The 55,104-nt window shown below is 64.9% G+C and carries 59 protein-coding genes (2 of these 59 running past the window's edge); 30 read left to right on the plus strand and 29 right to left on the minus strand.

Going from position 1 to position 55,104, the window contains the following annotated elements:
* Nucleotides 1–662, minus strand: partial view of a radical SAM protein gene (locus G4223_RS15880; RefSeq protein WP_163681781.1) — the 5' portion only. It extends 505 nt beyond the left edge of the window; only the first 662 of its 1,167 coding nucleotides appear in the window; its start codon is at nt 660–662; the stop codon falls past the left edge of the window.
* 235 nt (nt 663–897) lie between these two features.
* Here G4223_RS15880 and G4223_RS15885 point away from each other — a divergent pair, with 235 nt between their 5' ends.
* From G4223_RS15885 to G4223_RS15895, 3 genes are read left to right on the plus strand one after another with little or no spacing between them, the layout of a single operon-like run.
* The gene (locus G4223_RS15885; RefSeq protein WP_163681783.1) at nt 898–1,683 is read left to right on the plus strand and encodes a hypothetical protein; all 786 of its coding nucleotides are present in this window, start codon (nt 898–900) and stop codon (nt 1,681–1,683) included.
* On the plus strand, nt 1,680–2,447 hold the full coding sequence (locus G4223_RS15890; RefSeq protein WP_241004164.1) for a glycosyltransferase family 2 protein: 768 nt from the start codon (nt 1,680–1,682) through the stop codon (nt 2,445–2,447). Before G4223_RS15885 ends, G4223_RS15890 begins: the two co-directional genes overlap by 4 nt.
* Nucleotides 2,448–2,452: 5 nt before the next feature.
* Nucleotides 2,453–3,490: a glycosyltransferase gene (locus tag G4223_RS15895; RefSeq protein WP_163681785.1), complete on the plus strand. Its 1,038-nt coding sequence runs from the start codon at nt 2,453–2,455 to the stop codon at nt 3,488–3,490.
* A gap of 12 nt (nt 3,491–3,502) precedes the next feature.
* Here the strand turns inward: G4223_RS15895 and galE are convergent, their stop codons facing one another.
* Nucleotides 3,503–4,486, minus strand: a complete 984-nt coding sequence (gene galE, locus G4223_RS15900; protein ID WP_163681787.1) for a UDP-glucose 4-epimerase GalE — start codon at nt 4,484–4,486, stop codon at nt 3,503–3,505.
* A 147-nt stretch (nt 4,487–4,633) separates the two neighbouring features.
* Between galE and G4223_RS15905 the strand changes: the two genes are divergently transcribed.
* Nucleotides 4,634–5,917: an RsmB/NOP family class I SAM-dependent RNA methyltransferase gene (locus tag G4223_RS15905; protein WP_163681789.1), complete on the plus strand. Its 1,284-nt coding sequence runs from the start codon at nt 4,634–4,636 to the stop codon at nt 5,915–5,917.
* A 17-nt stretch (nt 5,918–5,934) separates the two neighbouring features.
* Nucleotides 5,935–6,477, plus strand: coding sequence for a D-glycero-beta-D-manno-heptose 1,7-bisphosphate 7-phosphatase (gmhB, locus tag G4223_RS15910; protein WP_163681792.1), 543 nt, complete (start codon nt 5,935–5,937; stop codon nt 6,475–6,477).
* Nucleotides 6,478–6,501: 24 nt separating this feature from the next.
* On the opposite strand, the gene G4223_RS15915 is transcribed toward gmhB, so the two are convergent.
* From G4223_RS15915 to G4223_RS15945, 7 genes are all read right to left on the minus strand, one after another.
* Nucleotides 6,502–7,770: a nucleotide sugar dehydrogenase gene (locus tag G4223_RS15915; protein ID WP_163681794.1), complete on the minus strand. Its 1,269-nt coding sequence runs from the start codon at nt 7,768–7,770 to the stop codon at nt 6,502–6,504.
* Nucleotides 7,771–7,789: 19 nt separating this feature from the next.
* Nucleotides 7,790–9,370 carry a bifunctional phosphoribosylaminoimidazolecarboxamide formyltransferase/IMP cyclohydrolase gene (gene purH, locus G4223_RS15920; protein ID WP_163681795.1) on the minus strand — a complete coding sequence of 527 codons (1,581 nt, stop codon included), beginning with the start codon at nt 9,368–9,370 and terminating at the stop codon, nt 7,790–7,792.
* A 95-nt stretch (nt 9,371–9,465) separates the two neighbouring features.
* Nucleotides 9,466–10,464 (minus strand): hypothetical protein, encoded by a 999-nt coding sequence (locus G4223_RS15925; RefSeq protein WP_163681797.1) that lies wholly within the window; start codon nt 10,462–10,464, stop codon nt 9,466–9,468.
* Nucleotides 10,465–10,642: 178 nt separating this feature from the next.
* On the minus strand, nt 10,643–10,780 hold the full coding sequence (locus tag G4223_RS15930; protein WP_163681799.1) for a hypothetical protein: 138 nt from the start codon (nt 10,778–10,780) through the stop codon (nt 10,643–10,645).
* A 67-nt stretch (nt 10,781–10,847) separates the two neighbouring features.
* Complete coding sequence (locus G4223_RS15935; protein WP_163681801.1) at nt 10,848–11,537, minus strand: glycosyltransferase family 2 protein; 690 nt, start codon at nt 11,535–11,537, stop codon at nt 10,848–10,850.
* Between the two features lie 103 nt (nt 11,538–11,640).
* Nucleotides 11,641–13,497, minus strand: a complete 1,857-nt coding sequence (gene asnB, locus G4223_RS15940) for an asparagine synthase (glutamine-hydrolyzing) (protein ID WP_163681803.1) — start codon at nt 13,495–13,497, stop codon at nt 11,641–11,643.
* A gap of 8 nt (nt 13,498–13,505) precedes the next feature.
* On the minus strand, nt 13,506–15,419 hold the full coding sequence (locus G4223_RS15945) for a polysaccharide biosynthesis protein (RefSeq protein WP_163681805.1): 1,914 nt from the start codon (nt 15,417–15,419) through the stop codon (nt 13,506–13,508).
* Between the two features lie 145 nt (nt 15,420–15,564).
* Here G4223_RS15945 and asnB (G4223_RS15950) point away from each other — a divergent pair, with 145 nt between their 5' ends.
* The 3 genes from asnB (G4223_RS15950) to G4223_RS15960 are packed head-to-tail and all read left to right on the plus strand — an operon-like array spanning nt 15,565 to nt 19,196.
* Nucleotides 15,565–17,310 carry an asparagine synthase (glutamine-hydrolyzing) gene (gene asnB, locus G4223_RS15950; protein WP_163681807.1) on the plus strand — a complete coding sequence of 582 codons (1,746 nt, stop codon included), beginning with the start codon at nt 15,565–15,567 and terminating at the stop codon, nt 17,308–17,310.
* Nucleotides 17,311–17,325: 15 nt separating this feature from the next.
* A complete protein-coding gene (locus G4223_RS15955; RefSeq protein ID WP_163681809.1) occupies nt 17,326–18,327 on the plus strand; it encodes a methyltransferase domain-containing protein in 1,002 nt (333 codons plus the stop codon).
* Nucleotides 18,328–18,332: 5 nt separating this feature from the next.
* Nucleotides 18,333–19,196 (plus strand): polysaccharide deacetylase family protein, encoded by an 864-nt coding sequence (locus G4223_RS15960; RefSeq protein WP_163681810.1) that lies wholly within the window; start codon nt 18,333–18,335, stop codon nt 19,194–19,196.
* A 10-nt stretch (nt 19,197–19,206) separates the two neighbouring features.
* Here the strand turns inward: G4223_RS15960 and G4223_RS15965 are convergent, their stop codons facing one another.
* The 7 genes from G4223_RS15965 to hisB form a co-directional block, all read right to left on the minus strand.
* Nucleotides 19,207–20,913 (minus strand): diguanylate cyclase, encoded by a 1,707-nt coding sequence (locus G4223_RS15965; protein WP_163681812.1) that lies wholly within the window; start codon nt 20,911–20,913, stop codon nt 19,207–19,209.
* A gap of 52 nt (nt 20,914–20,965) precedes the next feature.
* Nucleotides 20,966–21,328 (minus strand): histidine triad nucleotide-binding protein, encoded by a 363-nt coding sequence (locus G4223_RS15970; protein ID WP_163681814.1) that lies wholly within the window; start codon nt 21,326–21,328, stop codon nt 20,966–20,968.
* A gap of 12 nt (nt 21,329–21,340) precedes the next feature.
* Complete coding sequence (locus G4223_RS15975) at nt 21,341–21,661, minus strand: phosphoribosyl-ATP diphosphatase (RefSeq protein ID WP_163681817.1); 321 nt, start codon at nt 21,659–21,661, stop codon at nt 21,341–21,343.
* Nucleotides 21,661–22,434 carry an imidazole glycerol phosphate synthase subunit HisF gene (gene hisF, locus G4223_RS15980; protein ID WP_163681819.1) on the minus strand — a complete coding sequence of 258 codons (774 nt, stop codon included), beginning with the start codon at nt 22,432–22,434 and terminating at the stop codon, nt 21,661–21,663. Before hisF ends, G4223_RS15975 begins: the two co-directional genes overlap by 1 nt.
* 6 nt (nt 22,435–22,440) lie before the next feature.
* Nucleotides 22,441–23,166 (minus strand): 1-(5-phosphoribosyl)-5-[(5-phosphoribosylamino)methylideneamino]imidazole-4-carboxamide isomerase, encoded by a 726-nt coding sequence (gene hisA, locus G4223_RS15985; RefSeq protein WP_163681821.1) that lies wholly within the window; start codon nt 23,164–23,166, stop codon nt 22,441–22,443.
* 96 nt (nt 23,167–23,262) lie between these two features.
* On the minus strand, nt 23,263–23,913 hold the full coding sequence (hisH, locus tag G4223_RS15990) for an imidazole glycerol phosphate synthase subunit HisH (protein ID WP_338086897.1): 651 nt from the start codon (nt 23,911–23,913) through the stop codon (nt 23,263–23,265).
* Nucleotides 23,910–24,509, minus strand: coding sequence for an imidazoleglycerol-phosphate dehydratase HisB (hisB, locus tag G4223_RS20090; RefSeq protein WP_163681825.1), 600 nt, complete (start codon nt 24,507–24,509; stop codon nt 23,910–23,912). Before hisB ends, hisH begins: the two co-directional genes overlap by 4 nt.
* 202 nt (nt 24,510–24,711) lie before the next feature.
* Between hisB and hslV the strand changes: the two genes are divergently transcribed.
* The 6 genes from hslV to G4223_RS16025 all read left to right on the plus strand — a co-directional run bounded on the left by hslV (nt 24,712) and on the right by G4223_RS16025 (nt 31,123).
* Nucleotides 24,712–25,251, plus strand: coding sequence for an ATP-dependent protease subunit HslV (hslV, locus tag G4223_RS16000; protein ID WP_163681827.1), 540 nt, complete (start codon nt 24,712–24,714; stop codon nt 25,249–25,251).
* A 2-nt stretch (nt 25,252–25,253) separates the two neighbouring features.
* Nucleotides 25,254–26,579, plus strand: coding sequence for an ATP-dependent protease ATPase subunit HslU (hslU, locus tag G4223_RS16005; protein WP_163681829.1), 1,326 nt, complete (start codon nt 25,254–25,256; stop codon nt 26,577–26,579).
* The gene (locus G4223_RS16010) at nt 26,579–27,262 is read left to right on the plus strand and encodes a class I SAM-dependent methyltransferase (RefSeq protein ID WP_163681831.1); all 684 of its coding nucleotides are present in this window, start codon (nt 26,579–26,581) and stop codon (nt 27,260–27,262) included. Before hslU ends, G4223_RS16010 begins: the two co-directional genes overlap by 1 nt.
* Nucleotides 27,263–27,305: 43 nt before the next feature.
* Complete coding sequence (locus G4223_RS16015; protein ID WP_163681833.1) at nt 27,306–27,881, plus strand: Crp/Fnr family transcriptional regulator; 576 nt, start codon at nt 27,306–27,308, stop codon at nt 27,879–27,881.
* An 81-nt stretch (nt 27,882–27,962) separates the two neighbouring features.
* Nucleotides 27,963–29,660 carry a molecular chaperone HscC gene (locus G4223_RS16020; RefSeq protein WP_163681834.1) on the plus strand — a complete coding sequence of 566 codons (1,698 nt, stop codon included), beginning with the start codon at nt 27,963–27,965 and terminating at the stop codon, nt 29,658–29,660.
* Nucleotides 29,657–31,123, plus strand: a complete 1,467-nt coding sequence (locus G4223_RS16025) for a hypothetical protein (RefSeq protein ID WP_163681685.1) — start codon at nt 29,657–29,659, stop codon at nt 31,121–31,123. Before G4223_RS16020 ends, G4223_RS16025 begins: the two co-directional genes overlap by 4 nt.
* Here the strand turns inward: G4223_RS16025 and G4223_RS16030 are convergent.
* From G4223_RS16030 to G4223_RS16050, 5 genes are read right to left on the minus strand one after another with little or no spacing between them, the layout of a single operon-like run.
* On the minus strand, nt 31,111–31,473 hold the full coding sequence (locus G4223_RS16030) for a helix-turn-helix domain-containing protein (RefSeq protein ID WP_163681837.1): 363 nt from the start codon (nt 31,471–31,473) through the stop codon (nt 31,111–31,113). The genes G4223_RS16025 and G4223_RS16030 overlap by 13 nt on opposite strands.
* A gap of 19 nt (nt 31,474–31,492) precedes the next feature.
* On the minus strand, nt 31,493–32,053 hold the full coding sequence (locus G4223_RS16035; RefSeq protein ID WP_163681839.1) for a Smr/MutS family protein: 561 nt from the start codon (nt 32,051–32,053) through the stop codon (nt 31,493–31,495).
* Entirely contained in the window at nt 32,050–32,574 is a 525-nt protein-coding gene (locus tag G4223_RS16040; protein WP_163681841.1) for a hypothetical protein, read from the minus strand. Before G4223_RS16040 ends, G4223_RS16035 begins: the two co-directional genes overlap by 4 nt.
* Before the next feature lie 54 nt (nt 32,575–32,628).
* Nucleotides 32,629–33,816, minus strand: coding sequence for a murein transglycosylase A (gene mltA, locus G4223_RS16045; protein ID WP_163681842.1), 1,188 nt, complete (start codon nt 33,814–33,816; stop codon nt 32,629–32,631).
* 11 nt (nt 33,817–33,827) lie between these two features.
* On the minus strand, nt 33,828–34,535 hold the full coding sequence (locus G4223_RS16050) for a Tim44/TimA family putative adaptor protein (RefSeq protein WP_163681844.1): 708 nt from the start codon (nt 34,533–34,535) through the stop codon (nt 33,828–33,830).
* Nucleotides 34,536–34,623: 88 nt separating this feature from the next.
* On the opposite strand from G4223_RS16050, the gene G4223_RS16055 reads away from it, so the two are divergent.
* Complete coding sequence (locus G4223_RS16055; protein WP_163681846.1) at nt 34,624–35,088, plus strand: FxsA family protein; 465 nt, start codon at nt 34,624–34,626, stop codon at nt 35,086–35,088.
* A gap of 88 nt (nt 35,089–35,176) precedes the next feature.
* A complete protein-coding gene (gene secB / locus G4223_RS16060; RefSeq protein WP_163681848.1) occupies nt 35,177–35,644 on the plus strand; it encodes a protein-export chaperone SecB in 468 nt (155 codons plus the stop codon).
* A 53-nt stretch (nt 35,645–35,697) separates the two neighbouring features.
* Here the strand turns inward: secB and dnaQ are convergent, their stop codons facing one another.
* From dnaQ to G4223_RS16085, 5 genes are read right to left on the minus strand one after another with little or no spacing between them, the layout of a single operon-like run.
* Complete coding sequence (dnaQ, locus tag G4223_RS16065; protein WP_163681850.1) at nt 35,698–36,402, minus strand: DNA polymerase III subunit epsilon; 705 nt, start codon at nt 36,400–36,402, stop codon at nt 35,698–35,700.
* A gap of 17 nt (nt 36,403–36,419) precedes the next feature.
* Nucleotides 36,420–37,007, minus strand: coding sequence for a dephospho-CoA kinase (gene coaE, locus G4223_RS16070; protein WP_163681852.1), 588 nt, complete (start codon nt 37,005–37,007; stop codon nt 36,420–36,422).
* 1 nt (nt 37,008) lies between these two features.
* On the minus strand, nt 37,009–37,845 hold the full coding sequence (locus tag G4223_RS16075; RefSeq protein ID WP_163681854.1) for a shikimate dehydrogenase: 837 nt from the start codon (nt 37,843–37,845) through the stop codon (nt 37,009–37,011).
* Complete coding sequence (locus G4223_RS16080) at nt 37,842–38,432, minus strand: Maf family protein (protein WP_163681856.1); 591 nt, start codon at nt 38,430–38,432, stop codon at nt 37,842–37,844. The genes G4223_RS16075 and G4223_RS16080 overlap by 4 nt, the downstream gene beginning before the upstream one ends.
* A gap of 20 nt (nt 38,433–38,452) precedes the next feature.
* Nucleotides 38,453–39,310, minus strand: coding sequence for a pyruvate, water dikinase regulatory protein (locus G4223_RS16085; protein ID WP_163681859.1), 858 nt, complete (start codon nt 39,308–39,310; stop codon nt 38,453–38,455).
* Nucleotides 39,311–39,697: 387 nt separating this feature from the next.
* Between G4223_RS16085 and hemE the strand changes: the two genes are divergently transcribed.
* The 4 genes from hemE to rho all read left to right on the plus strand — a co-directional run bounded on the left by hemE (nt 39,698) and on the right by rho (nt 43,665).
* On the plus strand, nt 39,698–40,762 hold the full coding sequence (hemE, locus tag G4223_RS16090; protein ID WP_420844455.1) for a uroporphyrinogen decarboxylase: 1,065 nt from the start codon (nt 39,698–39,700) through the stop codon (nt 40,760–40,762).
* A 5-nt stretch (nt 40,763–40,767) separates the two neighbouring features.
* Complete coding sequence (gene hemH, locus G4223_RS16095) at nt 40,768–41,781, plus strand: ferrochelatase (RefSeq protein WP_163681862.1); 1,014 nt, start codon at nt 40,768–40,770, stop codon at nt 41,779–41,781.
* Entirely contained in the window at nt 41,778–42,212 is a 435-nt protein-coding gene (gene hemJ / locus G4223_RS16100) for a protoporphyrinogen oxidase HemJ (RefSeq protein WP_163681864.1), read from the plus strand. Before hemH ends, hemJ begins: the two co-directional genes overlap by 4 nt.
* A 196-nt stretch (nt 42,213–42,408) precedes the next feature.
* Nucleotides 42,409–43,665: a transcription termination factor Rho gene (gene rho, locus G4223_RS16105; RefSeq protein ID WP_163681865.1), complete on the plus strand. Its 1,257-nt coding sequence runs from the start codon at nt 42,409–42,411 to the stop codon at nt 43,663–43,665.
* A gap of 62 nt (nt 43,666–43,727) precedes the next feature.
* On the opposite strand, the gene G4223_RS16110 is transcribed toward rho, so the two are convergent.
* The 3 genes from G4223_RS16110 to G4223_RS16120 all read right to left on the minus strand — a co-directional run bounded on the left by G4223_RS16110 (nt 43,728) and on the right by G4223_RS16120 (nt 46,809).
* The gene (locus G4223_RS16110; protein WP_163681867.1) at nt 43,728–44,255 is read right to left on the minus strand and encodes a hypothetical protein; all 528 of its coding nucleotides are present in this window, start codon (nt 44,253–44,255) and stop codon (nt 43,728–43,730) included.
* 94 nt (nt 44,256–44,349) lie between these two features.
* A complete protein-coding gene (locus tag G4223_RS16115; protein ID WP_163681869.1) occupies nt 44,350–44,811 on the minus strand; it encodes a methylated-DNA--[protein]-cysteine S-methyltransferase in 462 nt (153 codons plus the stop codon).
* Between the two features lie 9 nt (nt 44,812–44,820).
* Nucleotides 44,821–46,809, minus strand: a complete 1,989-nt coding sequence (locus G4223_RS16120; protein ID WP_163681870.1) for a thioredoxin domain-containing protein — start codon at nt 46,807–46,809, stop codon at nt 44,821–44,823.
* Between the two features lie 107 nt (nt 46,810–46,916).
* Between G4223_RS16120 and G4223_RS16125 the strand changes: the two genes are divergently transcribed.
* From G4223_RS16125 to G4223_RS16170, 10 genes are all read left to right on the plus strand, one after another.
* Nucleotides 46,917–47,168, plus strand: a complete 252-nt coding sequence (locus G4223_RS16125) for a DUF6489 family protein (RefSeq protein WP_163681872.1) — start codon at nt 46,917–46,919, stop codon at nt 47,166–47,168.
* A gap of 2 nt (nt 47,169–47,170) precedes the next feature.
* Nucleotides 47,171–47,515 carry a (2Fe-2S) ferredoxin domain-containing protein gene (locus tag G4223_RS16130; RefSeq protein ID WP_163682040.1) on the plus strand — a complete coding sequence of 115 codons (345 nt, stop codon included), beginning with the start codon at nt 47,171–47,173 and terminating at the stop codon, nt 47,513–47,515.
* A gap of 83 nt (nt 47,516–47,598) precedes the next feature.
* The gene (gene mnmE, locus G4223_RS16135) at nt 47,599–48,924 is read left to right on the plus strand and encodes a tRNA uridine-5-carboxymethylaminomethyl(34) synthesis GTPase MnmE (RefSeq protein ID WP_163681874.1); all 1,326 of its coding nucleotides are present in this window, start codon (nt 47,599–47,601) and stop codon (nt 48,922–48,924) included.
* 1 nt (nt 48,925) lies between these two features.
* Entirely contained in the window at nt 48,926–50,803 is a 1,878-nt protein-coding gene (mnmG, locus tag G4223_RS16140) for a tRNA uridine-5-carboxymethylaminomethyl(34) synthesis enzyme MnmG (protein WP_163681876.1), read from the plus strand.
* 67 nt (nt 50,804–50,870) lie between these two features.
* The gene (gene rsmG / locus G4223_RS16145; RefSeq protein ID WP_163681878.1) at nt 50,871–51,488 is read left to right on the plus strand and encodes a 16S rRNA (guanine(527)-N(7))-methyltransferase RsmG; all 618 of its coding nucleotides are present in this window, start codon (nt 50,871–50,873) and stop codon (nt 51,486–51,488) included.
* Nucleotides 51,469–52,284: an AAA family ATPase gene (locus G4223_RS16150; RefSeq protein ID WP_163681880.1), complete on the plus strand. Its 816-nt coding sequence runs from the start codon at nt 51,469–51,471 to the stop codon at nt 52,282–52,284. Before rsmG ends, G4223_RS16150 begins: the two co-directional genes overlap by 20 nt.
* A 5-nt stretch (nt 52,285–52,289) precedes the next feature.
* Nucleotides 52,290–53,192: a ParB/RepB/Spo0J family partition protein gene (locus G4223_RS16155; RefSeq protein WP_163682042.1), complete on the plus strand. Its 903-nt coding sequence runs from the start codon at nt 52,290–52,292 to the stop codon at nt 53,190–53,192.
* 86 nt (nt 53,193–53,278) lie between these two features.
* Nucleotides 53,279–53,626, plus strand: coding sequence for a hypothetical protein (locus tag G4223_RS16160; protein ID WP_163681882.1), 348 nt, complete (start codon nt 53,279–53,281; stop codon nt 53,624–53,626).
* A 12-nt stretch (nt 53,627–53,638) separates the two neighbouring features.
* Nucleotides 53,639–54,100 carry a YchJ family protein gene (locus tag G4223_RS16165; RefSeq protein WP_163681884.1) on the plus strand — a complete coding sequence of 154 codons (462 nt, stop codon included), beginning with the start codon at nt 53,639–53,641 and terminating at the stop codon, nt 54,098–54,100.
* A gap of 102 nt (nt 54,101–54,202) precedes the next feature.
* A protein-coding gene (locus G4223_RS16170; RefSeq protein ID WP_163681886.1) for an SGNH/GDSL hydrolase family protein crosses the window boundary here: on the plus strand, nt 54,203–55,104 show its 5' portion. The gene runs 457 nt beyond the window's last position; only the first 902 of its 1,359 coding nucleotides appear in the window; it begins with the start codon at nt 54,203–54,205; its stop codon lies off the right edge, out of view.

Consider the following 55,104-nt stretch of genomic DNA (forward strand, 5'->3'; position numbering starts at 1 on the left):
GTGACCGGCTGGGCGGCGACCTTGTCCACCTTTTCCGACAGCATCTCGAGAATGGGAACCACCCGTTCCAAATTCCACGAGGTGATTACCGTGGTGGTCTTCAATTGCGGGCGGCTGCCCCGACGCCGGGCCTTGACCGCGTCGATCCCGCGCATGGCCGCCTCGAACAAACCGTCCAGATGACGGTTGCGGTCGTGTTCCGCCGGATCGTCGCTGTCGATGCTGACCACCACGTAATCCACGCCGCTGTCGACCACGTCTTGCGCATGACGCTCCAGCAACATGCCGTTGGTGACGATGTAACAGGTCAGGCCATGGCTTTTCAGCCGGCGGATCAGTGGGAACAACAGCGGACTCAGCAGCACTTCGCCACCGGTGAAGCCCACGACCCAGGTTCCGCTGGCGGCGATCTCGTCCGCCAGGGCCAGCGCCCGATCCAACGCCATTTCGGGCGGATGCCGCTTGTGAACCTTGTGCGTCGAGCAGAACGAACAAAAGGCATTGCAATCGAACGTCAGGTGCCACGTCAGGAACAACGGGCCCTGCGGAATCGGCCGATTGAGAACACGCCCCCACAAAATTCCGATGGCAAAAGTCGCGACACCACGAAGCAAACGCCGCAGCGACGTCGCCGGCATCACGCCCTTGTAGGAAAAAAGCATAAGCGCCCCGCCCCTTTTTTTAGGAGTCCGCGACTGTATCCTCTGAGCCAAACGTAATTCAATCGTTGGCTTGCCAGCCAAAAGCTCTTGCTTTTAATGTGCGGTTCACATGTCCGGTCGAGAGGCTCCTTTGCGCATAATCCGATACCTTCTCGTCGCCACCGCAATCGCAGCGGCGATCGTGGCGACGGTCCCTGCCGCACGGCGCCATGCCGCCGCCTGGTGGGATTTCTGGGTGTCTGACGGACCCTATCTCAGCCGAACCTTCATCTTGAAGAACTTCGTCGTCGCACCCGACGATCCCGAAGTCGGCGAGCTGATCGCCAACCCCGAATTCGTCGACCATCGCGGCCGCCGCGCCGATTTCCGCAAGCCCCTGGCGGAACAACTGTTGTTGCCGCTTTCCGATGAAGAGACGCAACGCTATCGGCAGTTCCTCGACGGCTATCTGGCCATCCTCGACCGGCATGACGGTCTGGACGACCGGCTTGCCCGGGAAATCACCGATTACATCTACCGCCAATGGCGACAAAACGCCGACTTGCCCTACAAGGACCTGTCGAACTGGAACAACCTGCCGGAGCATGCCCAACGTTTCGAGGATTTGACCGCCTATTTCGTCAATTCCAACAGCAGTTGCGGCACCATCGGCCAGACGACTTCCACGCTTTTGCGTTTCGCCGGCTTCAGGACCCGCACCATGTTGCTGTCCGGTCAGATTCCCGACGTCAACGCCGGCCACGTCTTCGCCGAATATTATTCGCCCGGCCTTAAGAAATGGGTGATGGTCGATGCCCAGCAAGACTTCATTCCCGACAATGGCCACACCTTGCTGAGCGCGTTCGAATTCTTCCCCCTCCGGGATCGAAGCGAAATTTTCCGCCGTGCCGGCATCAGCCGCTATGACAACGACACCGACGTCGTGCTGCACTTCACCCAGCGCGGCCCCATCGCCGAAAGGTACATGCTGGCCTGGGAACCGGAAGTGTGGGAAATACTGGCCCGGAAATGGAAAGAATGATGGCCGGAAATCCCACATTGAGTGTCCTGGTGGTGATCCACAACGAGGAACGGCGCCTTGCCGCCTGTCTGGACAGGCTGGGCTTCGCCGACGAACTGGTGGTCGTGCTCGACAAATGCGACGACGGCAGCAAGGCCATCGCCCAATCCCATGGTGCCCGCCTGGTCGAAGGCGCCTGGGAAATCGAGGGCGACCGGCGCAACACCGGCATCGCCGCCTGTCGCTGCGACTGGGTGCTCGAGGTGGATGCCGACGAGCACGTTCCCGAGGAACTGGCGGCGGAAATCCGCCAGGTGATCGCCGGCACCGCCTGCGACTGGCACGAAATCCCCGTCGACAACTACATCGGTACCCGGCTGGTCCGGCACGGCTGGGGCGGGTCGTACGGCAAGGCGGCCTATCCCGGTCTGTTTCGCAAGAACGCCAAAACCTGGGGCCGCGACCGCGTGCATCCGTCGCTGACCTGGCGCGGGCGCAAGGGCGCCATGTTGCGCAACCGGCTGCGCCACTACGTGGACGACGACATTTCCGACATGATCCGCCGTCTCGACAAATATTCCACCGCCAAGGCCCGTGACCTGCGCGAGAAGGGCGAGACCTGGGGCTCCACGGCCAGCAACCTGCGCCGTCTGGTCAGCCGCTTCTTTAAGTGCTATGTCCGCCGGGGAGGCTGGCGCGAAGGCGGCTACGGCTTCCTGATCGCCCTGTTCGCCGGGCTCTACCCGCTGCTCAGCCATTACAAGGCCAAATACGAAAAGGACTGATCCCCATGGCCCGGATCGTCATGACCGACGACGGCATCGTCTTCGACGGCCGCACGCTGGAGCAACGCCCCCTGGGGGGCGCCGAAACGTCGTTCATCGAAATGGCCAACGCCTTGGCGGCACGCGGCCACGACGTCCTTGTCTGCAACAAATGCGACGCCGAGGTGGTGCATCGCGGCGTCACCTGGCGGCCCATCGGCCAGGGCGTCCCCGCCGAGGCCGACCTTTACATTCCCAACCGGGGCGACAAGCTGTTGCAGCATTGCCGCAAGGCCGGACGGGTGATCTTCTGGATCCACAATCCCGCCGGCTACCTGCTCAAATGGCGCTATCAATGGAAACTGGCCTGGCGGCGTCCGGTGATCGTCTTTTCCGGCGCCAGCCATGCCGGAACCTATCCCGCCTGGGCCATGGCCGGGGGGCGTGAAATCGTTCCCTATGGCTTGACCGACCTGTTCCGCCACGCCACGCCACGCGATTGCGCCCCGCCGCCAAAAGCCGTGTTCACCTCGAACCCGTTACGCTCCCTGGACTGGCTGCTCGATCTGTGGGAAAGCCATATCCGCCCGGCGGTTCCCGGCGCCGAACTGCATGTGTTCGCCGGCACCGCCACCTACGGCGCCGCCGGCCAAGCCAAGGCCGGCCGCATGGGACCGGTGCTGGAACACGCCGCCGCCTTGGCCGACCAGGGCGTGGTGTTGCGCGGTCCGGTTCCCAAGGCACAATTGGTTGACGAGCTGGCGACCGCCCGTGCCCTGCTGTATCGCGGCGACATCGGCGAAACCTTTTGTTCGGCGGTAGCCGAAGCCCAGGCCATGGGATTGCCGGCCGTGCTGGAAGACATCGCCTGCATGCGCGAACGGGTGGTCGAGGGCCGAACCGGCTGGGCGGTCAAAGGGGCCGAAGCTTTCGCCGAGCGGGCCATCCGAATCCTGTCCGACGACGCCTTGTGGCAGGCCATGCACCGCGATTGCCTGAAGCTGCAAAACACCTGGGGCTGGGATCAGGCGGCGGCGGAATTCGAGCGCATCGCCGGCCTGTGATCCGTCTTGTCCTCAGTCGGCCCAGCCGGCGGCACGGTGCCAGACACAGGCCGAACCGACCATGGCCGCCAGAGTGGAATGGCCCGCCTTCCACCCCAGGACCTGCCTTGCCAAGGTGGAATCGGCGACCAGAACCGGGGTGTCGCCGGGGCGGCGCGGTTTTTCCCGCACCTTGACCCGGCACCCGGTCTGCCGCTCCACTTCGGCCACGATCTCACGCACGCTGAAACCGGTTCCGGTTCCCAAATTCAAGGGTTGGCCCAAGCCGCCGGCGCGCAGATGGTCGAACGCCAGCACATGGGCGGCGGCGATGTCCGAGACGTGGACATAGTCGCGGATGCCGGTGCCGTCGGGCGTATCGTAGTCGGTTCCCAGCACGTCCAGAACGAAGCCTGGGTCCAGCGCCGCCCGGATGGCCAGGGGAACAAGGTGGGTTTCGGGGCGATGCATCTCGCCGATGCCACCGTCCTTATCCGCACCGCAGGCGTTGAAATAACGCAGCGCTATGGATTGCAGGCCGGTACGGGCGGCACAATCGGCGATGATACGCTCGCACATCGCTTTCGACGCGCCGTAGGGGTTGATCGGCGCCAGCGGCGCGTCCTCGGCAACCGGACAGGTTTGGGGAACGCCGTAGATCGAAGCGGTGGAGGAAAACACCAGGATTCGGATGTCGGCGGCGGTCATGGCCTGCAACACGCTGATCATGCCGCCAACGTTGTCGGCATAGTAATCCAGCGGGCGTTCCACCGATTCACCAGCCATGATCAGTCCCGCCAGATGCAACACCGCCAACGGCCGGTGACGCTCAAGCACCGCCGTAAACGCCGCCATGTCGAGCACGGAAACCTGCTCCAACGGTCCCCACCGCACGGCGTCCCGGCGGCCGGTCCTGAGATCGTCGACCGCGACAGGTTGCAGGCCGCGTTCGGCCAGGGCCTTGCAGACGTGGCTGCCGATATAGCCGGCACCGCCGGTTACCACCACTCGATCCATGACCCCCCTCGCACGCCGCCACCCCGACGGGTGGCGACCATATACGTATGCCGGACCGCCGCTGTCAATTTCGCGGGAAAACGCTTGGCCGCCGCCACGGGTGGCGCCGGACTTTACCCGCCCCGGCCAATGGGCTAAGGGTGTGCCATGACACAAGCCGTATCAAACGCCCGCCATGTCGCGTTCGACCTGTTGGCCGACGTCCTCGACCGTCGCCGTCTGCTGGACGAGGCAACCACCGCCAACACGGCCTTTTCCGCTCTGGACAGCCGCGACCGTGCCTTCGTGCGCCGGTTGGTCGCCACCACCTTGCGCCGTCTCGGCCAAGTGGACGCCATCCTGGCGACCTTCGTCACCAAGTCGCCGCCCAAGGCCATCCGGCACCTGCTGCGTCTTGGCGCCACCCAGTTGCTGTTCCTGGAAACGCCCCCTCACGCCGCCATCGCCACCAGCGTCGAGTTGAGCCGGGTGCTGAAACTGGACGGCCTGTCCGGTCTGATCAATGCCGTGCTGCGCCGCATCGACCGCGACGGCCGCGCCATGGTCGCCGCCCAGGATGCCGCCCGTCTCGACATTCCTGGCTGGATGTACGAATCCTGGGAGGGGTATTACGGTGCCGGCACCGCCCATGCCGTGGCCTCGGCCTGCCTGGAAGAGGCGCCGCTTGACCTGACGGTGGCCGCCGACCCCGCCAGCTGGGCCGGCCGGTTGGACGCACGGCTGTTGCCCACCGGCTCGTTGCGCCGACACGGCGGCGACGTCACCGCGCTCGACGGCTTCGCCGAAGGCGGATGGTGGGTCCAAGACGCCGCCGCCGCCTTGCCGGCGCGCTTGCTGGGCGACGTCGCCGGACGCGAGATCGCCGATTTGTGCGCGGCTCCCGGCGGCAAGACCTTGCAATTGGCCGCCGCCGGCGCGCGCGTCACCGCCGTCGATCTGTCACGCAAGCGGTTGGAACGGGTGCGCGAGAACCTGGGGCGTCAACGCCTGTCGGCCGAAGTGGTTGCCGCCGACGTCGCCAGCTGGCAACCGGAACGGCTGTTCGACGCCGTCTTGCTGGATGCTCCGTGCAGCGCCACCGGCACCTTGCGGCGCCATCCCGACGGATTGCACCTGAAAAGCGCCCCCGAGGTGACAAAACTGGCCGGCGTCCAGGCTCGTCTGCTACGTGCCGCCGCGGCCCTGGTGCGGCCGGGGGGAACCTTGGTTTATTGCGTCTGCTCGCTGCAACCCGAGGAAAGCGAGCCGCAGATCGCCACCCTTCTGTCCGAAGGTGCGCCCTTCGTCCGCGAACCGGTGCGGCCCGAGGAAGTCGGCGGCCTGGATGAGTTGATCACCCCACAGGGCGATTTGCGGACCCTGCCTTGCCATCTTGCCGAACTTGGCGGGCTTGACGCTTTCTATGCCTGCCGCCTGCGTCGATCCGCCTGAGAATGTTGGACCCAAGAATGCCGCAATCCCGCCCCTTCGTGCTGATCGACCGTGACGGCACCCTCAACGTCGAAAAGCATTACCTTTCCGATCCCGACCAAATGGAGTTGCTGCCCGGCGCCGCGGCCGCTCTCAGGCGGCTGCGCGATGCCGGTTTCGGTATCGCCGTGCTGACCAATCAATCAGGAATCGCCCGCGGCTATTTCAGCCTGGACCGGCTGGAGGAGGTCCACGGCCGCCTGCGCGCCTTGCTGGCGGCGGAAGGAGTCGAACTGGACGGCATCTACCTGTGCCCGCACGGACCCGACGACGATTGCGACTGCCGCAAGCCGTTGCCGGGCATGGTCTTGCAGGCGGTGGCCGAACATGGTTTCGATCCCCGCCGCGCCTTCATGGTCGGCGACAAGGAAGTGGACGTGGAAATGGGGTTGGCGGTGGGCGCCACCACCTTTCTGGTGCGCACCGGACACGGCCACAAATTCGTGGCCGGAACCAAGGCCCACCATGTGGTGGACGACCTGGCCCAGGCGGCGGAAATCATCCTGGCCGCCCGGACCTGACGCGCACCACAACCCGGACTTGGGTCACAGCCCCCACAGCCGGCGGCCAGGCGGCAGGTCGCGACCGCGCCACACCCCCTTGATGTCGGCGATCAGACCGCCGTCACGCACCATCTGGGCAATGGTCTCGTTGCTGAGCGCGCCATAAGGAGCGTGCGGCACCGCCACCACCAGGGCGTCGTAACCGGCACAGCCGTCCAGGCTGGACAGCAGCGTCTCGTTGTATTCGTGCCGGGCCTCCTCGGCGTCGGCGAAGGGGTCGTGCACATCCACCGTGTGCCCGCGCGCGCGCAAGCCGGCGATGACGTCCACCACCTTGCTGTTCCGCAGGTCGGGCACGTCCTCCTTGAAGGTCAGGCCCAGCACCAGGATGCGGGCGGAACGTTCCAGGCGTTCGCTGATGCGTCCGGCGATCCACGGTCCCATGCCGTCGTTGATGCGCCGTCCCGACAAGATGATTTCCGGGTGGTGACCGTTCTGTTGCGCGCACAGCGCCAGATAGAACGGATCGACGCCGATGCAGTGGCCGCCCACCAAGCCGGGCTTGAAGTTCAGGAAGTTCCACTTGGTGCCCGACGCTTCCAGCACGTCGTGAACCGAAATCCCCAGTTTCTGGAAGATCATGGTGATTTCGTTGATGAAGGCGATGTTGATGTCGCGCTGGGCGTTCTCGATCACCTTGGCGGCTTCGGCGACCCGAATGGACGCGGCCAGGAACACGCCACCGGTGGTCACCGAGCCGTAGATGCGGCCCAGCAATTGGGCGACCTCGGGGGTCTGGCCGGACACCACCTTGGTGATGCGGTCAACCGTATGCAGCTTGTCGCCGGGATTGATGCGTTCCGGGCTGTAACCCAGGAAGAAGTCCACCCCCGCCTTGAGGCCGGAATGCTTTTCCAGTTCGGGACCGCAGATATCCTCGGTGACGCCGGGATAGACGGTGCTCTCGAACACCACCACGGCACCCTTGGCCATGGCCTGGCCGACCGTACGGCACGCCGACAGAACCGGCCCCAGGTCGGGGCGGTTCTCAAGGTCCACCGGCGTCGGCACGGTGACGATGTAGACGTCGACCCCCTTGAGGTCGGCGGCGTCGGCACTCAGGCGCAGCGAACTGGCCCGCAAGACCGGCGATTCGATCTCGCCGGTCCGATCCTTGCCGGCCTTGAGTTCGTTGACGCGCGGCACCGAGATGTCGAAGCCGACGGTGGGAAAATGGCGGGCGACGGCGACTGCCAGCGGCAGACCCACATAGCCCAGTCCGATGACGCCGACGCGAGGGTTCTCGATCATGAACGAAGGCTCCGGCGGCTTAGTGGCGGAAATGGCGCATGCCGGTGAACACCATGGCCAGGCCTTTTTCATCGGCCGCCGCGATCACTTCGGCGTCGCGCATGGAACCGCCCGGCTGGATGATGGCGGTGGCACCCGCCGCCGCCGCCGCCAGCAAGCCGTCGGCGAACGGGAAGAAGGCGTCGGACGCCACCACCGAGCCCACGGTTCCCGGCTGGGCCTGGCCGGCGGCGGTGGCCGCTTCCTGGCTTTTCCAGGCGGCGATGCGCGAACTGTCGACGCGGCTCATCTGGCCGGCGCCGATACCGACGGTGACGCCGTCCTTGACGTAGATGATGGCGTTGGATTTCACGTGCTTGCACACCCGGAAGGCGAACAGCAAATCCTTGAGTTCCTGTTCGGTCGGCGCCCGCTTGGTCACCACCTTCAGTTCCTCGAGCCGAACGCGGCCGTTGTCCTTGGTCTGGAACAGATAGCCGCCCGACACGGCGCGCAGCGTCATGCCGCCGGCCGAGACGTCGGGCATGCCGCCGGTGACCAGAAGACGCAGGTTCTTCTTGGCGGCGAAGGCGGCGACGGCATCCTCGTCCGCCTCGGGGGCGATCACCACTTCGGTGAACAGCTTGCTGATTTCGGCGGCGGTGGCGCCGTCCAGCTTGCGGTTCAGCGCGATGATGCCGCCGAACGCCGACACCGGGTCGCAGGCCAGGGCCGCCTTGTAGGCGCTGACCATGTCGGCGCCGCTGGCGACGCCGCAGGGATTGGCGTGCTTGATGATGGCCACGGTCGGTTCGTCGAACTCGGCCGCCAGCTCGAAGGCGGCGTCGGTGTCGTTCAGATTGTTGTAGGACAGCTCCTTGCCCTGAAGCTGGCGGGCGGTGGCGATGCCTGGACGCTTGTCGCCGGTGACATAGAAGGCGGCGGCCTGATGCGGGTTCTCGCCATAGCGCAACGACTGCTTCAACTCGCCGGCGACCACCACGCGGCGCGGGAAGGTGTCGCCCAGTTCCTTGGCAAACCACTGGCTGATGGCGGCGTCGTAGGCGCCGGTACGGGCATAGGCGGTGGCGGCCAGCTTCTTGCGAAGGGCCAGGGTGGTGGCGCCGGCATGGGCGCTCATCTCTTCCATGACCACCGCGTAATCCTCGACGTCCACCACCACGCTGACGGAATCGTGGTTCTTGGACGCGGCACGGATCATCGCCGGACCGCCGATATCGATGTTCTCGACACAGGTTTCGTAATCGGCGCCCTTGGCCACGGTGGCCTCGAACGGATACAGGTTGACCACCAGCAGGTCGATGGGCTGGATGCCGTGCTCGGCCATGGCGCCTTCATGTTCGGCGTTGCCACGGATACCCAACAGGCCGCCATGCACCTTGGGATGCAAGGTCTTGACGCGGCCATCCAGCATTTCCGGGAAACCGGTGTAATCCGCCACCTCGACCACCGCGATGCCGGCATCGCGAATCGCCTTGCAGGTGCCGCCGGTGGACAGGATCTCGACGTTCCGTTCGGCCAGGAAACGGGCGAATTCAATCAGACCGGTCTTGTCGGACACGGAAATCAGGGCACGGCGAATGGGACGGAGATCGGACATCGGAAGCCTGCGTCAGGTGAGGTGAGAGGTGCGCATAAACGCGCAATGTCAGGGATATAGCACACGAGGAAGGGGGAGCCAGGACAAAAAACGGGCTAGGCCGGGCGCGAACGCCACCGGCCGGCCAGGACCACGAACACGAACGGCGTCATCACCGCCAACGGCAGCATCTGCCGGCCAAGATCGGAACCGTAGCCGCTTTTGAACATGCCGATGAACACGGTGACCGCGAACCCCACGCAAGGAGCCAGGACAGCCCACACCCGCCGCCGCGTTTCCACCGCTTCCAGCGGCGTTTCAGTCATGAAGGCGCTGGCGGCCGCCGAAAAGAGAACGGCCGGCATCATCACCGACAGCATGTTGGCGATGGTCACGTTGAGCCACAGGAAATTGTACTTGGCCTGAATGTCCCAATAATAACCGAGCCAAGCCCACATCTTGTTGAAGACACCCTCGACCTCCGCCGCCCTGGCAAGGCCGGATTCCTCCATCTGCAACGTGCCGAACGTCGAGAACAGGGAGAAGACCAGCACGGTGCCGACACCGGCGGCCACGAGCAGCACGCCGCCATGCCGCCATCCCCGCTCGCGCCAGCCGGCCAATCCCAGGGCGATGCCGGTGACCAGACCGAGGTTGTCCATCAGAACCTGACCGAACGCCGCCATCAGCATGGCCTGCCACCAGTTCACCGGCCCCCGCAGGATCAGCAGCGCCAGCAACGGCAGGAACCCGATCATGGACCAGTCGAACGACAAGATGGTGTCGACGAACAGGTAATAGGAAGGCGGCCAGTTCACCACGTGTTGCGCCAGGGTGAACATGGCGTTGACCACCAGCGCCGGCCAGCCGCCAAGGATACACAGCAGCAAGACCACCAGGACCAAGCGGCGCCAGGTCGAGCGGACCAGCCGGCAAAGCAGGACATAGACGGGAAGGGCCAGGATCACCCGGTAGCCGTACAGGGCCAGAAGCTGCACCGCCATCTCGGCATGATGACGCGACGGCTTGATTTCCCACGGCGAGGGAACAGCCAACGGCGCCGCATCGGGGGTCAGGAACATGAGATGGCTGATGGCGGCCAGCAGGCCGTGCACCGGCCAATAAATCCACGCGGTGTTCCGCTGGCACCCAAAACAACCGTCAAAAGTTTGAAGAGAGCCATCGGAAACGGCAACCAGGATATTTGCCAGATCTCCGCGCACCATGGACGCCAGGAACACACCAACCACGAACAGCACAAGCGGTGCCCACCCCAAGGGGGGAGAACGTCCGTCAGCCATTGTCGCCTCCGCGTTCCAGCGTGGAAATCCGAACAATGTCGCCCAACACGCCCAATCCCAACAACAGACTCGAAACGGCACCGGTGGCGAACCACAGGGTCGCCAGTTCCGAGGCGCCGAACAAAGACAAAACAACAGATGGAATTAAGAACATTATGACAAGACCAAGAACCATCAAAAGATAAAACTTAACAGGATTAAAAAAACGTGATTCCCTGAAACACCAATTGCATCATTCTCAAAGAATCACGGAAATGCCGAACCTTGCTTTCTCCAACCCTTTTTGAATAAGGTATCTTTATATATTTTACGAAATATTTCTCACCCAGAGCAAATACAGTAATACTTGTTGTGAAAGAAAACGTGTTGCACAGGAACGGGAAGAACCTGAGGGCAAGCGCCTTGGTGAAAATCCGAAAGCCGCTGTTCGGGTCTTCGATGCGGGCGGCCACCATCACGTTCAGGAAACCGATCAGCAATTTGCGGAAGAACCGCTTGACCGGCTTGTCCAGGGTCAGGACGTTTTCACGGGCGGCGACCACCATGTCGAAACCGTCCCGCATGCCTTTCACCAGTTCGGGAAGGCGCTCGATCTCGTAGGTGCTGTCGGCGTCCACGATGCCGATCCAGTCGTAACGGGCCCCCAGGATGCCCGTCTTGATGGCGCTGCCGTAGCCGATGTTGACGGGATGCGACAGCACCCGGATGTCGGCGCCGCATTGTTCCGCCCGCTCGCGGGTGGCGTCACGCGAACCGTCATTGACCACGATGATCTCGTACGGAATGCCCAGGCTCGCCAGGACAGGACGCAACCGTTCCACCGTCGAGGCGATGGCGTCCTCTTCGTTATAGGCCGGAATAAGATAGCTGAGACCAGTCGAAGCCATGTGCGAAGCCCGAGTATTGACGGAAAAAGACGCCGGAAGTCGCGGGATAGTGCACCAAGCGCCAGAGCACGTCCAGATTCCGCGACAGGGTATTGTCAGCGCCCTAAGCCGCGCCCTCGGCCCAGGCAGCCAGCATGCGCAACACGAATGATTTGTAGGTGACGTCCTCGCGGGCGGGCGACAGGCGGAAATTCTGGCGGAACAGGCCGGCCAAACGGCCGCTTTCGGGGGGATCGACCCTGCCGATGCCGGCCGTAGGGGCGCCAAACCCCTCTTTGCGCCGATTGAGGATCGAAGCCGGCAGACGGTCTGTCATGCAATCCTTCAAGATGCATTTCTGGCGGCCCCGGCGCATCTTGGCCGACGTCTCAAGGCCCAGCACCCATTCCACCAGCCGGTGATCCAGAAACGGCGACCGTACCTCCAAGCCCCAGGCCATGCTGGTGCGGTCGACCTTGACCAGGATGTCGTTCGCCAGCCAGGTCTTGATGTCCACGTAAAGACAACGGTCCAGGAACTGCCCGCCACGGACTTCCTTGAAATGGTCGGCGAAAACCGTGAAAGGGTCGTAGTCGCCCAATGCCGCCAGAACGTCGTCGGACAAGAGACGATGCTTTTCGGCATTGGAAAACACCACCCGCCACCAGTAATGGGCCCGTTCCGCCGACAGCCCCCGCCCGGCAAGGAACTGCCGAAGCTTGTAATCCAGGCTGACCTTGCGATAGGACGGCCGCAACACCCGCCGCGCGGTGTGGTCCAGCGCCGCCTGAAGCGGGGCCGGCATGTGGCGATAGACCGAATAAAGACGGTTGGCCTTGTAGGTCGGATAGCCCGCCAGAACCTCGTCGGCGCCGTCACCGGCCAAAGCCACCTTGACGTGCCGGGCCGCCGCCTGGTTGAGATGAAAGCACGGTAGCGCCGAAGTGTCGGCGAACGGCTCGTCCAGATGCCAGGCCAGGGCCGCCAGATCGGTGTCGCGGTCGGGCGCCACCTCCAGTTCCTCGAGCCGAACGCCGACATGACGGGCCACAATCCGCGCATGGATGCGCTCGTCGAAGCTGCGTTCCGCGAACCCCACGGTGAAAGCCGTCGGCGGGTGAGCCGAAATGCGGGCGGTGACGGCGGTCACCGCCGACGAATCGACGCCGCCGGACAGGAAGTTGCCCACCGGCACATCCGCGTCCAGACGCAGACGCACCGCATCATCCAGCAATTCCATGAAATGCTCGCGGGCGGACTGGTCGTAAGGGCGGCGGGGAGCCAGAACGAAATCGGCGAGATTCCAATATCGCCAGCTGCGCAACGACCCGGTGGCCGCGTCGAACGTCGCGCCATGCGCCGGCGGCAGGGATTTCAGGTTGGACCAGATGCTTTTGTCGCCAAGGACATAGCCCACCGACAAGAAATCCGACAGCGACCGCAGGTCGATGTCCCGGCCGGCGCGAATACGGTCGTGGCAGAACAGCGCCTTGGGTTCCGACGCGAAAGCCAGGAAGCGTCCGTCATGGTGAAAGAACAGCGGCTTCTTGCCCAAGCGGTCGCGCGCCAGAAACAAGACCCGGCGCCTGGGGTCCCACAGCGCGAAGGCGAACATGCCGTTCAGCCGTTCCAGGCAGGATTCGCCCCAATGTTCCCATGCCGCGAGCAACACCTCGGTGTCGGAGCGGGAACGGAACTTTCGTCCCTTGCCCGCCAGGTATTCGCGCAATTCGGCGTGGTTGTAGATTTCGCCATTGAAGACGACGACTGCGCCGTCTTCACCGGTCATCGGCTGCGTTCCCCCCTGGCCGAGATCAAGGATGGCCAAACGGCGATGACCCAGATGGACACCGCCGTCGCCCGCCCATAACCCCTCGCCGTCGGGTCCGCGATGGGCCAGACTGCGGGTCATCCGGGCCAATGGTCCGTGCTGCGGATCCGAACCGGCAGCGGGATCGACGTATCCGCAGACGCCGCACATGCAAAAGCCTAGCCGGCCAGAGACGAAGGGGTGTCGCCGCGGACATATTCCGGCACCAGGGCTTGCAACCGCCGCAGCACCTGATCCCGATCATGTTGGCGGCAAAGGGTGGCCAGTTCGTCCAGGGCAAGCCCCAAGGCCTGGGCGTCGGCTGCGCGTGGCGACGCCGACAGGATGCCCGGGCGTTCCGTCGGCACCGGCGGTTCGGCGCCGTGGAAAATTTCTTCGAACAGCTTCTCGCCCGGCCTCAGGCCGGTGAAGACGATCTTGACGTCCTTGTCGGGAATCCGTCCGGCCAGACGGATCATCTGCCGGGCCAGATCGACGATCCGCACCGGCTCGCCCATGTCGAGAACGAAGATGCGCCCGCGCTCCTGGCCGTCGGTGGTGCCGAACGCCGCCGCCTGCAACACCAGTTCCACCGCTTCGCGGACCGTCATGAAATAACGGGTCATCTCGGGATGGGTGACCGTCAACGGTCCGCCCCCGGCCAATTGTCGTTGGAACAGCGGCACCACCGAGCCGGTGGAGCCCAGAACGTTGCCGAACCGCACGGTGACGTAGCGGGTGCCGCCGCGCGGCCCCTCGGCGAGGTCCAGCGCCTGGGCGTACATCTCGGCCACCCGTTTGGACGCGCCCATGACGTTGGTGGGGTTCACCGCCTTGTCCGTGGAAATCTGGACCATCAACGCCACCTGGGCGTCGCGGCAGGCGTCGGCGACGATGCGTGTCCCGATGGCGTTGGTCAGCACCCCCTCGTCGGGATTGTATTCGACCATCGGCACATGCTTGAGGGCCGCGGCGTGGAACACCAGTTCAGGACGGTGCTGCGTCATCACCGCATTGACGCGAGCATGGTCGCGGACGTCGCCCAGCAACGGCAACCGCTCGATCTCGGGGAAGCGTTGCGACAGCTCCATGTCGATGGTGTAGAGGTTGAACTCGCAAGCCTCGTACAAGATGAGATGGGCGGGCTTCAGGGCGCAAATCTGGCGGACCAGTTCGGAACCGATGCTGCCGCCCGCTCCGGTGACCAGAACACGACGGCCACCGATCAGCCGCTCCATCATTTCCCGGTCGAGCACGTTCTGCGGCCGGCCCAACAAGTCCTCGACCGCGATCGGGCGCACCTCGATACGGTCGCTGACCCCATCCTTGAGGTCGGTCAGGCGCGGAATGCGCGACAGCGACAGCCCAAGACGGTCGGCGCAGTCCAGCAATTGGCGAACCGCGCCGCCATCCATGTTGTGGTCGGTGATGATCAGCCGTTGCGGAGCCGCCCCCTTGGCCTGAAGGGCGGCAACCACCTGTTCAAGCTGATCCACCGACCCCAACACGTCGACACCATGGATATGGCGGCCGACACGGGCGCCGCGTTCGCTGATCAACCCGACCGCCACATAATCGCTTTGCTGGCTGCGGGCCGCTCGGATGAACAGGTCCGCCTCGTCGCCGGCACCGACCAGAAGCACCGGAATGCGCCCGGACGCCCGCGCGATCTTGGTCTGCTGGCGGTGATCCTTGAACAGCCGGTAGAGGAAGCGCGGGCCGCCCAACAGGGCGATCAGCACGAACCAGTTGATGATCAGTTGCGAGCGGGGAAGGCTTTGCAGCCGCGTGACCAGGAACAGGAAGGCGGTGAAGATCAGTACCGTCAGGGTCGCGGCACGAGCCAGGGCCAACATGTCGCTGACCGACGCATAGCGCCACACGCCACGATACAGGCGTTGTGAAATGAACACGGGGGCGGCGATGCCGGCGAACAGCAGCGTCGCCAACCCCAATTCGCCGCCGCTCCACCAGCCGGCGACTTCCCCGCCAAGCCGCAGGTAAAGCGACAGGACAAAGGACAGCGCCGCCATGACGATGTCGTGGACGAAAGCCACATGGGCGCGCGTCAGGGGCGATCCGTGTAGTTTCATGCGCACAATTCTGAAAACGCCACACCCTGCCTTGAAGGCCGATATTCTTAGTCCTTTCGCCGTCTGCTGTCCAAGCCCAATCACTGGCAGGGGGAGGCAAAATGAGGTAGAGATGGCCGGTTTTCCATAGCCGGTTTCCTTTCCCATGTGTGGTTTCGCCGCCATATTCGCCCACGCGCCGGATGCCGCGCCCGCCGACCGCGACGCCCTGGACCGCGTCCGCGACACCATGCGCAAGCGCGGCCCCGACGCCGCGGGGACCTGGCTTTCCCCGGACGGGCGCGCGGGCTTGGCGCACCGCCGGCTGTCCATCCTGGACCTCAGCGACGCCGGGGCCCAACCGATGGTGGACCAGGACCTCGCCATCGCCTTCAACGGCGAGATCTACAACTTCCAGGCATTGCGCGACGAGCTGGAGCAGGCGGGCACCCGCTTCCGTTCCCACTCGGACACCGAAGTCGTCCTGGCGCTTTATCGCCGCGACGGCGAGGCCATGCTGGGACGGCTGCGCGGCATGTTCGCCCTGGCCATCTGGGACGGCCGCCGCCAGGGCATGCTGCTGGCCCGCGACGGATTGGGCATCAAGCCGCTTTACGTCTCGGAAAAAGGCGGCGTGCTGCGGGCGGCGTCGCAGGTCAAGGCGCTGCTGGCCGGCGGCGGGGTGGACACCAGCCCCGACCCGGCCGGTCATGTGGGATTCTTCCTGTGGGGCCACGTTCCCGAACCCCACACCCTTTATCGTGGCATCCGCGCCCTGCCGCCCGGCAGCTGGCTGTGGCGGGACAGGAACGGCGGGCAGCGTCAGGGACGTTTCTTCGACCTGGGCGACACGTTGCGCGGAGCGGGCGGTGAGCCGCCGGCGTCGTTGCGCGACGCCTTGCTGGAATCGGTTCGCCATCATCTGGTGGCCGACGTTCCGGTCGGCCTGTTTCTGTCGGCCGGCCTGGATTCGACCACCCTGTGCGCCCTGGCCAGCGAGGCCGGGGGGGCAGGACGCCTGAAGACCGTCACCCTGGCGTTCGAGGAATTGCGTGGCGGCCCCGGCGACGAAGCGCCGCTGGCCGAGCGGGTGGCCGGCCATTACCGCACGGACCACGCCACCCTGACCGTCGCCGGCCGGGAATTCGCCGACGTCCGCGACACCTTGCTGGCCGACATGGACCAACCGTCCATCGACGGCGTCAACGTCTGGTTCGTGGCGCGTGCCGCACGTGCCGCCGGGCTCAAGGTGGCGTTGTCGGGATTGGGCGGCGACGAATTGTTCGCGGGATACGACAATTTCCGCCGCATTCCCGCCTTGACCCGGCGGCTGGCGCCGCTGGCCGCCGTGCCGGGCCTGGGGCGCGGCTTCCGTTGGGCCACCGCCGGCTGGATCGGCCGCTTCACCTCTCCCAAGGCGGCGGGAATCCTGGAATTAGGTGGCAACACCGGCGACGCCTACCTGTTGCGGCGCGGCCTGTTCATGCCCTGGGAACTGCCCGGCCTGATCGGCGCCGACATGACCCGCGCCGGTCTGGCCGAATTGCGGCCACGCCAGGTTCTGGCCGAGGCCCAACGGGGATTCCAGTCGGACCGTCTGGCCATCTCGGCGCTGGAGATGCAGTTCTACATGCGCAATCAGTTACTGCGCGACGCCGATTGGGCCGGCATGGCGCATTCCCTGGAAATCCGCGTACCGCTGGTCGATACCGTGCTGTTGTCCCAGGTTCGGGCCCTGATCCAGACGGGGAACGCACCGTCCAAGGCGGACATGGCCGCCAGCGCCCGGCCGACCTTGCCCGATGGGGTGCTCAACCGCCCCAAGACCGGCTTTTTCATCCCGGTGGCGCAATGGCTTGGCGAGACCTCCCTGCGGGGATGGGCGCGCCGGGTCCACGCGGCCGCCCGGTAAGGAGAGTTCCCGACCATGAAGCCTTGGTTGCTCGAATTGTTGCAATGCCCGGCCTGCCGTTGTGACGATTCGTTCCACCTGGACGCCGAGGAAAGCGCCGGAGACGATGTGCTCAGCGGCCGTCTGAGCTGTCCCGGTTGCGGCAAGACGGTGCCGATCATCCGGGGTGTCCCGCGCTTCGTCGCTGGCGCCGAGAACTATGCCGAGGGATTCGGCTGGCAATGGAACCGCTGGCGCCGGCTCCAGGTGGACCGGCTGTCCGGCCACACGGTGTCGGAACGCCGTTTCCTGGCCGATTCCCGTTGGCCCGCCGACTGGATCAAGGGCAAGCTGATCCTGGATGCCGGCTGCGGTGCCGGCCGGTTCACCGACGTCGCCGCCCAGCTTGGCGCCCGCGTGGTGGCATGCGACCTGTCCAACGCCATCGACGCCTGCCGCGCCAATTGCAGCGAACCGGCCGGCCACAGCCCCGACCGCGGCGAGGTGGCCTGGATTCAGGGCAACCTCTTGGACTTGCCGCTTCGGCACAGCGTGTTCGACGCGGTGTTCTGCATGGGTGTCATCCAGCACACGCCCAAGCCGGCCGATGTGATGCGGGCCTTGCCGACGCAATTGAAGGCCGGAGGACGGCTAGCCTACAATTTCTACGAACAAAACCCGTTGCGGCGTCTGGAATTCATCAAGTACGGCCTGCGCCGCGTGACCCCCGGCTGGCGTCAGGACCGGCTGTTGTTGTTGTGCCGGCTTCTGGTCGCCTTGTTCTTCCCCCTGACCCTGGTCATGAGCCGCATTCCCAAAGTGCGCTTTTTCGTGCGTTTCCTGCCGATCGCCGCCGTGCACGACCCTGGTCTGAGCGTCGCCCAGCAATATGAATGGACGTTGCTGGACACCTTCGACTGGCTGAACCCCCATTACGAAATCTGCCAGGACCACCACGAGGTTCGAGCCCTGCTCGCCGACATGGGATTGGCCGACGTCGGCAGCCAGCCTGGGCTGGCCTGGGCAACCAAGAGTTGAGGGTCATGGTGTCGCTTCGTCATACGCTCGCCCCCGCCTGGCTGTCTGTGTGGCAGGCGGGGCGGGCCTTGGTTCCGGGACCGGCCGGCGCGTTCCGCATTTTGTTGTTTCACGACGTTCCCCCGGCTGAACGGCCGGCTTTCGCCGCCTTGGTCCGGGATCTGCACGCCGCCGGCCGTTTAATCTCTCCGAAACAGGCCGAGGACATGCTGAGCGGGACCAATCCCAGCCGGCGCGGACCGCCGCCGTGTTTGTTGTCCTTCGACGACGGCTTCGCCTCGAACGTCCAGGTGGCGCAGGACATCCTTGACCCTTTGGATGTCAAAGCCCTGTTCTTCCTTTGCCCCGGCCTGATGGATCTGGACGGCGACCGCCAGGGTCAGGCGATCGCCGCCAACATTTTCGATGGCAAACGGACCGCCGGCGACCTGCGGCTGATGAGCTGGCGACAGGCCGAAACGCTGCGCGACAAAGGGCACGTCCTTGGTGCCCATACCCGCGACCATTTGCGTCTGACCCGTCTCGACGCCGCCGGTCTGGCCGAACAGGTGGGAGAGGGGGCCAGACTGCTGGCCCAGCGGCTTGGGCAGGTGCCGCCGTGGTTCGCCTTCACCTTCGGTGACGTGAACAGCGTCGATGCCGCCGCCTTGGCCGAGATTTCCCGTCATCACCGTTATTGCCGTAGCGGCGTGCGGGGCCTGAACAGCGCCAAGACCCATCCCCTGGCTCTCAGGGCCGATCATGTGGAGTTGGCGGCACCATTGGCATGGCGGCGCATGGGCACGGAAGGGGCCTTGGACCCCCTTTATCGCCGCCAGCGTCACCAACTGGACCAACTGGCCCGCATGGCCCGCGGCGAAAAGCTCTGAACGGCTTCGCCTAACCGCACACCCGGTCGCGGCCTTCGCTCTTGGCGCGGTAAAGATTCTGGTCGGCCTCGTGCATCAGGGCTTCCAGGCTGGGATGGCCGGAAAGCGCGACGGCCAGACCGATGCTGACGGTATAGGTCAGCGAGCGGCCGTCGCCGATCTCGATCCGGCTGCGGCGGATGGTCTCCGTCAACCGTTCCGCCACGTCGCGGGCATGGTCCAGATCGGTTTCCGGCAACAGCGCCATGAATTCCTCGCCCCCCAGACGGCCGAAAGTGTCGGTGGTGCGCAAGGTGTCGCGACACAGCGCCGACAGCTGTTTCAACACCAGATCGCCCACATGGTGACCATGGGTGTCGTTGACCGACTTGAAATGGTCGGCGTCGATCATCAGCACCGCCATCGGCCGTTGGTAACGCCGTGCCAGACGAAAGGCGTTTTCCGCCGTTTCGATAAAGGCCCGGCGATTGAGCGCGCCGGTCAGGCCGTCGGTGGTCGCCAGTTCCATCAGGCGCCGTTCGAACGCCTTGCGTTCGGTGATGTCGCGCACGATGCCCACATGGATACGGCCGTCCTGGTCCTCGGCCAGACCGACGCTGACTTCGACGGAAAAGGTGCTGCCGTCCTTGCGCCGTCCCAGAACCTCACGGCCGCCGGCCATCAAATGGGGGGCCTTGTTGGGGCGGGTCATGTATTCATCATGATGCGCGGCATCGTCGGCATTCATCAGGCGGTTGACCGAACCGCCGACGACTTCGCCGCGGGTGTAGCCGAACAAGCTTTCCGCCGCTGGATTGAACTCGCGCACGATGCCTTTTTCGTCGATGACGATGACGCCGTCGCGCGTGGTTTCCAGGAAACTGCGCAGCCGGCGTTCCTTGGCCGCGATGATGGTACGGCCGCGATGATAACCATAGACGGCCACCGCCAGGATCACCGCCACCATCAGGCCGACGCCTTCGATCAGCCGTAACAGGGGACTGGACACGCTCCAGCCGTGAAGCGGCCGGATCGCCAATTGCCATTGGCCGCCCGGCACTGAAATCTTCAACAGAACCGGATCGGATCGGAACAGGGCCGGGTCGCCCAGGAACACCTCGCCCTTTTCCGCCAAGCCGTCCCGGCCGCGCAAGGCCAGGGCGAAGCCGTCCACCTCGGGAGCGATTCCGGCGGTGCGGAACAGGTCGCCCACGTCCAGCACCAGACTGATCATGCCCCAATAATTGCCGTCTTCCAGGAACACCGGGGTCCGGCTGATCAGTCCGGTCCCCCCCTGTCTCAGGTCAAGCGGCCCGGCCATGGTGGTTTCGCGCCGTTCCATGGCCGCCTTGACCGCCGGCCATTGGCTGGGCAGGTCGGGGTAATAAAGCCCCAGCACCGATTCGTTGCCGCTTAAGGGATAGACGTAGGCGATGCGGTTGCCGGGTGCCACCCCGATATTGCGGATATGGCGGCCATGATGATAGAGCGCCCGCAGACCGCCGATCACCGACTCATTCAGATGGCCCTGCATGGCGTTGACGTGGGCCAGAAGGCCGTTGACCAGGAAGACGTCGCTCTTGATCTCGGATTCCAGGCGCACCACCAGACCGGCGGCGTAGCGTTCGGCCTGAATGCGCTGATCCCGTTCCAGACGTTCGTACTCGGCCCGCACCACCAGATGCACGCCGGCCACCAACAGCACGAACAGGGTCATGCCGGCGACAAGGCCATACAACAGATTTCTATGAAACCTGCCCAATGCCGCGCCTTTCCTTCAGCCCAGACGCTTAGTCCTGAGGGATCATCCGCCCCAGCTTCCTGCCGCCGCAGATATGGATATGCAGGTGCGGCACTTCGGAACCGCTGTCGTCGCCGATATTGGCGATCATGCGGTAGCCGGGGCCATCGACACCAAGCTGGGCCGAGACCTTGCGCACCGCGCGGAACAGGCCGCCGATCTCGGAATCGCTGGCGCGCTCGGCGAAATCGGTCATGTTCTCGTAGGCGCCTTTGGGGATCACCAGCACATGCACCGGGGCCTGGGGATTGATGTCGTGGAAGGCCAGGGCGAAATCGTCCTCGTATTCCTTCTTGCACGGAATCTCGCCGCGCAGGATGCGGGCGAAGATGTTGTTGGGATCGTAAGCCATGACGCGGTCCCCTTATTTCTTGCGGCTGTTCTTTTCCTCGATGCCCGACACGCCGGAACGACGGTTCAGTTCCGCCCACACGTCGTCGGGGGATACGCCGGTTTCCGCCCACAGCACCAACAGGTGATAGAGCAGGTCGGCGCTTTCGGCGGCCACCGCCGCCGGGGTTTCGGACATTGCGGCCAGGGCGGTTTCCACCGCTTCCTCGCCCACTTTCTGGGCGATCTTCTTGCGGCCCTTGGCAAACAGCTTGGCGGTGTAGCTGGTGTCCGGGTCGGCGCCCTTGCGGCTTTCGATCACCGCGAACAAGGTGTCGATGGCGTGCTTATCCATCAGCCGCGCTCCTCGATCGGTCGCACCGGGATGCCGGCGGCGGCCATGTGGGCCTTGGCCTGGGCGATGGTGTAGGTGCCGAAATGGAAGATCGAGGCGGCCAGCACGGCGGTGGCGTGGCCGTCACGGATACCCTCGACCAGATGGTCGAGGGTGCCGACGCCACCCGAGGCGATCACCGGCACGGTCACCGCGTCGGCCACCGCGCGGGTCAGCGGCAGGTTGAAGCCCTGTTTGGTGCCGTCGCGGTCCATGGAGGTCAGCAAGATTTCGCCGGCACCGTATTCCACCATGCGCCGCGCCCAGGCGACGGCGTCGATACCGGTGGGATTGCGGCCGCCATGGGTGAAGATCTCGAATTTGTCGGGACCCGTCTGTTTGGCGTCGATGGCCACCACGATGCACTGGCTGCCGAACTTTTCCGCCGCCTCGCGCACGAATTCCGGCCGGTGCACGGCTGCCGTGTTGATGCTGACCTTGTCGGCGCCGGCCAGCAGCAGCTTGCGGATGTCGTCCACCTGACGCACGCCGCCGCCCACGGTCAGCGGCATGAAGCACGCCTCGGCGGTGCGGCGCACCACGTCGTAGATGGTGTCGCGGTTGTCGGAACTGGCGGTGATGTCGAGAAAGGTCAGTTCGTCGGCACCGGCCTTGTCATAGACCTTGGCCTGCTCGACCGGGTCGCCGGCGTCGATCAGATCGACGAAATTGACGCCCTTGACCACGCGGCCGTCCTTGACGTCCAGACAGGGGATGACACGCATCTTCAGCATGAAGAATTACTCCGCCAGCAGGGCGATGGCCTGTTTCACGTCGATGCGGCCGTCATAGATGGCACGGCCCGAGATGACCCCGGCGATCCCCGAGCCGGCCTCGGCCTTGAGCGCCCGCAGGTCGTCCAGCGACGACACCCCGCCCGAGGCGATTACCGGGGTGGTGATGGCGCGGGCCAGATCGGCGGTGGCCTTGACGTTGGGACCGGCCAGGACGCCGTCGCGGTCGATGTCGGTGTAGATGATGGCGGCGGCGCCCGCGTCCTCGAATTTCAGCGCCAGTTCCAGCACGGTCAGGTCCGAGGTCTCGGCCCAGCCTTCCACCGCCACGCGGCCGCCCTTGGCGTCGATGCCCACCGCCACCCGGCCGGGGAAACGCTTGCAGGCGTCCTTGACCAGATCGGGATCGCGCAACGCCACGGTGCCCAGGATGACCCGCGACACCCCGCGTTCCAGCCAGCTTTCGATGGTCGCCATGTCGCGGATGCCGCCACCCAACTGCACCGGCACCTTGACCGCCGCCAGGATCGCGTCCACCGCCGTGCCGTTGACCGGCTTGCCGGCGAAGGCGCCGTTCAGATCGACCACATGGATCCACTGAGCGCCGGCCTCGGCGAAGGCGCGGGCCTGGGCGCCGGGATCGGTGTTGAATACCGTGGCTTCCTCCATGAGGCCCAGCTTGAGCCGCACACAAGCGCCGTCCTTGAGGTCGATGGCAGGAAACAGAATCATTTCAGCGTCTCTTGATTGGGACACGGATGGACACGGATCAACACGGATCGGGAAATGGCTCTGTGTTCATCCGTGTCCATCCGTGTCATTGAACCCTTACGGCTTCCACTTGAGGAAGTTGGCGATCACCCGCAGGCCGGTGACCTGGCTCTTTTCCGGGTGGAACTGGGTGCCCACCAGATTGTCGCGGCCGATGGCGGCGCAAATCGGCCCGCCGTAATCGACCCGCGCCAGTTGGTGCTTGGGGTCGGTCACCGCGTAACGGTACGAGTGGACGAAATAGGCGTGCGGGTTGTCCGGCAGGTCGGCCAACAGCGGATGGCTGCCGGGCACGAAGGCCAATTCGTTCCATCCCATATGCGGCACCTTCAGCGCCGGGTCGGACGGCGTGATCGGCAGCACCTCGCCCTTGATCCAGCCCAGGCCCTGATGGGTGCCGTGCTCGCGCCCGACGGTCGCCATCAATTGCATGCCGACACAGATGCCCATGAACGGCCGGCCGCGTTCCAACACCTGTTCGGCCATGGCCTCGACCATGCCGGGCAAGGCGCCAAGGCCGGCATGGCAATCGGCGAAGGCGCCGACGCCCGGCAACACCACGCGGTCGGCACCGCGCACCGTTTCGGCATCGGAAGAGACGACGACCTGAGCGTCCAGCCCTTCCTCGGCCACCACGCGCTCGAACGCCTTGGCGGCCGAGCGCAGGTTGCCCGAACCGTAATCGACGATGACGACCCGTTCGCTCACAGCGACCCCCCCAGCACGCCCTTGGTGGAGGGCACGGCATCGGCCTTGCGCGGGTCGATCTCGACCGCCTGACGCAAGGCGCGGGCCAGGGCCTTGAAGCAGGCCTCGACCATGTGGTGGTTGTTCTCGCCGTACAGGCATTCCACGTGCAGCGTGGCGCCGGCGGCACCGGCGAAGGCCTGGAACCATTCCTTGAACAATTCGGTGTCCATCTCGCCCAGCCGGTCCTGGGTGAACTTCACCTTCCAGATCAGATAAGGACGGTTGGACAGGTCGATGGCGACGCGCACCAGGGTTTCGTCCATGGGCACATAGGCGTGGCCATAGCGGTTGATGCCCTTGCGGTCGCCCAGCGCCTTGGCCACGGCCTGACCGATGGCGATGCCGCCGTCCTCGGTGGTGTGGTGGGCGTCGATGTGCAGGTCGCCTTCGATCTCGACCTTGAGGTCGATCAGCGAGTGCCGCGACAGCTGTTCCAGCATGTGGTCGAGAAAACCGATGCCGGTGTTGACGTCATAGCGCCCGTCGCCGTCCAGGTTCAGGTCGATGGCGATGCTGGTTTCGTTGGTCTTGCGCTCGATGCTGGCCGTGCGCATGGCGGTCTCCTTGCTGCTGGAATGGGTTTAGCAGGAAGCGCGCGGCGAAGGAAGGTCGTGCTGTCCCCATTATCGCACTTGGCGCATTTCCACACTTGGCAGGGATGCGCCGAAGGTTTACCGAAAAGGCGGCGCTTTCGCCCGGCGAAATCCACCCTATCTAAAGCAGACTTCGGCCCACTTCCGTCAAAGGCGCGCTTTCATGTCCGAACTTCCTTCCTGGCACGGCACCACCATCTTGTCGGTGCGCAAGGGCGGCCGCGTGGTCATCGCCGGCGACGGCCAGGTGTCCCTGGGCCAGACGGTGATCAAGGGCAACGCCCGCAAGGTGCGGCGCGTCGGCGGCGGCACCATCCTGGTGGGCTTCGCCGGCGCCACCGCCGACGCTTTCACCTTGCTGGAACGCCTTGAGGGCAAGCTGGAAAAGCATCCCGGCCAGTTGACGCGGGCCTGTGTGGAACTGGCCAAGGACTGGCGCACCGACCGTTACCTGCGCCGGCTGGAGGCGATGATGGCGGTGGCCGATTCCGAGGTGTCGCTGGTGCTGACCGGCCAGGGCGACGTGCTGGAGCCCGAGGACGGCATCATCGCCATCGGTTCGGGCGGCAATTACGCCCTGGCCGCCGCCCGCGCCCTGATCGACACCGACCTGGAGGCCGAGGCCATCGCCCGCAAGGCCATGAAGATCGCCGCCGACATCTGCGTCTATACCAACACCAACATCCTGGTGGAGAGCCTTTGACCATGGCCGCTTCCTTCTCTCCGCGCGAGATCGTCTCGGAACTGGACCGCTATATCGTCGGCCAGAACGACGCCAAGCGCGCCGTCGCCATCGCGCTTAGGAACCGCTGGCGCCGCCAGCAACTGCCCGACGCCCTGCGCGAGGAGGTTCTGCCGAAGAACATCCTGATGATCGGCCCGACCGGCGTCGGCAAGACCGAGATCGCCCGGCGTCTTGCCCGCCTCGCCCAGGCGCCGTTCCTCAAGGTCGAGGCCACCAAGTTCACCGAGGTCGGCTATGTCGGCCGCGACGTCGAACAGATCGTCCGCGATCTGGTGGAAATCAGCATCGGCATGACCCGCGAAAAGCAGAAGAAGCAGGTCACCGCCAAGGCCGAGCTCGCCGCCGAGGAACGCCTGCTCGACGCGCTGGTGGGCGAAACCGCCAGCGCCGACACCCGCCAGAAGTTCCGCAAGATGCTGCGCGAGGGATCGCTGGACGATCGCGAGGTGGAAATCCAGGTGGCCGAATCGGCCGGCGCCGGCATGCCCACCTTCGACATTCCCGGCATGCCCGGCGGCCAGATGGGCATGATCAACCTGTCGGACATGCTGGGCAAGGCGTTCGGCGGCGGCCGCACCAAGCCGCGCAAGCTGACGGTCAAGGAGGCGGGGGCCGTGCTGTTGTCCGAGGAATCGGACAAGCTTCTGGACCAGGAAACGGTGGTCAAGGACGCCATCTGGGCGGTCGAGAACAACGGTATCGTCTTCATCGACGAGATCGACAAGATCTGCGCGCGGTCCAGCGAAACCCACGTCTCGGGCGACGTCTCGCGCGAAGGCGTGCAGCGCGACCTGCTGCCGCTGATCGAGGGCACGACGGTCGCCACCAAGCATGGCAACGTCAAGACCGACCACATCCTGTTCATCGCCTCGGGCGCCTTCCATCTGGCCAAGCCCAGCGATTTGTTGCCCGAGCTTCAGGGCCGCCTGCCCATCCGGGTCGAGCTTCAGGCGCTGTCGCGCGACGATTTCGTGCGCATCCTGACCGAGCCCGAGGCCAGTCTGATCAAGCAGTACAAGGCGTTGCTGGCGACCGAGGAAGTGACCTTGGACTTCGCCGAGGATTCCATCGTCGCCATCGCCGACCTGGCGGCCGAGATCAACCGCTCGGTCGAGAACATCGGCGCGCGGCGTCTGCACACCGTGCTGGAACGCCTGTTGGAGGACATCAGCTTCACCGCCCCCGACCAAAGCCCCGGCACGACCATCGCCATCACCGCCGACATGGTCAACGACCGGGTCGGCGGGTTGGCGAAGAAAGCCGATCTGGCGAAGTTCATCCTGTGATGCTCGGCCTGTTCTCCTCGCCCGACGGTTTGCGCCGGACCCGGTTCCATGATGAAAAGGGCAACCGGGTCGACGCCGCCGGCATGGTGTACGCTCCGGCCGCCTTTCTGACCGCCGCCGCGAAACGTCTGTTCGGCTGGCGCCCGCACCGGCCGATGATCTCGTATCGGGCACAGCGGGTTCTTGCCGCCCGACTGAAACCGGATTCACTGGCGGTGGAATTCGGTTCCGGCATGTCGACGCCATGGCTGGCCGTCCGATGCGGCCGTCTGGTCAGCTTCGAGGACCATCCCGGTTGGGCCGAACGGGTTCGCCGCATGCTGGCGGAAAAAACCATCGGCAACGTCGATTACCGTGTCCGTCCGTCGGATGCTTTCGCCGACGTGGGCGACTTGGCCGACGGCAGCGTGGATTTCGCCCTGATCGACGGCACCGACCGCGAGGGGTGTGCCCGGGCGATCCTTGCCAAGATGCGGGTGGGCGGTACCATCTACCTGGACAATTCCGACAAGGACATGACCAACCCGACCGGCGACGTGCGCCGGACCGAGGCCGTCTTGCGCGAGGCCGCCGAACAATCGGGTTGGCCCATCCGCCTGTTCACCGATTTCTCGCCAACCAATTTCTTCGCCGAACAGGGCATGCTGATCGACGTGACCTCGCCCTGGCGTGGTCCGACGTGATGTCATAAACTATGATCCCGATCATGCGCGCAGTGGAGCAACCATGGCCGGCGAGATTCTTACCCTGTTGAAAAACCTGGTTCCCGTCCCGCGCACCTTGGCGGCGGGAGAGGTTTTGTTTTCCTTTGGCGAACAGACTTCGGCGCTGTTTCATGTGGAACGGGGCACGCTGCGCCTCAGCTGGGCCGGCGTGCCGCTGCACACCGCCGAAGCCGGGTCCTTTTGCGCCGAATGGGCGCTGTTCACCGAAACCTGCCCGTGCGACGGCGTCGCCGTCACCGATTGCACCGTCCTGGCCTTCAACCGGACCCAGGTGCTGTTGCAGCTCAGGGCGCATCCCGACATCGCGCTGGCCTTCGCCGCCATCCTGGCCCGCGACCTGCACCGCGCCCGCGGCCGGCTGGAACTGGTGCGGCAGAAAAGCGCCCGCGACCGGGTCCTGGGCTATCTGGTGCGCGCCGGAGCCGCCGACCGCCCCGTCACCTTGCCGCGAACCCTGACCGAGGTGGCGCACGACATCGGCATCACCCGCGAGGCGCTGTATCGCACGCTGGCCCGACTGGTGAAGGACGGCCTGTTGCGGCGCGAGGGAACCCGCACCTTTCGACTGGCGCCCTGACCCCATACGAGCGCGATAATTGCACCCGGTCGTATCCTTTGGTGCACTGCGCCGGCTTTCTCCGGTTTGGACACAATTCCCATGATCATCGGCATCGACCTTGGCACCACCCATTCCCTGGCCGGGGTGATGACCGAACAGGGACCGGCGCTGGTTCCCAACGCCCTGGGTGAGGTGCTGACGCCTTCGGTGGTGGGGCTGGGCGACGACGGCAGCCTGTTGGTGGGGGCCGCCGCCCACGAACGGCTGCACAGCCACCCCCACCTGACCGCCGCCACCTTCAAGCGCCACATGGGCAGCGACCGTGAGCTGACGCTGGGCGAGCGCCGCTTCCGGCCCGAGGAATTGTCGGCCCTGGTCATCAAGTCGCTGATCCACGACGTCGAGGCCCATACCGGCGCCACGGTCACCGAGGCGGTGATCAGCGTTCCCGCCTATTTCAGCGACGCCCAGCGCAAGGCCACCCGCAACGCCGCCACCTTGGCCGGCATCCGGGTCGAGCGTCTGATCAACGAACCCACCGCCGCCGCCCTGGCCTATGGCCTGGACCAGCGCGACGCCGAGTCCCGCTTCCTGGTGGTCGATCTGGGCGGCGGCACCTTCGACGTCTCGGTGCTGGAACTGTTCGACGGCGTGGTCGAGGTCCATGCCACCGCCGGCGACAATTTCCTGGGCGGCGAGGATTTCGTCGATCTGATGGCCGGCATGGCCCTGGCCGATCTTGGTCTTGCCGACGGCAAGCTGTCGCCCGGCGACCGGGCGATATTGCGCCATCGCCTGGAAACCCTGAAGAAACGCCTGAGCCGCGAGAGCGAGGCCGAAGTGGATTTGCCGCTGCACGGCACCACCCACCGCTGGCGCCTGTCGCAGGACCGCCTGTTCGAGGCGGCACGGCCATTGGTCGAGCGCATGCGCGCCCCCATCGAGCGGGCCATGCGCGACGCCAGGCTGACGCCGGCCCAGGTGGACGAGGTGGTGATCGTCGGCGGCGCCTCGCGCATGCCCATGGTGGCGCGCATGGTCAGCACCTTGCTGGGCCGCCTGCCGCTGCGCCATCTCAATCCCGACGAAGCCATCGGCCTGGGCGCCACCGTCATGGCCGGCCTGAAAAGCCGCCACGCCACCTTGGAAGAGACGGTCATCACCGACGTCTGTCCCTACACCTTGGGCATCGAGGTGGCGCATGAGGGAACCGAGGGGCTGTTGCACGGCAACTTCCAGCCGCTGATCGAACGCAACACCACCATCCCGGCCAGCCGCGAACGGACCTTCACGCCGCTGCGCGCCCACCAAAGAGAACTGGAACTGCGGGTATTCCAAGGCGAATCGCCACGGGTCGCCAACAACATCTTGTTGGGCGCGCTGAAGCTGGAACTACCGCCCTTCGACCACCCGCAGCAGATGCCGGTGGTGGTGCGCTTCACCTACGACGTCAACGGCCTGTTGGAGGTCGAGGCGACCTTGCCGGCCATCCGGCGCGGCAAGCGGCTGGTCATCGAACAAAATCCCGGCCTGTTGAGCCCGGCCGAGATCGAGGCGCGACTGAAAGCGTTGTCGGCGTTGAAGCTGCACCCGCGCGAGCAACAGGCCAATCTGGCATTGATCAGCCGCGCCGAACGGCTTTACGAAGAATTCCTGGGCGACACCCGACAGGACATCATGACCGCGTTGCTGTCCTTCCGCACGATCCTGGAAAGCCAGGACGAGGAACGCATCCGTCATGCCCGCCAGCAATTCTCGCAATGGCTGGCCGGTTTCGGCGGAACGGTGGAGCCATGAGCGCGGATTTTCCCTGGGCCGAACTGGGCATGGCCGAAGCGGGCGACCGCCGCGCCATCAAGCGCGCCTATGCCCAACGGCTGAAATCCTGTCGCCCCGAGGACGATTCCGAAGGCTTCGCCCGACTGCGCCAAGCCTATGAAACCGCCCTGGCCTGGGCCGAAAACGACGTCGCCACTCCCGTCGCCCCACCGGTCCTTGACCCCGCGCCGCCGCGTCAGACGCCGGAATTCGACGTCCCGGAACCCGACACTCCAGAACCTGACACCACCACCTGGGAAGAAGAGCCGCAAGAAACCGAGGAACGCGAAACGGTCGAGGACCTTGTCGCCGACATGGCGACCCGAACCGACGTGTTGCTGGCCTTGCCCCCGGACGAGATGGCCCGGCAACTGGCCGACGACACCACCTTGTGGAACCTGGAAAGCAAGGACAGGCTATCCGCCTTCGTCGCCAGCCGGGTGATTTCCGACCCGTCCCTGGTGACATCGGCCGCCGTGTTGGTACTGAGCCGGTTTTTCCACTGGGACGACATTACCGTCTGCCGGGGGCTAGCCGCCCGCTGGGTGGCGGTGGACGTGCTGCAACAGATCCTGCATGCCGCCCAGATCCGTCAGGCCCTGGAAAGCGGCAGCCCGGATTATCCGCCCCTGGCCGGCAAGATGCTGCGGTGGGGCACCGGTCCGCGCGCCTGGCTCCATGCCCTGCGCTGGAGCGGCCCGGCCAAGGCCCACGCCTGCATGGCGGATTACCCGCCGCTGGTGGCGCGGCTGGTTTTCGGTCAGAAAACCGTATGGATGTGGACCAGATTGGCCGGCGGCTGGCCGGCCCTTGGCCTGCACCTGCTGCGGATCAACCTGATCTTGCTGGCTCTGGTGGCGTGGGTGCGTTTCCCCGGCTATCCCGAATCGTCGTTCAAGCTGTTCCTGACAAGCCTGTGGAACACGGCCAAGGTGGCCAACACCATCGTCGTGCTGTTGTTCGCCGTCGGCGTGTCGCGGCTTTGGAGCGGATTGGGGGTGGAACAGCCGGTTCCGCTTGGCTGGAGCCGGCGGTGGCGACTCGCGGCGCTGGCCTTGCTGACGATGGTCACCGTCGCCTTGGCCGTGCCGTTCTTCGGGTCTGTGCGCACCGCCTTTTCCGTCGCGCTGATCGGGTTGGTCGGCTCGGCGGCGCTGGTGGTGCTGCCGTCGATGGTTCTGGGAATCGCCGTGGTGGTCGGTGTCGGCGCGGTGTCGAGCGTCCTGTCAAGCCGTCCCGACCTGATGGAGATCGCCCGGCGCAACCTGGATTTCAGCCAGCCTTGGCTAACCTGGTTGCTGGGCGCCGTTTTGATGATGGCCTCGCACATGGCCCTGCGCGAGGGGTGCACCGCCCTGCGCCTGCCGCCCATGCGGTTGCCTTCGGGATTGGGGGCGGCCGTGCTGTTGACGATCGTCTGGCTGCACCTTCAGCTGTTCTGATCGCCGCGCAACAATTCCAACAGCCGCGACACCGTCTGGTCGGACAGGGTGCGGACGCTTTCGGCCAGCCGGTTGGCCAGTTCGGTGCGCTCGGGCGACAGGCCGGCGGTGTCGATGGTAATGCGGGGATGGGACAACTCGGCCAGACGCTTCAGTTCCTCGGCCTCGTCCCAGATGCAATCCAGATAGCCGGCGATCTGCATCACCAGACCGGGGGCCGGACGGCCACGATTGCCATGTTCCAGCGCCGACAGATAGGCCGAGGACAGGTTGAGGTCGGCGGCCATGCGCTTGAGCGCGATGCCCTTGGCGGCGCGCAGGGCGCGGACCTTGGCGCCGAACGGCGTCATGGCTGAAAGCTCGCTCCGCTCACCGCCGCCTCTTGATCAGCACGTAAAGGGCGCCTTCGCCGCCATGCTGGGGGCGGGCGGTGGAAAAGCCCAGGATGCGTTCGCGGCATGGCGACTGGTTGAGCCAACGCGGCACGTTGGCCCGCAACACCCCGGTTCCTTCGCGGTATCCCTTGCCGGTGATCACCAGAAGACAGCGCCGGCCGCCGTCATAGGCCCGCGAGACGAAGCCGACCAAGGCGGCATGGGCGACGTCCTGGGTCATGCCGTGCAGGTCCAGACGGCCGTCGATTTCCATCTCGCCACGTTTCATGCGCTCGGACGAACGCTTGTCCAGACCCGGCGTCACCCCGGAGCGCAGATCGGGCAGCGGCCGTGCCGGCATGGGCGTCTTCGACGGGCGGGCAGGGGGAATCGCGGGTGGCGGTGGTGCCGGCGCCGGTTCGGCCGGCGGCGTCTCCACTTCGTCCCCGGTGCCTTCGACGGCCCGGCCGGGCAGGGGGGTGACGGTGTCGGCCACCGCCCGCCAGATCCGCACCTCGTCGGGTGTCAGGATACGGCGGCGTCCACGGCCGCTCATGGTTCGATGATTTCCTGTGCGGCGGCCGGCACGTCCACCGGCGCCTTGGCCGTGGCGGCGGTTCCGAACCCTTCGGCCTGTAGGTTGCGCCGCACGAAACGGCGCCAGTCGCCGCGTGGCGCCACGCAAGGGGGTTCGCTGCTGTTCATCACCACCAGGGCGACGCCGCCCAGATGCCAGAGCTGGTCGAGATGGGCGGCGCCCTGCATGGCATAGGCCTTGGCCCGCAGACGGATGCGCCAGGCCAGGAAATGCTTGATGCCCACCAGATGGCCCAGCGCGCCGAAGGTCATGGCGACGATGCCCACCGCCACCCCGGCGGCCAACAGGATGGCCAGGGCCAGCAACATCATCACCAACAGCGGCAACAGATGGTCCCAGCCGTTGTGGATGGGCGAACCCTGGAAATCCAACATGCGCTGGTCGGTGTAGACCTCGATCCGGCGGCCAAGGATGGCGACGCGCAGCCGCTCGTGCAGCTCCTCGTCTTCCTTGATCCTGCTGGTCCGCCGATCGGCCATTGTAACGCCTACACCCCTTGTCGCATGGGGGTTACCATACGGAACGCCTTGGTCCTAGTCCAGGTCCACAGCGGCAAGCCGGGGCGAACGGGCGCGGGGCAGCAGCAGCCAATAGCGGCCTGGGCTTTTCATCCGCCCGGCCTTTTCGAACGCCGCCTCGCCCTGGCCCCAAAAATAGTCGCCGCGCACCACGCCCTTGATGGCGCTGCCGGTGTCCTGGGCCATGACCAGCCGGCGCAGCGGCTGGCCCGAGGGATCGACGGTGTCGAGATAGACCGGCACGCCCAGCGGCACGAAACGGGTGTCCACCGCCATGGACCGTTCCGGGGTCAGCGGCACGCCCTCGGAACCGATGGGGCCATCGCCGCCCATGGGACGGTAAAAGACGTAGCGCGGATTTTGCGCCATCACTTCGCGGGCCTTGACCGGATTGGCCTTGAGCCAGGCCCGGACCCCCGGCATGGAGGTGTCGGTCACCAGCCCCCTGTCGCGCAGGATCTTGCCGATACCGACGAATTTGTGGCCGTTGGTGCCGGCCACCGCCAAACGCAGCACCGAACCGTCGTCCAGCCGGATACGGCCGCCGCCCTGGATATGCATGATGTGGGCATCGACCGGATCGGCCACCCAGGCCACCGGCTGCGCCACCTTGGCCAAGGCCCCGGCCTCGATCTCGGCCCGCGTCGGATAGGCCTCGAAGCGGCCGCCGACCATGCGGCCCACCTGGGTTTCGCCGCCCGGTCCCTCGCGCAGCACCATGTCGCTGGGCTTGCCCAGCAACGGCACATTATAGCGTGCGGTGCGGGTGCGCGATCCCGCCAGTTCGGGTTCGAAATAGCCGGTGAAGGTGCCTTCGGCCCGCCCGTTGTTGGTGGCGAGATAGGGGGTGAACCAGGTTTCGAAGAACGCCCGCGCCGTGCCATGGTCGCCGGCCGGCAACCGCCGTACCTCGGCACACGGCCCGTACCAGTCCGACACCACGCCGCCGGCACCGTCGGCGCCGATGCTCTTGTCGGGAGGCAGCTTCAGGAGACGGTTGCATGACCGCACCATGGCCGGCAGCACCGCACCCGGTGTGTCCTCGGTCCAGCCGGGGATTTCGCTGAAAGCCATGGGCCTGAGATCAAGACGGTCGGGTCCGGCCACCGGCGGCGGCGCGGGCAGGGGAGCCGGGGCGCGCACCGGCGCCTCGGCGCAGGCGGCAAGGCCCAGAACCATCAACGTCAACGACAGCCGGCGCATGGCGTGCCTCGTCAGCTCGCGCTTTCCTCGGCAGCGCGGGTGGCGGCCAATTCCCAATTGGGGTCGGCCGAACGGGTGTCGCGGCGGAAGGTCCACAAATCCACCACGTCGATGATGCGCGAGGGGTCGCCCTCGACGATGCGGCCTTCGGCGTCACGCACGGCGTTGATCTGTTCCGACACGAACCGCACGGTGACTTCGGCGAAGGTGCCGTTCATGGCGGCTTCCACCGCCTTGATCTCGCGGATGCCCATCAACTCGCTGACCAGGGTCTCGCCGTTTTGCTGGCGTCCCTCGATGGCGGCGGAGAACGGCTTGTAGACCTCGTCCGCCAAAAGCGGGCGCAAGGTCTTGAGATCGCCGGCGGCAAAGGCCTGGACGATCATCTCGAACGCCATGCGCGCTCCCGACAGGAACGGGTCCAGGCTGAAGGACGGGTCGGCCTGCCGGATAGCGGCGATTCCTTCGCCCAAGGGACCGGGCGGCAAAGGTTCGGCCGCCGGCTTGCGGGCGGTCGGCAACTCGACCACGTTGTCGCCGCGCTGTTCGGCCGGCGCCTCGCGCCGGGCAAGGGTCTCCTCCGGCTCGCCCTGGTTCCACTGGGCCGGGGGACGTTCCGTACCGGTGCGCTTGCCCAGCACGCTCCGCAATCGCAGCACCAGAAAGACCGCGACGATGGCGAAAAAGACGATGTCGAGGAAATGGAAATCGCCGCTCATGGACCTACTTTTCTGGAAGAAACAAGCCAAACCGGCTGTTTCGCGTTACGATACCCACAGATAAGCCCGAGAAAGGCAAAGAGCAAGCATGGCATGGCTGGTTTTAGCGGCGGTGATCGCCGTTCCCGTGGCCGAGATCGCGGTGTTCATCAAGACGGCGCAATGGATCGGCCTGTTGCCGACCGTCGCCGCCGCCATCGCCGCCGGCATGGTCGGCTTGGCCCTGGTGCGGCAACAGGGCTTCGAACTGGTGCTGCGTACCCGCGCCCAGTTCGAACGCGGCGAGGTGCCGGTGGCCGAAGCCTTCGATGGCCTGTGTCTGGCCTTGGCCGGCGGCTTGCTGCTGTTGCCGGGTTTCCTGAGCGACGTGCTCGCCATCCTGCTGCTGTTGCCGCCGGTTCGGGCCATATTGCGCGCCACCTTGGTCTCGCACATGCCGCCGTCCGCCCAGGGTGGTCCGGGCCAGGGCGGTCCGGGCCAGGGCGGTCCGGGATCGCGCCAGGGGCCGCAGGTGATCGAGGCGGAGTATCGGGTGGTTGACGACGATAAATAGATATTCGGCACCACGACCGCCGCCGGTTGTGCCGGCCGGCGATCCGTGTTAGCCATCGGCAGCGCCCGAATCAAGGAAGTGCCAAAGAATGAGCGACACCAACACTCCCGAATCCGTCCAGCCGCCGCTGGTGGTCAACGGCCAGTACGTCAAGGACCTCTCGTTCGAGGTTCCCGGCGCTCCGGCGATCTTCGCCGAGATGCAGGGCCAGAACCCGAACATTCCGATCCATGTGGACATCAATGCCCAGCAGTTGCATGAGAACACCTATGAGGTGTCGCTGCATCTGAAGATCGAGGCCAAGCTGAACGACGAGCGCCCGGTGTTCATCGTCGAATTGGTCTATGGCGGCATCTTCACCGTCAACGTGGCGTCCGAACACGTTCAGGCCATGCTGTTGATCGAGTGCCCGCGCCTGTTGTTCCCGTTCGCGCGCACCATCATCGCCGACATGACCCGCGACGGCGGCTTCCCGCCGCTGATGATCCAGCCGATCGACTTCGTCCAACTGTTCCGCGCCCGCGCCGAAGCGGCCCAGGCCGTCGGCAACGCCTGATAGAGCGTCAGACACGAAAAAGGCGGGGACGCTGTGCGGCACCCCGCCTTTTTTCATGCCTGTTCGCCGCTTCCTTCCGGTTCCGGTTCGCGCAGCCAGATGGCTTTCTTGAGCTTGGCGACAAAAGCCATGTGAGCCTCGGTCTCTTCCGGCGTCGGCGCGTGCGGGCGCGGTTCACGCCGTTCGCGCACCACCTGAACCTGGGCGCCGCCCTTGGTGCCGGCCAAACCCAGCTCGAAACCCGGCTGGCGGCCGCCGATCAATTGCAGGTAGACCTCGGCCAGCAATTCCGAATCCAGCAGCGCGCCGTGGAAGGTGCGGTTGGAATTGTCGATCTCGAACCGGCGACACAGGGCGTCCAGGTTGGCGGGCGAACCGGGGAATTTCTTGCGCGCCATGATCACGGTGTCGATGGCCCGGCTCATGGGCATGGCGGCGAAACCCAGACGGGCGAATTCGGCGTTCAGGAACTTCATGTCGAATTCGGCGTTGTGGATCACCAGCGGATCGTCGCCGATGAAGGCACGGAAATCGGCGACGATTTCCGCGAAGACCGGCTTGTCGGCCAGAAACTGGTCGGACAGGCCATGAACCTTGAACGCTTCGTCTGGCATGAAGCGTTCGGGGTTGATGTACTGATGATAAACCTTGCCCGACGGCAAATGGTTGATCAGCTCGACACAGCCGATCTCGACGATGCGGTCGCCTTGAAGCGGATCGAAGCCGGTGGTTTCGGTATCGAGAACGATCTCGCGCATGCTTGCCTTCGCCAAAATCAGGAGCGCATCACTGTGACGATGCGTTTGAGCGCACGCAAGACCGGAACCCTTCCTACACCGCTTCGCAGCACGAAATCGGCGCGTCGGCGCTTTTCCACGTCGGGCGTTTGCTGAGCCAGGATGGCGGCCAGCCGTTCGGCGCTCATACCGGGACGGCGCAACACCCGCTGGGCCTGAAGAAAGGCCGGACAGGACACCACCGCCACCCGGTCGCAGCGCCTTTCGCCACCGGTTTCGAACAGCAGCGGAATGTCCAGCACCACCAGTTTCGTGCCGTACCGGCGGTGGCGCTTGAGAAACGCCGTCTCGGCTCGACGCACTAGGGGATGCAGGATGGCTTCCAGCCGTTTCAGTTCGGCCGGCCGGCCGAACACGCGGCGGCCCAGTTCGCGGCGGTCCACCGCGCCGTCGGTCACCACACCGGGAAACGCGGCCGCCACCGCAGTCACCGCAGCCCCACCTTGGCCCATCAACCGGTGCACGGTGGCGTCGGCGTCGTGCACCGGCACCCCCAGCCGCCGCAACATGGCGGCGGCGGTGCTTTTTCCCATGCCGATGGAACCGGTCAGACCAAGAACCTTCATGTCATCCCAATACGTGGGCGCGCAGGGCCGGCGTCACCTCGGGACGGGTGCCGAACCATGCCTCGAAACCGGGGGCCGCTTGCCACAACAGCATGCCCAGGCCGTCCACCACCTTGTTGCCGCGCGCCGCCGCCGCCACCAGGAAATCGGTCATCAGCGGGGCGTAGACGATATCGTTGACCACGGCGTGCAGGGGCAAAGCGGCCAAATCAATCTCGAGCGGCGGCTGGCCGGTCATGCCCAGCGTGGTCGCGTTGACCACCAGGCCGGCACCGGCCAACACCCGGTCGCGGTCGTTCCACGCCACCACCTCGATCCGGCCGCCGATATCGGCGGCCAATTGTTCGGCCCGCGCCGCCGAACGGTTGACCAGCCGGATTTCCGGGACACCGCAATCCACCAGGGCGGCACAGACGGCGCGGGCGGCGCCGCCAGCGCCCAACACCACCGCCGGCTCCGCCTCGGGTCGCCAATGGGGGGCGCCGTGGCGCAGATTCTCGATGAAGCCGTGGGCGTCGGTGTTGCGGCCTTCAATACTGCCGTCGTCGCGGATGACCAGGGTGTTGACCGCGCCGATACGTTTGGCCAGCGGCTCCACATGATCGACCAGGGCCAGGGCGCGTTCCTTGTGCGGCACGGTCAGGTTGGCTCCCCGGAATCCCATGCGCGGCAAGGCCTGCAACACGATTTCCAGGTCTTCGGGCTTGACCGCCAGTGGTATGTAGGCGCCGTCGATTCCCATGTGCTTGAGCCAATAGCCATGCAGACGCGGGCTGCGGGAATGTCCCACCGGCCAGCCGATGACACCGGCCAACTTGGCCTTGCCGGAAATGGTCATGGGGTCAGTCCTTCGTTTTCGCGCAGGAAGTCAAGAAGGGGCAGCAATGGCAGGCCCAGGATGGTGAAATGGTCGCCCTCGACCATCATGAACAATTGCGCGCCCCAGCCCTCGAGCTGATAGGCGCCGACCGAGGACAGGACCGCGTCGCCGGCCCGTTCCAGATATTGGTCGAGGAAAGCGTCGGAAAACCGCCGCATGGTCAGTTGGGCGCTGTCGGTGTGGTGCCACAGCTTTTGACCGTCGCGCACCGCCACCACCGACGACACCAGACGGTGGCTCCTGTCGCGCAGGGCCAGCAATTGCGCCCGCGCTGCCGCCCGGTCGGCCGGCTTGTCGAACCATTGGCGGTCGCATTCCAACATCTGGTCGGCCCCGATCACGATGGCGCCGGGATGGCGGGCCGATACCCGCACCGCCTTCAATTCCGCCAGGACTTCGGCGACGCGGGCGGCGTTGTCGGTTTCCAGCCGCATGGATTGCTTGACCGCCGCCTCGTCCACCGGGGCGGTGTCGACCACGAATGGAACGCCGGCGTTTTCCAGCATGGTCCGGCGGGTGGCCGACCCCGAGGCGAGAACGATCACTTCACGCCCTCCGGTAACGATCACTTCACGCCCTCCGGTCTGGCCGCTTCGGTCTTCGCTCCCTCGATCTTAGCGATGTGCTGTCCGTGCAACTGGATGATGGTGGCCGAAGCCTCCTCGATGGAGCGGCGGGTGACATCCACCACCGGCCAGCCATGGCGCGAGAACAGCCGGCGCGCCGAGGCCACTTCCTCGCGCACCTTCTCGAACTGGGCGTAGTCGGATTCCTCGTCGTGATTAAGGAAGCGCAGCCGGGCGCGGCGAATGTCGGACAGACTTTTAGGGTCCTTGGTCAGGCCGACCACCAGGGGCCGGCGCAACCCTTCCAGTTCGGCCGGCAAGGGCACGCCGGGAACCAAGGGATAATTGGCGCATTTATAGCCGCGGTTAGCGAGATACATGCAGGTCGGTGTCTTGGAAGTACGCGACACGCCGATGACCACGATATCGGCGTCCTCGACATCCTCGAGCAACTGGCCGTCGTCATGGTTCAAGGTGAACTGCATGGCATCGATACGGGCAAAATATTCGGCGTCGAGCACATATTGCCGGCCCGGCGTCGCGTGCATTTCCGCCCCCAGATAGCCGGCCAATGCCCCCAACACCGGATCCAGCACCGGAATGCACGGCACGTGCATGCGCCGGCAGGCTTCCTCCAGGATGCCGCGGACCGCGGTGTCCACCAGCGTACACAGAACGATGCCGGGATTGGCCTCGATGCCGGCGATCACCCGCTCGACCTGGCCCTGGCTGCGCACCAGCCACCAATTATGCTGGACGGCGTGCACGCCCTCGAACTGCACCATGCAGGCGCGGGTGACGGAAGTGACGGTCTCGCCGGTGGCGTCGGACACCAGATGGAGATGAAAACTGCGCATGAGCCTGTGGACACCGTGGAATCATGTGGATAACCCGGCCTTTCGGACAAAGGGCGAAAAAAGCGCACCCGTTGACCCTGGCCTTGTCCTGCCGACGCCCCCCTTGGGAACAAGATTGGCGTGGTTGCCGACAATAGCGTGAATCCCACTTCGCGGCATCCGCTTTCCCCGGCTTTCCCCGCTTTGCTAAAACGGCCGAAACGCCGCGATCACGGGCAAATGCCGATTCTGCCCACCTCTTATCCACAAAAGCGGGCGATCCGGTCTTTCCCTTGGGACAAGGCTGTGGATGAATTGTGGAACGAGTCCAATCCACGATGTCCACAGGCACCCACAACCTCAGCCACCTTTTCTCCTTAAAACAAACCTTGTATGACCTAGGGCCGGATAACTCGGAAAGGCAGCAACGTGACGAAGAAACCCGAGAAGCGTTTCCTCAAGGCCCTCGCGGGCGAAACCCTCACCCCGCCGCCGTTCTGGCTGATGCGTCAGGCCGGGCGTTACCTGCCGGAATACCGCGCCACCCGCACCCAGGCCGGAAGCTTCCTCGACCTTTGCTACAATCCCGAGTTGGCGGTCGAGGTGACCCTTCAGCCGCTGCGCCGCTATGGCTTCGATGCCGCCATCCTGTTTTCCGACATTCTGGTGATCCCCGACGCGCTGCGTCAGCGTGTTGCCTTCAAGGAAGGCGAAGGTCCGGTGTTGACGCCCATTCGCTCGGCAGGGGATCTGGATGGTCTCGACATCTCGGGCCTGCACGACCATCTCGCGCCGGTCTACGCCACGGTGAAGGGCCTTTCCACCGCCATTCCGGCCGAGACCGCCCTGATCGGTTTCTCGGGTGCGCCATGGACCGTGGCCACCTACATGATCGAGGGAGGGGGGTCCAAGGACTTCGCCAACGCCAAGCGCATGATGTGGAGCCAGCCCGAGCTGTTCGCCCGGCTGATGGCGTTGTTGGTCGAGGCCACCGGACAATATCTGATCCGTCAGATCGACAACGGCGCCGAGGCTATCCAGATTTTCGACACCTGGGCCGGCGCGCTGCCGGAAACCGAATTCCGCAAATGGGTGATCGAACCCACCCGCCAACTGGTCGAACGCATTCATGGCGAACGTCCGGGCGTGCCGGTGATCGGTTTCCCGCGCGGCGCCGGTATTTTGTACGAAACCTACGTCACCGAAACCGGCGTCGACGGGGTCAGCCTGGATTCCTCGATGCCGTTGGACTGGGCGGCGGAAAAGCTTCAGTCCAAATGCACGGTACAGGGCAACCTTGACCCCATCCTGGTGGTAGCCGGCGGCGAGGCCCTGGATTCCGGTATCGACCGTGTCCTGAAGGCTTTGGGCAAGGGACCGTTCATCTTCAACCTTGGTCACGGCATCATTCCGTCGACCCCGCCCGAGAACGTGGCGCGGCTGGCCGAACGCATCAAGAGCTGGCGGAGCTAGGGCCGATGACGAAGACGGCAGTCATTCTGTTCAACCTGGGTGGGCCGGATTCGTTGGAGGCGGTCGAGCCCTTCCTGTTCAACCTGTTCAACGATCCGGCGATCATCGGTGCGCCGTCCCTGATCCGCCGTCTGTTGGCCCGTTTCATTTCACGCAAGCGGGGACCGGTGGCGCGCGAGATTTACGCCCAACTGGGCGGAAAATCGCCGCTGGTGGAAGAAACCGCCAAGCAGGCCAAGGCGCTGGAATCGGCCTTGGGCGACGATTACCGGGTTTTCATGGCCATGCGCTACTGGCATCCCTTTGCCGCCGAGGCTTTGGCCGAGGCGCAGGCCTGGGGAGCGGACAGGGTGGTGCTGTTGCCGCTTTATCCGCAATTTTCCACCACCACCACGCGGTCGTCATGGCGGCAATGGCGGCAATTGGCCAGTGGCTGGGCGGTTCCCACCGAAACCGTATGTTGTTACCCGGACGAACCGGGGCTGGTGTCGGCCATCGCCCAATTGGTGCGGGACGGCTGTGACCAGGCCAGGGCTTCTGGCCGGCCGCGCGTGTTGTTTTCCGCCCACGGTCTGCCGCAAAGCGTGGTGGACAAGGGCGACCCCTATCCCAAGCATGTGGAGCAGACGGCCCGCGCCGTGGTGACCCAACTGGGGATCGCCGATCTTGACTGGGGGATCTGTTACCAAAGCCGGGTCGGTCCGATGAAATGGATCGGCCCGAGCACCGAGCAGGAACTGGAACGGGCCAGCGAAGACGGCGTGCCGGTGGTGGTAGTGCCCATCGCCTTCGTGTCCGAGCATTCAGAAACCTTGGTCGAGCTGGACATCGAATACCGCCACCGGGCAGAGACCTTGGGGATTCCGGCCTATGTGCGGGTGCCGGCGGTGGGGCATCATCAGGATTTCATTGCCGGTCTGGCCAATCTGGTCCGTGATCCCGGCAGTCGCCGGGGGCGAGGATGCGCCGGCGCCGGAGGGCGTTGCCCGTTTCAAGTCGAGTTGGGAGAGGATCGATGAGCGGCGAAACCTATCTGTGGATCAAGGCGCTGCACGTGATCGCGGTGATCTCGTGGATGGCCGGGCTTTTGTACCTGCCGCGGTTGTTCGTCTATCACTGCGAGGTCGAACCTGGTTCGGCCACCTCGGAAAAATTCAAGGTGATGGAACGCCGCCTTCTCAAGGCGATCATGCTGCCGGCGGCGGTGGTGGCATGGGGCGCCGGGCTGACCATGGCGGTCGAGGGTGGACTGTTTCAGGAACATTGGTTTCACGTGAAACTACTGCTCGTCGTTTTGATGACCATTGCCCACCATATGATGACGCGATGGAAAAACGACTTCGCCGCCGACCGCAATCATCGTCCGCAGCGTTTTTTCCGTATCGCCAACGAAGTTCCGACGCTGCTGATGATCTTCATCGTGATCTTGGTCATCACCAAACCGTTCTGAGCGAAAAAGCGCCGGGATTCGCGTAAAATCACGTTTGACAGCATGGCGGCCTTTGGCTAAAGCTTGCCCATTCCGGGACCGCCAACGGTTCCGCCTTCCTAAAACGTCATCTTCCGCGCATTTCCCCCGGCCCTAAAACGGCCCGGGCCTCGCCCCCGAGGCGAGTGGCGTGCGAGCACTCAGACGGAAACTCCCAATGCATCTTCAAGAACTCAAGAAGAAAACTCCCGCCGAGCTGCTCGCTTTCGCGGAGGAATTGCAGATCGAGAACGCCAGCACCCTGCGCAAGCAGGACATGATGTTCGCGATCCTGAAACAGCTGGCCGACAACGACACGCCCATCTATGGCGACGGCGTCCTGGAAATCCTGCAAGACGGCTTCGGCTTCCTGCGCAGCCCGGAAGCCAATTACCTGCCGGGTCCCGACGACATCTATGTCAGCCCCAGCCAGGTCCGCCGTTTCAGCCTGCGCACCGGCGATACCGTCGAGGGCCAGATCCGGTCGCCCAAGGATGGCGAGCGCTATTTCGCCCTGCTCAAGGTCAATACCATCAATTTCGAGCCGCCGGAGAACGTGCGGCATCGCATCAATTTCGACAACCTGACCCCGCTTTATCCCGACGAGAAGCTGAAACTCGAACTGGACGACCCCACCAAGAAGGATATGACCACCCGTGTCATCGATCTGGTGTCGCCGCTCGGCAAGGGCCAGCGCGCGTTGATCGTGGCGCCGCCGCGTACCGGCAAGACGGTGATGATGCAGAACATCGCCCACGCGATTTCCGCCAATCATCCCGACGTCTACCTGATCGTGCTGCTGATCGACGAACGCCCCGAGGAAGTGACCGACATGGCCCGCTCGGTGCGCGGCGAGGTCATCTCGTCCACCTTCGACGAACCGGCCAGCCGCCACGTCCAGGTCACCGAGATGGTGCTGGAAAAGGCCAAGCGCCTGGTCGAGCATAAGCGTGACGTGGTCATCCTGCTCGATTCCATCACCCGTCTGGCCCGCGCCTACAACACCGTCGTTCCCAGCTCGGGCAAGGTGCTGACCGGTGGCGTGGACGCCAACGCATTGCAGCGCCCCAAGCGCTTCTTCGGCGCCGCCCGCAACATCGAGGAAGGCGGTTCGCTGACCATCGTCGCCACCGCGTTGATCGATACCGGTTCGCGCATGGATGAAGTGATCTTCGAAGAGTTCAAGGGCACCGGTAATTCGGAACTGATCCTGGACCGCAAGCTTTCGGACAAGCGCACCTTCCCGGCCATTGACATCACCCGTTCCGGCACCCGCAAGGAAGAATTGCTGGTGGACAAGGGGGTTCTGTCCAAGATGTGGGTGTTGCGTCGTATCCTGATGCCCATGGGCGTGGTCGATGCCATGGAATTCCTGGTGGACAAGCTCAAGCAGTCGAAGAACAATTCGGACTTCTTCGAGGCGATGAACTCGTAGGGACGCTTCGGAAACGAAAAAGGGCCTCCTTCCCAACGGAAGGAGGCCCTTTTCTTGTCCGGCTACTTCTGGGGTTTCAGGCCACGGGTGTTGGCCTGGGCCCGACTTTTCCAATCGTCCACTGGGGCGATGTCGTCAAGCCGGGGATGGCTGTGCACCGGGTGGCTGGGAAGGTCGTCGGGCGCCATGTGCAGGTCTTGCGCGGCCTCGACCGGGCTTTGCATCTGGGTGTGCATCTGGGCGCGGGCCTTCCAGTCGTCGGAACTGGCGGCATGGTGTTCCGGTTCCTCGATCAGCGGCACCGGATGACGGGAAAGATAGGAGGACAGCCACAAGGTGGCGGCCAGCGGCGGCACGATCACCAGCAGGAAGCGCAGCGACAGCGTGTAGAACGCCTCGCGGCCGCTTTCGATGATGATCTGTTCCTTGCAATCGTAGCGATCACGGAAAGTGCCGGAACACAGGCTCATGCGGTCCTTCATCTGATCCGATCCGTGGGTTTCCACCGCACCTTCGGGAAGGGTCATCCACATCGCCATGCCCACCAGCAGCATCCACAGGACACCGCCGACGGTTACGCCCATCTTCAAACGACTGCGTTCCGCCCTGGTCATCATCCCCTCCGGGAAATGGTCCGCCCGATTATAGGGGGATTCGGCGGTGCTGACAAATCAGGGCAGGTCCTTAAGCCTTGATGGAAACGCCTTCGAGAGTCAGCAGGAAACGCTTGGTGTCGATTCCATCCATGCCGGAATAGCCGCCCAACGATCCGTCGGCGGCCAGGACCCGATGACAGGGAACGATGATCGGCAGCGGATTTCGGCCACAAGCCCCGCCCAGCGCCCTGGGGGCGGTGGCCAATTCGCCGGCCAGTTCGCCATAGGTGCGGGTGGTGCCGTGGGGAATGGCGGCCAGGGCTTGCCATACCCGTTTCTGGAAGGCGGTGCCCATGGGGGCCAGCGGCAGGTCGAATTCCTTGAGCCGGCCTTCGAAATAAGCGTCGAGTTGGTCACGGGCCCGCTCCAGGACCGGGGCCGGCGGTTCGGCGGTTTCGGGCGGCCAACCCCATTCGACGGCGATGAGGGCGCCGTCTTCCTCGAACAGGGTCAAAGGCCCGACCGGGCTGTTATAGGCGAGATAGGACATGGCCAAACCTTACCTTTTCCCAAGGGCGGCGGGCAAGAGCGCCGGATCGGTGATCGGAGCCAGGCACGTGAAACCATGGCAGACATAGGCGGCGGCGCATCCGTCCACCAAACCCTGGCCGTCGCCGCCGTCGTCTTGTTTCAACACCAGCTCAGGGATTGCGGTTTCCAACACGGCCCGCGTCAGGGCCTTTGTGTCGGCACGATCCAACGGCCCGACCACCGTCACCGTCACCGGTTCGACCAACATTTCAAAGGCGGCCAGCAAGGCGGTGATGTTGACGAAATGGGCCGAGATTTCGTTGCCGAAAGCTTCGATCACCGCTTCGGCCCGCCGGCGGTAGCGATCCTCGCCGGTCACCAGGGCCAGCCGGGCCAGCACTTGCGCCATGATGCCGTTGGCCGACGGAACGGCGTTGTCGTGTATCGGCTTGAGCCGGACGATGACGTCGCCGGCATCGGCCGCCGCCTGGAAATAGCCGCCGGTCCTTTGGTCCCAATGATGGCGGTCGGCCGCCGCCACCCAGATTCGGGCATGCTCAAGAAGCTGGGGCTCGCCTTGCGCCTGATGAAGCATCAGGGCGGCGCGGGCCATGTGGGCGAGATCGTCGAGCAACCCGACCGGCCGAAACCGCCCCTGGCACAGGGAATGGGCCAGCCGGCCGTCGGGCAAGGCCATCATGCACCGGACCGCGTCATAGGCGCCGCGCGCCAGGGCGATCCACTCGGGCCGGTCGAACACTTGTCCGGCAAAGGCCAGAGCGGCCACCATCATGCCGTTCCAATCGGCCAGAACCTTGTCGTCGCGATCGGGGGGAATCCTGGCTTCGCGGGCTTGCCACAACAGGGCATGGGCCTTCGCCAGCATGTTTTCGTCGGCCTGGACGGGGGCGGCATGATTGCGATGCAGGATGCTGACGCCCTCCCAATTGCCGCCCCGCCGCACGTCATAGGCCGTCTTGAAGGCTGTCGCCAGATCGGGGGGCAACACCTGCTCCACCTGCGGTACCGTCCAGGTATAGAACTTGCCTTCGACCCCTTCGGAATCGGCATCCAAGGTGGCGGCGAAGGCGCCGCCTTCGGCCATCATGTCGCGGGCCAGCCATGCCACCGTCTCGGCGACGCGGGCGGCGTAAAGGGGTTCCCTGGTGCCTTGCCATGCCTTGGTCAGCAGTTCCACCAGCTGGGCATTGTCATAGAGCATCTTTTCGAAATGCGGCACCAGCCAGGTCTCGTCGGTGGAATAGCGCATGAAGCCGCCGCCAAGGTGGTCGTAGATGCCGCCCAGGCAGATCCGGTCAAGCGTCAGGGTCACCGCGTCGGCCAATTTCCGGTCGCCGGTCCGCAATGCCGCGCGCCACAGGAAGTCGAACAATCCCGGCTGGGGAAATTTCGGCGCGCCCCGCAATCCGCCGTGTTCCGGGTCGATCATGGTCAATACCTGGGTGGCGGCGCGATTCATCAGATCGAGCGATAGTTCGGCCGTGGTGCCAGGTCCCGATCTTTCACTCAATCCGGCCTTGAGTGCCCGCACATTGGCGACGACGCGATCCTGACCGTCGCGCCAAGTGGCGAGGACCCCTTTCAGCACCTCGGGGAAACCGGGGCGGCCATAGCGCGATGTGGGCGGGAAATAGGTGCCGCCCCAGAACGGTTCGCCTTTGGGCGTCAGGAACATGGTCAGCGGCCAGCCGCCATGTTGCCCCATCATGCCCAACGCTTGCTGATAGATGGCGTCAAGGTCGGGCCGTTCCTCGCGGTCGACCTTGATGTTGACGAAGTCGCGGTTCATCCGGGCGGCGATGTCCGGGTCCTCGAAACTCTCGTGCGCCATCACGTGGCACCAATGGCAGGCGGCGTAGCCGATCGACAACAGGATCGGCTTGCCGGTGGTTTCCGCCTCGGCCAGGGCTTCGGCGCCCCATGGCCACCAATGCACCGGGTTGTCGCGATGCTGCCGCAGGTAGGGGCTGGTTTCCGTGCCAAGGCGGTTGGTCATGAAGGGGGGTGCTCTTTCGGCAATTTCGGGGCTTGCTTGCGCCTTTGGGCACAAGGGCTTAGTTTGGGTCTCGCACGCCGAAACGCAACCCGTGGAAAGGCCCGGCCATGAAAATCACCGTCGACGTGGATTGCACGCCCGAGGAAGCGCGGGCTTTTCTGGGCCTGCCCGACGTCAGGCCCATGCAGGACGCCTTGATGCGGCAGATTCAGGAACGCATGACCGCGACGCTGTCGGCCATGGAGCCGGAGATCATGCTCAAGACCTGGCTGCCGGCTGGAGTACAGGGCATGGAACAGTTGCAGAAGATGTTCTGGGCCCAATTCGCCGGCGCCACCCGACGGGAGAAGAAAGAGTGAGCATGAATCCCGAGCCCTATTTTCGTCTGCACGCCTTTATCTGCACCAACCGCCGGCCCGATGGTCACAAGCGCGGTTCGTGCGCGGCCCGCGGTGCCGAGCCGTTGCGCGATTATCTCAAGGCGCGGACCAAGGAATTGGGAATCGCCGGGGTGCGGATCAACGCCGCCGGATGCCTGGACCGCTGTGAGCTGGGGCCGGTGATGGTGATCTATCCCGAGGGCATCTGGTACAATTTCCACAGCTACGAGGACATCGACGAGATCCTCGATTCCCATCTGCTCAAGGGGGGGCGGGTCGAACGGCTGATGCTGCGACCCGAGGACGGGCCGCCGCCCAAGGGCTGAGCGGAAGTTTCATGAATTCAGGCGGGGGCATCGGCGGGGAAAATCCACCGGTGCCCCTGGTGCGTTCACCGACGGAAAAGACCATGTCACACACCACCATCTTCGCCTTGGCCAGTGCCCCCGGTCGCGGGGGCGTCGCGGTGTTCCGGCTGTCGGGACCGCGTGCCGCCGAGGCGTTGCGGTCCTTGGCGGGACGCGATCTTCCGGCCCCGCGCACCGCGCAGCGGGTCAGGCTTCGCCATCGGGACGAGGATATCGACGACGGTCTGGCGCTGATGTTTCCCGCACCTCGCAGCTTCACCGGCGAGGATGTGGTGGAATTACATGTTCACGGCGGCCGGGCGGTGGCCGCCGCCTTGTCCGACGCCCTGGTGTCGCTGGGACTGGTGCCGGCCGAACCGGGAGAGTTTTCCAAGCGCGCCTTTTTGAATGGCAAGCTTGATCTGACGCGGGCCGAAGCCATCGCCGATCTGGTCGATGCCGAGACGGCGGCGCAGCGACGTCAGGCCCTGCGGCAATTGGACGGAGGTCTTGCCGCCTTGGCCGATCGCTGGCGGGCCGAATTGGTGCGGGCCATGGCGCTGATGGAAGCGGTGATCGACTTTTCCGACGAGGGCGTGCCCGATGGCCTGGTGGGCGAGGTAGGCCGGGCGGTGATGGCGCTGACGGCGGATTTGCAAAGCCATCTGGTTCAAGGACAACGCAGCGAACGGCTGCGCGACGGTATCCATATCGCCATCGTCGGCGCGCCCAATGCCGGCAAGTCCAGCTTGCTCAACCGTCTTGCCGGACGCGAGGCGGCGATCGTCAGCAGCGTTGCCGGCACCACCCGCGACGTCATCGAGGTGCATCTTGACCTGCATGGCTGGCCGGTGGTGTTGGCCGATACGGCGGGCCTGCGCGAGGCGGCCGAGGATGTGGAGGCCGAAGGCATCCGCCGCGCCCTGGCCCGTGCCGAGATGGCGGATCTCAAGCTGGCGGTATTCGACGCCAGTTTGTTGCCGGCTTGGGATGGCCCCACGCGAAGCATGGTTGACGCGGACGCCCTGGTGGTGCTCAACAAGGCGGACAAATCCACGATGGCGCTGCCGGCGGAATTGGATGGTCATCCAGTGCTGGCCCTGTCGGCGCGAACCGGAGACGGTCTGGACGGGTTGCTGTCGGTGCTGGAGCAAGAGGTTTCCACCCGCTATGCGGTGAGCGCGGCGCCGGCCCTGACGCGGGCGCGGCATCGGGCGGCGGTCGAGGACTGCCTTGCCGCGCTCGGGCGGTTCGATCCGGTGGCCGAGATCGAGTTGGCGGCCGAGGATTTGCGTCTTGCCGCCGCCGCCCTGGGCCGCATCACCGGCCGGGTGGACGTCGAGGAAATTCTGGACGTGGTGTTCCGCGAGTTCTGTATCGGAAAGTGAGATGTTTCACGTGAAACCGGATTTCGATCTTTTTGCCGACGTGGTGGTGGTCGGCGGCGGCCATGCCGGTTGTGAAGCCGCCGCCGCCGCCGCCCGCATGGGGGCCAACACGATTCTGGTGACCCAGCGTCTGGAAACGTTGGGCGAGATGTCGTGCAACCCGGCCATCGGCGGTTTGGCCAAGGGCCAGTTGGTGCGCGAGATCGACGCCCTTGACGGTCTGATGGGGCGGGCCATCGACCGCGCCGGCATCCAGTTCCGTATCCTGAACCGCAGCAAGGGTCCGGCGGTGCAGGGGCCGCGTGCCCAGGCCGACCGCAAGCTCTATCGTGCCGCCATGCGGGCGTTGCTGGATGAGACCGAGAACCTGACCCTTCTGGCCGCCACCGCCGAGGATCTGGTCGTCGAGGGCGGCCGGGTGTCGGGGGTGGTTCTGGCCGACGGCCGTAATATCCGTTGCGGCGCTGTGATCGTCACCACCGGCACCTTCCTGCGCGGAATGGTCCATTGCGGTGAAAAGACCTGGGCGGCGGGACGGGTGGGCGACGCCCCCAATTATGGCCTGTCGGCGGCGTTGGCCCGCGCCGGCTTCACCCTGGAGCGGCTGAAGACCGGCACCCCGGCGCGGCTGGATGGCCGGACCATCGACTGGGCCAGTCTGGAAATGCAGCCGGGTGACGATCCGCCGGTGCCGTTCTCCACCCTGACCGATCGCATCACCGTGCCGCAGGTGGCGTGCGGCATCACCCACACCAATGCCCGCACCCATGCCATCATCCGCGCCAATCTGCATCGGGCGCCGATGTATTCGGGGCAGATCCAAAGCGTGGGGCCGCGCTATTGCCCGTCCATCGAGGACAAGATCGTCCGTTTCGCCGACAAGGACCGCCATCAATTGTTCCTGGAACCCGAGGGGTTGGACGACCACACCGTCTATCCCAACGGCATCTCGACGTCGTTGCCGGCCGAGGTTCAGGACGAGATGATCCATTCCATCCCCGGATTGGAGCGGGTGACCATCCTGCGCCCCGGCTATGCCATCGAATACGATTTCATCGATCCCCGTGAATTGCACCGCACGCTGGAAACCCGGCGGGTAAGGGGATTGTTCCTGGCCGGCCAGATCAACGGCACTACCGGTTACGAGGAAGCCGGCGCCCAAGGTCTGTTGGCCGGCCTCAACGCCGCCTGTGTGGTGGCGGGATCGCGGCCCTTGGTGTTGGATCGGGCCGACGCCTATCTGGGGGTGATGGTCGACGATCTGGTGACCCTGGGCACCCGCGAACCCTATCGCATGTTCACCTCGCGCGCCGAATACCGGTTGCTGCTGCGCGCCGACAATGCCGATCTGCGGCTGACCCCCAAGGGTATGGAATGGGGTTGCGTCGGACGCGAGAGATCGGAACGCTTCCGCGACAAATCCGCCGCCCTTGATCATGGCCGGCAACTTCTGTCGGAGTTGAAGGCGTCGCCCAACGTGCTGCGCGGTCATGGCTTCGAGGTCAACCAGGACGGGGTGGTGCGCAGCGCCTGGGACTTGCTGGCCTATCCCGATATCGATCTGGGACGTCTGGCCGGACTGTGGCCGCAATTGGCGGGCTTTGCCCCGGCGGTGGCCGAGCAGTTGCAAATCGAAGGTACCTACCGGGCCTATCTGGCCCGTCAGGATGCCGACATCCGGGCCTATCGCCGCGACGAGGATCTGGTCATTCCCGACGATCTGGATTACGACACCATCGGTTCCCTGTCCAACGAAGTGCGGCAAAAGCTGAAGACCGCGCGGCCAGAGACCCTGGCCGATGCCGGACGCATTCCCGGCATGACCCCGGCGGCGCTGACCGCGCTGTTGGGGCACGTCAAAAAGCAGAGCGTGGCCTGAATCCACATATGGTGTTTAATCCACATATGGTGTTTCACGTGAAACAACACACAAGAGGGGAAGGGGGATGACCCCGGACGAATTCCAAGCCAAAACCGCCGTTTCACGTGAAACCATGGAACGGCTGCGCGCCTATGCCGAGGTGCTGGTCAAGTGGCAGGCCCGGATCAATCTGGTGGGGCCGGATACCATCCCCAACCTGTGGCAGCGGCATTTCCTCGATTCCGCCCAGGTTTTCCCCATCCTTCCACCGAATATCCACAGACTTGTCGACATGGGCTGCGGGGCCGGTTTCCCCGGTCTGGTGCTGGCGATAATGGGGGTGCCCGAGGTCCACCTGATCGAATCCGACCAGCGCAAATGCGCCTTCCTGCGCGAGGCGGCGCGGGTGACCGGCACGTCCGTCACCATCCACAACGGCCGAATCGAACAGGTGGCGCCGGTGGCGGCCGATTTGGTGACGGCCCGTGCCCTGGCGCCGCTGGAAAAATTGCTGGATTGGGCCGAACGACACCTGTTGCCGGAAGGTCACTGCGTCTTCCTAAAGGGTAGGGGAGTGGAAGACGAATTGACCGTGGCGGCCAAAGAATGGAATATCACCTGCGAGCGGTTCCCCTCTTTGACGGACCCCTCGGCAACAATCCTCCACCTGAAAGAGGTTCGCCGTGGTCGAGCACAGCTCTAGCAGCGCCCCCACGAAGCCCGCGCGCATTATCGCCATCGCCAACCAGAAGGGCGGGGTGGGAAAGACCACCACCACCATCAATCTGGCTACCGCCATGGCGGCGACCAAGAAAAAGGTGCTGATCATCGACCTGGACCCCCAGGGCAATGCCAGCACCGGTCTTGGCATCGACCGGTCTGCCCGCGCGGTCAATTCCTATCATGTGCTGATCGGCGAGGCGCAACTGGCCGAAACCGTCCTGCCCACCGATATTCCCGGGCTTTCTTTGGTGCCGTCCGGCGTCGATTTGTCGGGCGCCGAGATCGAGCTGGTGGAAATGGAACGGCGCGAGCAGCGTCTGGCCGAAGCGCTGGGCACCATCGGTTCCTATGATTACGTGCTGATCGATTGTCCGCCGTCCCTGAACCTCTTGACGGTCAACGCCCTGGTGGCGGCGCATGCGGTGATGGTGCCGCTGCAATGCGAGTTCTTCGCGCTGGAAGGCATCAGCCATCTGGTGCAAACCATCGAACGTGTCCGGCAGGCGCTCAATCCCGAGCTCGAGCTTCAAGGCATCGTGCTGACCATGTTCGACAAGCGCAACAACTTGTCGGAAATGGTCGCCGCCGACGTGCGCGAGTTTTTCGGCGACAAGGTCTACAAGACGGTGATCCCGCGCAACGTTCGCATTTCCGAGGCGCCGTCGCACGGCAAGCCGGTTCTGATCTACGACGTCAAATGCACCGGGTCCGAAGCCTATATCCATCTGGCCTCGGAGGTGTTGAAGCGTGAACGCAAGTTGAAGGCAGCAGGGTGATCAAGGTGGCAGAGGAAAAGCGTCGTAATCTGGGTCGCGGCCTGTCCGCGTTGTTGGGTGATTCGGGTGTGGCCGCCGCCGCCTCGGTCGCCGCCACGCCGGCCGTGTCCAACAATACTGCCCGCGGCCTGCGGACCCTGGCGGTGTCGCAGCTTCGGCCCGGAAAATTCCAGCCGCGTCGCCAGTTCGAGGAAGAGGCCATCGCCGATCTGGTGGAATCGGTCCGCGAGAAGGGCATCCTTCAGCCTATCCTGGTCCGTCCCGTCGATGGCGGCTTCGAGATCATCGCCGGCGAGCGCCGCTGGCGCGCCGCCCAGCGGGCACAATTGCACGAAGTGCCGGTGATCATCCGCGAGTTCTCCGACAAGGAAGCGCTTGAGGTCGCGCTGGTGGAAAACCTCCAGCGTCAGGACCTGTCGCCGCTGGAAGAGGCCGACGGTTACCGCCGGCTGGTCGAGGAGTTCAGCCACACCCAGGAAGAGCTGGCCAAGGCGGTGGGCAAGTCGCGCAGCCACGTGGCCAACATGATGCGCCTTTTGGCGCTGCCCGATCCCATCAAGGCCATGGTCGAGGCCAAGCAGATTTCCGCCGGCCACGCCCGCGCCCTGCTGACCGCCGACGATCCGGTGACGCTGGCGCGTGAGGTGGTGGACAAGCAACTGAACGTGCGCCAGACGGAAAAGCTGGCCGCGGGTGAGAGCAAGGGCAAGGCGCCGTCCGCCGCCCGTCCGTCCGCCGCCCAGCATCGCGACGCCGACACCGCCGCCCTTGAACGCGACCTGGCGGAAATGCTGGGGGTCAAGGTGAGCCTCAAGCCGCTGGGCAAGGGCGGCGAGCTGACCATCCATTACGGCAGCCTGGAACAACTGGATGACATCCTGGCGCGATTGGGTAATGGTGAACGCTGAGGGAAATTGAAACCAAGAACACGGGCGGCCATCGTGCCGTCCGTCTTTTGTCCATAAGGTCACACCGCTGCTGTGGGGGAAGTGGGATGCCCGATGATGCGTCGTTGGATATGCTTTTCGACCGGATTCCGCCCGAAGTGGTGGAAACCTTCACACCCGCCCAACGAGCGGCATTGTGGAGCGCGGTGAAGCCGGTCAGCTGGCGCCGTCATCCGGTCAACATCCGCCTGTCCTTTCCGATCATCGGCGGCCGTTTCTTCCTGACGGTGGTGGGGGGGCCGGAAAAGCGCTCGATAGAGCGGCGAAGCCGCGAACGGCGCATGTTTCCCTTGCGCACCATCGGCAACATCCTTTTTCTTCTCGGCATCGGCGCCGCGTTCTATGTCATCGCGGTGCTGGGCCTTGTCGTTTTCTCCAACCTGATCGAATTCTGAGGATTTGCTCACATGACTTCCTGTCCCTGCGGTTCCGGTCGCGGTTTCGACGATTGCTGCGGCCCGTTGCTGGCCGGTGCCGCGCCTTCCTCGCCGGAAGCGTTGATGCGGTCGCGCTATACCGCCTTCACCCGTGCCGATCTCGACTATCTGGAAACCACCCTGGCGCCCGAGGCCAAGGAGGATTACGACCGCGCCGAGACCGAAACCTGGGTCAAGGAAGCCAAGTGGGACGGCCTGGAAATCCGCTCGACCGAAGATGATCAAGTGGAGTTCGTCGCCCGCTACAAGTTCCGGGGCAAGGTGTTCGCCCATCACGAACTGGCGTCGTTCCGCCAGCACGAGGGGCGCTGGATGTATGTGGACGGCGTCATGAATCCGCGTCCGACCCAACGCGCCGTGGAAAAGGTTGGCCGCAACGATCCGTGCCCGTGCGGTTCAGGCAAGAAGTTCAAGAAGTGCTGCGGCGCCTGACTGTTTTCTGACCCCGTGCGCCGGGTGGCCTTATCCTGATGCCTGGAAGCCGGGCGCCAGGAGAATATCAGGCCGTCCGGCGCCATTTTTTTGGGACGATCCATGACCTCCTCGTCTTCTCCCCAGCTTCGTCACCCCCGTCTGGTGCTGGCCGTCGCCTTGATTCTTGGCGTCGCGGTCATGCTGGGCCTGTTGGAACTGGGGCTGCGGCTGGTGGCGCCCTATGGCGTGGTCAGCGTCGGCTGGAGCACCAGCGGCAACGGCCGACTGTATGGCTGGGGGTTCGACGGCGGCGAAATGCAGGTGGTGCGTGACGCCGACAGCGGGCAACTGTACCTGAACCGCGCCAATCCCCGTGGCTGGCGCGACCTGCCCCGTTCGTTCGACAAGCCGGACGGGGTGTTCCGCGTGCTGGTCTTGGGCGATTCCAACATCTTCGGGTATCTGGTGCCGGCGGACAAGACCGTCACCCACCAGCTCGAGGACAAGCTGAACGCCCAAGGAATCAAGGCCGAGGTCATCAACCTGTCCTATTCCGGTTGGGGCACCGACCAGGAAGTCGAAGCACTGCGTCTGGAAGGCATGCGCTATCGTCCCGACGTGGTGGTTCTGCACGTCACCGGCAACGATTTCGTCGACAATTTCCACTGGCAACTGGATGGCAAGTTCGGCCGCCGCCGGCCGTTCTATTACCGTGTCGGCGCCGATGGCGAGGCCGAACGCCAGCCCAATCCCAACTACAAAATTCCGACCAATACCCGGATCAAGGAATTCTGGTTCCGCCATTCGGAACTGGTCAAACGGGTCTACACCGGATGGAAGACCTTCCTGGCCCTCAGGAAGTCGAAATACGAATTGTCGCGGGGACAGGTGGAACTGATCGGCTATTACCTGGGACAGGATGCCCAGGCGCCGATCATGGTGGATCTGGCCGCGCTTGTCGATCGCCAGGGCGTGACCGAGGAGCAATTGGCGGAGCTGGCCATGCGCCATGGCTTGAACGA

The organism is Magnetospirillum aberrantis SpK (genome assembly GCF_011022235.1).
Taxonomy (GTDB): Bacteria; Pseudomonadota; Alphaproteobacteria; order Rhodospirillales; family Magnetospirillaceae; genus Magnetospirillum; species Magnetospirillum aberrantis.

What these genes read in the sequence shown, in the direction of transcription:
- asnB (WP_163681807.1), top strand. Translation starts at nt 15,565, where the DNA reads ATGTGTGGTTTCGCCGCCATATTCGCCCACGCGCCGGATGCCGCGCCC.
- G4223_RS15970 (WP_163681814.1), bottom strand. Translation starts at nt 21,328, where the DNA reads ATGGCTTACGATCCCAACAACATCTTCGCCCGCATCCTGCGCGGCGAG.
- G4223_RS16030 (WP_163681837.1), bottom strand. Translation starts at nt 31,473, where the DNA reads ATGACGCCGTTCGGCGCCAAGGTCCGCGCCCTGCGCGCCGCCAAGGGC.
- G4223_RS15905 (WP_163681789.1), top strand. Translation starts at nt 4,634, where the DNA reads ATGACACAAGCCGTATCAAACGCCCGCCATGTCGCGTTCGACCTGTTG.
- G4223_RS15960 (WP_163681810.1), top strand. Translation starts at nt 18,333, where the DNA reads ATGGTGTCGCTTCGTCATACGCTCGCCCCCGCCTGGCTGTCTGTGTGG.
- secB (WP_163681848.1), top strand. Translation starts at nt 35,177, where the DNA reads ATGAGCGACACCAACACTCCCGAATCCGTCCAGCCGCCGCTGGTGGTC.
- mnmE (WP_163681874.1), top strand. Translation starts at nt 47,599, where the DNA reads ATGTCACACACCACCATCTTCGCCTTGGCCAGTGCCCCCGGTCGCGGG.
- G4223_RS15945 (WP_163681805.1), bottom strand. Translation starts at nt 15,419, where the DNA reads ATGAAACTACACGGATCGCCCCTGACGCGCGCCCATGTGGCTTTCGTC.
- G4223_RS16015 (WP_163681833.1), top strand. Translation starts at nt 27,306, where the DNA reads ATGGCCGGCGAGATTCTTACCCTGTTGAAAAACCTGGTTCCCGTCCCG.
- G4223_RS16165 (WP_163681884.1), top strand. Translation starts at nt 53,639, where the DNA reads ATGACTTCCTGTCCCTGCGGTTCCGGTCGCGGTTTCGACGATTGCTGC.
- coaE (WP_163681852.1), bottom strand. Translation starts at nt 37,007, where the DNA reads ATGAAGGTTCTTGGTCTGACCGGTTCCATCGGCATGGGAAAAAGCACC.
- hisF (WP_163681819.1), bottom strand. Translation starts at nt 22,434, where the DNA reads ATGCTGAAGATGCGTGTCATCCCCTGTCTGGACGTCAAGGACGGCCGC.
- hslU (WP_163681829.1), top strand. Translation starts at nt 25,254, where the DNA reads ATGGCCGCTTCCTTCTCTCCGCGCGAGATCGTCTCGGAACTGGACCGC.
- G4223_RS15895 (WP_163681785.1), top strand. Translation starts at nt 2,453, where the DNA reads ATGGCCCGGATCGTCATGACCGACGACGGCATCGTCTTCGACGGCCGC.
- purH (WP_163681795.1), bottom strand. Translation starts at nt 9,370, where the DNA reads ATGTCCGATCTCCGTCCCATTCGCCGTGCCCTGATTTCCGTGTCCGAC.
- hemJ (WP_163681864.1), top strand. Translation starts at nt 41,778, where the DNA reads ATGAGCGGCGAAACCTATCTGTGGATCAAGGCGCTGCACGTGATCGCG.
- hemH (WP_163681862.1), top strand. Translation starts at nt 40,768, where the DNA reads ATGACGAAGACGGCAGTCATTCTGTTCAACCTGGGTGGGCCGGATTCG.
- rho (WP_163681865.1), top strand. Translation starts at nt 42,409, where the DNA reads ATGCATCTTCAAGAACTCAAGAAGAAAACTCCCGCCGAGCTGCTCGCT.
- G4223_RS16075 (WP_163681854.1), bottom strand. Translation starts at nt 37,845, where the DNA reads ATGACCATTTCCGGCAAGGCCAAGTTGGCCGGTGTCATCGGCTGGCCG.
- gmhB (WP_163681792.1), top strand. Translation starts at nt 5,935, where the DNA reads ATGCCGCAATCCCGCCCCTTCGTGCTGATCGACCGTGACGGCACCCTC.
- G4223_RS16085 (WP_163681859.1), bottom strand. Translation starts at nt 39,310, where the DNA reads ATGCGCAGTTTTCATCTCCATCTGGTGTCCGACGCCACCGGCGAGACC.
- asnB (WP_163681803.1), bottom strand. Translation starts at nt 13,497, where the DNA reads ATGTGCGGCGTCTGCGGATACGTCGATCCCGCTGCCGGTTCGGATCCG.
- G4223_RS15955 (WP_163681809.1), top strand. Translation starts at nt 17,326, where the DNA reads ATGAAGCCTTGGTTGCTCGAATTGTTGCAATGCCCGGCCTGCCGTTGT.
- G4223_RS16025 (WP_163681685.1), top strand. Translation starts at nt 29,657, where the DNA reads ATGAGCGCGGATTTTCCCTGGGCCGAACTGGGCATGGCCGAAGCGGGC.
- G4223_RS15890 (WP_241004164.1), top strand. Translation starts at nt 1,680, where the DNA reads ATGATGGCCGGAAATCCCACATTGAGTGTCCTGGTGGTGATCCACAAC.
- G4223_RS16120 (WP_163681870.1), bottom strand. Translation starts at nt 46,809, where the DNA reads ATGACCAACCGCCTTGGCACGGAAACCAGCCCCTACCTGCGGCAGCAT.
- G4223_RS16125 (WP_163681872.1), top strand. Translation starts at nt 46,917, where the DNA reads ATGAAAATCACCGTCGACGTGGATTGCACGCCCGAGGAAGCGCGGGCT.
- G4223_RS16035 (WP_163681839.1), bottom strand. Translation starts at nt 32,053, where the DNA reads ATGAGCGGCCGTGGACGCCGCCGTATCCTGACACCCGACGAGGTGCGG.
- G4223_RS16050 (WP_163681844.1), bottom strand. Translation starts at nt 34,535, where the DNA reads ATGAGCGGCGATTTCCATTTCCTCGACATCGTCTTTTTCGCCATCGTC.
- G4223_RS16040 (WP_163681841.1), bottom strand. Translation starts at nt 32,574, where the DNA reads ATGGCCGATCGGCGGACCAGCAGGATCAAGGAAGACGAGGAGCTGCAC.
- hisB (WP_163681825.1), bottom strand. Translation starts at nt 24,509, where the DNA reads ATGCGCACGGCCAGCATCGAGCGCAAGACCAACGAAACCAGCATCGCC.
- mnmG (WP_163681876.1), top strand. Translation starts at nt 48,926, where the DNA reads ATGTTTCACGTGAAACCGGATTTCGATCTTTTTGCCGACGTGGTGGTG.
- G4223_RS16055 (WP_163681846.1), top strand. Translation starts at nt 34,624, where the DNA reads ATGGCATGGCTGGTTTTAGCGGCGGTGATCGCCGTTCCCGTGGCCGAG.
- G4223_RS15935 (WP_163681801.1), bottom strand. Translation starts at nt 11,537, where the DNA reads ATGGCTTCGACTGGTCTCAGCTATCTTATTCCGGCCTATAACGAAGAG.
- mltA (WP_163681842.1), bottom strand. Translation starts at nt 33,816, where the DNA reads ATGCGCCGGCTGTCGTTGACGTTGATGGTTCTGGGCCTTGCCGCCTGC.
- G4223_RS16010 (WP_163681831.1), top strand. Translation starts at nt 26,579, where the DNA reads ATGCTCGGCCTGTTCTCCTCGCCCGACGGTTTGCGCCGGACCCGGTTC.
- rsmG (WP_163681878.1), top strand. Translation starts at nt 50,871, where the DNA reads ATGACCCCGGACGAATTCCAAGCCAAAACCGCCGTTTCACGTGAAACC.
- G4223_RS15915 (WP_163681794.1), bottom strand. Translation starts at nt 7,770, where the DNA reads ATGATCGAGAACCCTCGCGTCGGCGTCATCGGACTGGGCTATGTGGGT.
- dnaQ (WP_163681850.1), bottom strand. Translation starts at nt 36,402, where the DNA reads ATGCGCGAGATCGTTCTCGATACCGAAACCACCGGCTTCGATCCGCTT.
- G4223_RS16130 (WP_163682040.1), top strand. Translation starts at nt 47,171, where the DNA reads ATGAATCCCGAGCCCTATTTTCGTCTGCACGCCTTTATCTGCACCAAC.
- G4223_RS16115 (WP_163681869.1), bottom strand. Translation starts at nt 44,811, where the DNA reads ATGTCCTATCTCGCCTATAACAGCCCGGTCGGGCCTTTGACCCTGTTC.
- galE (WP_163681787.1), bottom strand. Translation starts at nt 4,486, where the DNA reads ATGGATCGAGTGGTGGTAACCGGCGGTGCCGGCTATATCGGCAGCCAC.
- G4223_RS16160 (WP_163681882.1), top strand. Translation starts at nt 53,279, where the DNA reads ATGCCCGATGATGCGTCGTTGGATATGCTTTTCGACCGGATTCCGCCC.
- hisA (WP_163681821.1), bottom strand. Translation starts at nt 23,166, where the DNA reads ATGATTCTGTTTCCTGCCATCGACCTCAAGGACGGCGCTTGTGTGCGG.
- hslV (WP_163681827.1), top strand. Translation starts at nt 24,712, where the DNA reads ATGTCCGAACTTCCTTCCTGGCACGGCACCACCATCTTGTCGGTGCGC.
- G4223_RS15975 (WP_163681817.1), bottom strand. Translation starts at nt 21,661, where the DNA reads ATGGATAAGCACGCCATCGACACCTTGTTCGCGGTGATCGAAAGCCGC.
- G4223_RS16020 (WP_163681834.1), top strand. Translation starts at nt 27,963, where the DNA reads ATGATCATCGGCATCGACCTTGGCACCACCCATTCCCTGGCCGGGGTG.